Source organism: Streptomyces sp. STR69 (genome assembly GCF_024519455.1).
Classification (GTDB): domain Bacteria; phylum Actinomycetota; class Actinomycetes; order Streptomycetales; family Streptomycetaceae; genus Streptomyces.
Genome location: NZ_JALJRY010000009.1, coordinates 288,807 through 335,031 on the forward strand (window position 1 = coordinate 288,807; position 46,225 = coordinate 335,031).

Sequence of the window (46,225 nt, forward strand, 5' to 3'; positions counted from 1 at the left end):
GTTCCCGCCGCTCCACGGTCCCCCCTCGGTTCCCCCACCCCTAGGGTGTATCCAACCCCCCGCTTCTATTCACCCGTCCGGGCAGGCGCTCGGAGTGAACCGAGGGAGCGGAAGGGGGCGCGTTCACCACGCGATCTGTCCCGCTGATCACGACCCGCCTACCGTCGAACACAGGGCAGGGGTACAGCGGGGAGGTTCGACGATGGTGGGACGGGGCCCGCGGGCGGGCGGCGGCCGTCACACGCAGGAGGAGCGCGTCACCGCGGCCGACGCGCAGGTGCCGAGCGACGCGCCGGTGCCGGGTGACGAGGCTCTGGTGCGGATCCGCGATCTGGCCGGACGCCCGCGCGGCACCGGATTCGTCGCCGACCACCACGGCACGGTGATCACCAGCCACGAGGCCGTCGACGGACTGCCCCGGCTCGTCCTGCACGCCGCCGGCGACCGCAGCTGCCTGGTGACCGCCGACGCGGTGATCCCGCTGCCCGCCCTCGACCTGGCCCTCGTCCGCACCGAAGGACTCGGCGTCGACCCGCTCCCCGTCACCGTCCGGGACCGGGTCGGGACCGGCACCTATGTACGGATCGCCGCGGGCCGCTGGCGCGAGGCCCGCGTCCTGGGCGCGACCTCCGTCACGTACACGGCCACCGACCGCTTCCATCTCCTCGACGACGCCCTGGAGTTGGCGATCGGCACAGCAGGCCGGGACGCGCTGCGGCTGGGCGGCGGAGCGGCCGGCGGACCGGTCCTCGACACGGTGACCGGCGCGGTGGTCGCCGTCCTCGGCACAGCACTGCAGTCCGGCCAGCGGGACACGGGCTTCGCGGTACCCCTGCGCTCTACCGACGGCCCGCTGGCCGAACTCCTCGACCGCAACGCGGCGACCGTGCCCGCGTACGGCGCCGACCTCAATCTGGCGGGCGTGCTGGAACTGACGGCCACCTCGGTGGGCTCGGACGGACCACCGGGCACACTCGCGGGCTTCGTCGGCCCCGGCCGGGACCTCGACGGCTCATACACCCTGCAGCCGGTCGAACGCCCTTCGGTGGCAAGGGAGTTCGCCGCGTTCGCTTCGGGCCCGGCCGCCGTCCTCGGCCTCGTCGGCCCTCCGGGCAGCGGCCGTACGACGGAACTCGCGGCGTTCGCCGCGCGGCGCGGCGGAGGTGCGGAACCGGCGCCCACGCTGTGGTTGCGCGGCGCCGATCTGCGCGACTCCGACGCGTCCGTGGCGGACGCGGTACGGCGGACGGTGGAGCGGGCGGCCCGCATCCTGGCCGCGTCCGTCGCTCTGCCCGCCGGCCTCGGCGATGTCGGCCCCGAGCGGCTGGCGCGGGTCGCGGGTGACGCCGGGAGGCCGTTGTTGTTGCTGCTCGACGGGCCCGAGGAGATGCCGCCCGTGCTGGCCCACCGGCTGGACGCGTGGACCCGGGGGACGGAGGAGTGGCTGCGGGAGAGCGGGGCGCGGTTGGTGGTGGGGTGCAGGGCGGAGTACTGGGAAGGGGCGGGGTTTTCAAGGGAGTTGTTGTACCGCGGGGACGACTCGGAGAGTTGCGTGCGCCTCGGCGACCTGCGGGACGACGAAGCCCGTCGAGCCCGCGCAGCGTACGGCGTTCCGGAGGACGTCCTCGCCGATCCCGACGCCCGTCACCCCCTCACCCTCCGGCTGCTCTCCGAGGTGCTCGCCGCGCTGCCCGCAGCCCCCGCGGCCCGACTCCACCGCGACGACGTGTTCTCGGCCTACCTCGACCTCATGTGCCTCCGCATCGCCGTCCGGCTCGCCGCCGAGAACGGCCTGCGCGGCACCGCCGTACGACGGCTCGCCGCGAAGGTGTCCGGGCAGGTGCACGAAGCGGCGCGGCGCAGTCTCGGGCCGGGGCAGGGGGAGTTGGGCCGGGAGGCGTTCGAGGCGGTGTTCCCCTGGGGCCCCGCACCGGCGCGGCTCGGCGGCGGTACCGGGTGGGCGTCCGCCGTCCTCACCGAGGGGCTCCTCGTGCCGGCCGGCACCGGATACCGCTTCGCCCACGAGGAGTTGGCCGACTGGATCCAGGGCACGCACCTCGACCTCGACGAGGCCCTGCGTGCCCTGGTGCACCGCCCGCGTACCCGGACCGGGCATCCCCTCCCCGTTCCGCACCACCGCATCGGCCCGGTCGTACAGGCCCTGCTGCTCCTCGCCCGCGAGCACGGCACCGGTCAACTCGCCCTGAGAATGGAGGAGTTGGCGCAGGCTCTCGACGCCGACCCGCACTCCTGGTGGGCCGCGCGGCTGCTCGCCGAGGTGCTGGCACGGGTGCCCGACGTGACGCCGTACAGCGGTGTACTGCGGCTGCTCGCCGACCAGTTGGTGGCGCTACGGCAGCAACAGGACGACGTACCGGCGGAGTTCGCACCGGCCTTCTGGATCTCGCTGGCGCTGCCGCAGGCCGAGCGGTTCGAGTTGCTGCGGCGGCTGGTGCTCGCCGACGGTGCTCCGCTGGACGGCGGCGGGCCCCGATTCCTGGACGCCGCCGCCGAGTTGCTCGACGCCGACCCCACCGCCGTACAGCCGCTGCTGACGCGGTGGTTCGACGACGAGCGGCCGTTGCCCGCGACCCCGCACGCGACCGTGGCGACGGCCGCGCAGGCCCTGCTGCACACGCATCGGCGGCGGGCGCTGGACGATCTCACCGAGGTGCTGGTCGGCTGTGCGCACGGGCGGGCCGACGAACTCCTCGCCGTACTTGCCGAGGAGGAGCCCTCGGCCGTGTGCCGGGCCGTGGACCGGTGGGCGCACGACGAGCGGCCGGGCCGGCGGGTGGCGGCGGTGGCGTACGGACTGCGCGCCGCCCCGCACGTACGGACCGAGGCCGACCGTGAACTCCTGCGCTACGCCGCCCAGTTCCTCCTCGCCCGCCCCGCCGACCGCTCCCTGCACGGCGGCGCGCTCGCCCTCCTCGTCCGTGATCCGCACACCCGCGCCCGCCATCTCCCGCAGGCGCTGAGGCACTTCGCGTCCGGCGACCCGCAGTTCCCGCCGAGCGCGCTGGCCGCCGCCCTCACCACCCACTCCGACCCCGTCCTCGAAGCCTTCCGGGCCCGGCTGCACGGACCGGACGCGGGCGAGGCGGTCCGCACACTCGCCGACGTCACGACCCCCGCCCTCGCCCGCCGCGCCGCCGCCCTGGTGCGCGAGACCGTCGTACGGTGGCCGGAGACGGCCGCCCACCTCGGGGTCTACGTCGACCGGTGCCTCGACCACGGCCCCACCGCACGGACCGTCCTCCTCCCCCTGGTCACCGGCCTCCTCGACGGCGGCCCGGAACCGGTGCGGACGGTCCTCGCCACCGTGCTCGCCGCCCCCGGCACCCCCGCCTCCCGCCCGCTGCGCCGCGAACTCCTGGAGTTCCTGCTCGCGCACGAGCACGAACCCGCCGTCCTGGACGCGCTGCTGCACGCGGCGGCCGGGCGCGACGACGACGAACTCCGCGACCTCGTCCACCGGACCGGACGGCTGCTCGTCCGGACCCCCGCCGGCGCGACCCGTTTCGACCGCGGACTCGTCGACCTCGGCCGCCGTGTGCCGGGCTTCGCCGCCGTGATGGCCCGCTGGCTGGCGGACACCCCGGAGGACTGGGCCGCGGTGGTCGGACCGAGCACGCGACGCATGATCGAGAACCTGGCCGGGGTGGGGGTTCCCGCCTAGCCGCCCTCGTACGTGCGCCCGGTCACAGCCACCATGCCGATGCGGGCCGAAAGCCCCCGGCATGGCACCCTTAGACCTGCGTAAGAGGTCAACGACACAGGTCTACATCCGGACACGGGTTCGATGAGGAGCGGTCACAGTGCAGCGCTGGCGTGGCTTGGAGGACATCCCCGAGGACTGGGGGCGCAGCGTCGTCACCATCGGTTCTTATGACGGGGTCCACCGCGGGCACCAGCTGATCATCCGGCATGCCGTGGAACGCGCCCGTGAGCTGGGCGTTCCCTCCGTCGTCGTCACCTTCGACCCGCACCCCAGCGAGGTCGTGCGCCCCGGCAGCCACCCCCCGCTGCTCGCCCCGCACCACCGCCGTGCCGAACTGATGGCCGAGCTGGGTGTCGACGCGGCGCTGATCCTGCCGTTCACCAAAGAGTTCTCCAAGCTGTCCCCGGCCGACTTCGTGGTCAAGGTCCTGGTGGACAAGCTGCACGCGAAAGCGGTCGTCGAGGGCCCCAACTTCCGCTTCGGCCACAAGGCCGCGGGCAATGTGGCCTTTCTGATCGAGCAGGGCAGGACATACGACTTCGAGGTAGAGGTGGTGGATCTTTACGTGAGCGGTGCGGCGGGCGGTGGCGAGCCCTTCTCCTCCACACTGACCAGGCGGCTGGTCGCCGAGGGCGACGTCGAGGGCGCCCGCGAGATTCTCGGCCGCCCGCACCGGGTCGAGGGTGTCGTGGTGCGCGGCGCCCAGCGCGGTCGCGAAATGGGCTTCCCGACGGCCAACGTCGAGACCCTGCCCCACACGGCGATCCCGGCGGACGGCGTCTACGCCGGTTACCTCCACGTCGAGGGAGAGGCCATGCCGGCCGCGATCTCCGTCGGCACGAACCCGCAGTTCGACGGCACCGAGCGCACGGTGGAGGCGTACGCCATCGACCGCGTCGGCCTCGACCTCTACGGCCTCCATGTCGCCGTCGACTTCCTCGCGTTCGTGCGCGGGCAGGCGAAGTTCGAGTCGTTGGAGGGCCTGCTGGAGCAGATCGCGCAGGACGTGAAGCGCTGCCGGGAGCTGATCTCGGCGGACACGGACGACGACGGGGACGCCGGGTAGCGGTTCTCGGTTCTACGACGCCGAAGGGCGGCCGGTGCTTGTGGGCACCGGCCGCCCTTCGCGTTCGGCGGGTGGGTTATTGCTGCGGGGGTGCGGACGGCGGCGGAGGCGGAGCCTGACCGCCTTCCGGCTGGGCGTATCCGGGATGCTGCGGGTAGGGCTGGGCCTGCTGTCCCGGGTGCTGGGGGTAGGGCTGCTGGCCGTACAACTGCTGGCCCGGCTGCGGCGGCTGGTGCTGCGGTTGCTGGGGCTGTTGCGGGGGGTACGGGCCGGGAGCCGGCTGGCCCGGGTACGGCTGCTGCTGCGCCGGATAACCCTGCTGCGCGGGGTAACCCTGTGGTGCCGGGTAGCCCTGCTGGCCCGGCATCGGCGGGGCCAGTACCGGCGGGGGGTTGCCGTCGCTCGTCCACAGGCCGTGCATCTGCTGGTGGCGGACGAAGTCCTCGGCGACCAGGGACGCGAGGTGGAAGTACGACTCCCGGACCTTCGGCCGCATCATGTCGAGGTCGACCTCCGCACCGGCGGCGAGATGCTCGTCGAACGGCACCACCACGACTCCCCGGCAGCGCGTCTCGAAGTGGCTGACGATGTCCTCCACCTTGATCGTCTTGCCGGTCTCGCGCACCCCCGAGATGACGGTGAGCGAGCGCGAGACGAGGTCCGCGTACCCGTGCGCCGACAGCCAGTCCAGCGTCGTACTCGCACTGCTCGCACCGTCCACGGACGGCGTCGAGATGATGATGAGCTGGTCGGCGAGGTCCAGCACACCGCGCATGGCGCTGTAGAGCAGACCGGTACCGGAGTCGGTGAGGATGATCGGGTACTGCTTGCCCAGCACGTCGATCGCGCGCCGGTAGTCCTCGTCGTTGAACGTGGTCGAGACGGCCGGGTCGACGTCGTTGGCGATGATCTCCAGACCGGACGGCGCCTGGGACGTGAACCGGCGGATGTCCATGTACGAGTTGAGGTACGGGATCGCCTGGACCAGGTCGCGGATGGTGGCGCCGGTCTCGCGGCGCACACGGCGGCCGAGCGTGCCGGCGTCCGGGTTGGCGTCGATCGCGAGGATCTTGTCCTGGCGCTCGGTGGCGAGGGTGGAGCCGAGCGCGGTGGTGGTCGTGGTCTTGCCGACCCCGCCCTTGAGGCTGATGACCGCGATCCGGTAGCAGGACAGCACCGGCGTGCGGATCAGCTCCAACTTCCGCTGCCGCTCGGCCTCTTCCTTCTTGCCGCCCAGCTTGAACCGCGAGGAACCGGCACCCGGCCGGCCGCTCTTCGCCTTCTGCTTCTTGTTGCTGAGCAGCCGGTCCGACGACAGCTCCACGGCGGCGGTGTAACCCAGCGGCGCGGCACCGGGGTTGACCGGCTGCCGGTGGTCGTGCTGCATGGGCTGCGGCCAGGCGGCACCGGTGCGGGGGTCGATCGGGGGCGCGGAGGGAGCCTGGGGGTGGGACTGCGGCGGCAGCGGTTGCGCCTGCGGCTGCTGCTGTTGGGGTGCCTGCGGGGGCAGACCGGGGTGGCGCGGATCGCCGGCCGACTGTGGATTGTGTTGTGGGTTGTGGGGCGCGTGCGGGGGCTGCGCCGGGTCGGACCAGGACTCCGGGGCGAAGCCGGTGCGGGGTGCCTCCTGCGCGGGGGCTTGGGGGAAGCCGTAGCCACCCTGCTCACCGGGAGGCGGCGGGAAGCCGTAGCCGCCCTGCTGGTCCGGCGGGACGGGCCCGGGCCCGGCGTGCGGGGCGCCTTGCCGGTCCTGCGGTGCGGGCGGCGGGAAGCCGTAGCTGCCCTGTTGGTTCGGCGGGGTGCCCGGCTGGTTCTGCGGTGCCGGGGGCTGGGGGAATCCGTAGCCGCTCTGCGGCGGTCCCTGCGGAGCGGGGGCGTTCCACGCGGCCGGTGCGGGCTGGGGCGTCTGGGGTGCCTGCGGCTGCTGGAACGCGGGCTGCTGCTGGGGCGGCGCCGGCGGCTGAGGCGGCGCCGCGAAAGCCTGTTGCGGTACGGCCGGCTCGGGCGTCGCGGGATCCACGGCCGGGGGCTGCTGAGCGTGAGCCTGGGGCTGTGCCGGCCACTGGTCGGCCGGGGCCGGAGCGGCGGGCTGGTAGGACGGCGGCAGGGGCGGGACCTCGCTCTGCGGGGCCGGTGGGCGAGACCAGGCGGGCGGAAGATCCGGTACGTCGCTGGTGGCACCCTTGGCCGGATCGGCGGCCGGGGCGGCAGCGGGCTGCGGGGAGTCGGCCTCGGGAGTGGAGGCCGGGGCGTCGGTGTCGCTCGGCTCGGCGGCGGTGGCGGTGGCGGATGTGGAGGTGTCGTCGGCGCTTTCGTCCTCGGCGTCGGCCAAGTTCGCGCTCTCCGGGTCGGCGACCGCGTCGTCCGCCTCCTGAGTGCTCACTTCGGCGGCGTCGGGGCCCTCGGTGTCACCGTTCGCCGGTTCGCCGTCGGCCGGAAGCACCCCGCCGGGCACCTCACCCTCGGAAGCCTCGAACTCCTCGTCCCCGGCGCCTGATTCCGCGTCGCGGGCATTGCCCACAGAGCCCTCGGCCGGAGCAGGAGCAGGAGCCGCAGGTACCGGGGCCTCCGCGCCGGTCGGTCCCGGCGTAGGTCCCGGCGTGGGGTCGGTCACCCCACCCCGCTCCGTGACCTCACGCTTCAGCGAGGCGGCCGAGATCCGCATGGTCGCGCCGCTCACGAGGTCGCCGTGGTCCGCGTCCTCGTCGTCCTCGTCGGAGACCAGGGCCGCGGCTGTCCAGGCGGACGGGAAACCGGAGTTGCTCGGCAGCGCCGGTGTCGAGAACGGGAGGCCGACCGGCGACGGCGGGGGCGGCGTCGCCGTACCGTTCGCCGGAGTCGGAGCCGTGGGCGTCGAAGGTGGCGAGGACGGCGTGGGTGTCGGCGAGGACTGCGCGGGCGTGCCCGACGAGTTCTGCGTGTACCAGGCCGGCGGGGCGTAGTCGATCGTGAACTCGCCCGTCATCTCGATGGCGGACTCGTCATCGGGCTGGTCATCGCCGGGCGTGGCCCAGCCCCCGCGGATCCCGTCCCGATCGCTGCTCACAATTCCTCCTGGTGTGGTCGAGCACCCTCATGCCGTGCTGGGGAGACCGTTCTTGACATCCGAACGTCCGATGCGCCGGGTCGTCCCCCTGAGCCCCTGCCCTGGGCGACGCACCACCCGCTCGCGGATACTCGTGACGTGCCCTGTCCCAGCCTAATCACCAAAACCGTGGACTCGGCAGGCCCGCCCACCCCTTCGTGCACACCCACACGACCGAGACCGGCGATAGCAGACCAAATCCCCCTGGAATTCGACCAAACCCGACAGCTCGGGCACTTCAATCCACCGGATCCACTTCACCGGCGGTCCGTCCGTCCGCCGTCAGTCCATACGGCGGGCCGCGCCCAGCAGCCCCACCTCGGCGTCCGTCGGCTGGGTCATCACATACTGCCGGTCCCGCTCCGTGCACCACAGCGTGACGCCTTCGGGCAGCGTCGGCAGTGACTCCAGGTCGGCGCGCGGCAGACCGATCACGCGCCCGATCTCGGCCGCCTCGTCCGGCGACACCCGCTGCACGCCCACCAGCCGCGCCTGCCGCATCAACCGGGGCGCGACCGGGCTGAGATACGGCAGCAGGGTCAGCACGGACTGCCAGGGCGCCGAGGTCACCCGCCCGCGCGGCGGACGCATACCGCAGTCCCGCACCACCAGCACGGGCGTACCGGCGGAGGCGCCCTGCGGGGGGACGCGGCCGACGTCGTACACCGCGAGGCCGTTCTGTCCGCCGCCCATCGCGTGCACCATCTGCATCCAGGCCTGCGGCCGTCCCGTCTCGACGGCGACGCGCGCGCCCGTGGCCGCGGCGCGCAGCGCCAGCACCTGGGCCGTCCACAGGCCGCTGATGAGCAGGATGTCGTACGGCGTCGGGCGGTTGACCCCGAGTACGGCCGGCCGGCCCTCGGGGTCGATGCCCACCACCACGCCGTCGTCCCCGATGGGCAGCGACAGCGCCTCCACCTGGTCGACGGGCAGTGCGTGACGCGGATGGCGGGGGCCGAGCAGTCCGAACCCGGTGCGCAGCCGCGAGGCGATACCGGTGGTCCCGGGCTCTGTGGTCGTCATGGTCATCAGCGGGCACCTCCGAGGGGCAACGTGGCGAGGACGCCGGGGAGTTGTTCGCGGTCGAGGCGGGCCAGGCCGGTGCGTGCCTGCCGGGCCGCCTGCTCCAACTCGCGCCGGGCGTCGGTCAGTTCCTGGTTGCTGCGGCCGGTGATCCGCAGGTGTCCGGTGAGTGCCACGTCCTGCCGCTCGCCGCGGGCCAGGGTCAGGCTGAAGGTCGTCGCCAGCGCGGGCACCGCCGTCAGTCGGGCCACGAGCTGTGCCAACGACGTGCCGGACTCGCCCAGTTGGGGCCAGCGGCGCACCCAGTACGTGGTGTGCCGGCGGTTGTCGCAGCGCCAACTGCGGCTGGACTCCTCGGTCCGCCGCTGCGGTGCCTCGCTCCGCCCGGCCTGCGCGGTCACCATCGGGTTGGCGCACGCGGAGGTGGCGATCGCTGCCGTCAGCTCCTCCTCGGTGAGGACGTTGGCGCGCAGACCGGCACCGGACAGCCGGCTCGACAGATGCTCGGCCGACCGCACCAGGCACTTCTGCGCCCCGACCAGTCCGCCCCCGCGCGCGGCCACCGCCTCGGGGCACAGCTCGGGGTCGAGCTTCAACGCGATCCAGGTGATCCGGACGGCGGGGGAGCCCGTCTGGGCCTGCAGCGGCGCGTAGTTGCTCACCACGACCGACTGCTGCGGCAGATGCAGCGCGGGCGCGGGCTGGGTGTGCACCACGATCTGCGCCGATTCGAGGCGGATGCCGTCGACTTCGAGGGTGTCCCGGACCAGCCCCACGGGCAGCGGTCTGCGTCCGCGCTCGGCACGCAACGCGCCCGCGTCCGACTCCACTTGGAGCACCGCGGTGAGGAAGTCGCCGTCGCCGATCATCCCGACCGGCCGCTGGTCGCGGTCGTCACCGCGGTGGTAGCTGTACGTCCGCAGGCTCGGGTCGCACTCCACGGCGGGCGCGAGACCGGCGTCCGTCCCCGACGGCACCGGGGTGTTCGCGGCTCGCCGGGTCCGGGCTCGGAGCGCGAGCAGTGTGCCGAGCCACTCCGGCAGGGAGCGACCCCGGCGTCGTACGACAGCGAGGACGACGAGCAGCGCGGCGAGGGCGAGCGCGGGCACGAGCGCCATCGGACCGACGAGCCAGCCGACCACCACGAGCGCGGCGGCGAGCTCCAGCAGCACCAGCCGCTGGGTCGTGAACGAACCCCCGCGCCCCGAACGCGACTTCAGATGAGGCGTGAAGGAACCGCGGTACGGACCCGAAACGCTCACGTGATCCGAGCCGGATCCTGATTGCGATCGCGACCGGTTCCGCGCTGCGGAAGCCATCACTTCAAAACCCCCGAACTCTCCCGAAATTCCCTGCGCTCTGGTCCCGTCAGGGCCCGAGCACCCTACCCGTGACACAAGCACACCCACGCAACAGGCATAGTAGGGGGCGGGTCTGACACCAGAGGTATCAGAGGCAATCGGGGGCAGGGGCCGTATCTCCACAGGTCCTCCACGGCTCCGCACGGGGAGAGAGCGGACACAGATGGCATCACGGCGCGACGAACTCAACGCCTACACCTTCGCGAAGCGCCGCACGCTCGCGTCCTTCCTGCAGCCGTCCCCGACGGGCTCGGAAGAAGGCGCGCCGAAACCACTGGGCGCACTGGTGCCCGGCGTCGTCGTCGGAGTGGTGATCCTCGCGGTGTTCGGCGGTATCGGCATGTTCAAGCCGACGGCGCCGCAGGGCTGGGCCGACGTCGAGTCGCACGTCATCGTCGCGAGCAAGTCGACCACCCGGTACGTGGTGCTGACCACCGGCAAGAACAAGCAGAAGCAGCTGCACCCGGTCCTCAACATGGCCTCCGCGAAACTCCTCCTGGATCCGAACAAGTCCAGCGTCATCACCGTCGACGAGAACGTCCTCGACAACGGCAGGCTCCCGCACGGCGCCACCATCGGCATCCCCTACGCCCCCGACCGCCTTCCCTCCTCCGGCGAGGCCGAGGCGGCCAAGCGCTGGGCCGTGTGCGAGCGCCCCAGCGCCGGCGGACGCGCCATCCAGAAGGCGACGTTCGTCCTCGCGAAGAAGGAGTGGCCGAAGACGGAGGGCACCGGCAAGCTCTCCGGCGGCGACCTGATGTACGTCGTGGCTCCGGACGGCAGGACGCAGTACGTGGTCGACGCGCACGGCACCGCCTACGAGATCGCCGACCCCTCGGACACCGAACTCCTCAAGGCCCTCGACACCCGCAGCCGCGCCCCGCAACGCGTCTCCCAGGAATGGCTCGACACCCTCCACAAGGGTGACGAGATCTCCATCCCGAAGATCACCGGCGGCACCCCGGGCACGAAGGCAAACGCCTCCTCCCTCCTGGGGGACTACGACAAGGTCGGCGAGGTCATCAAGGCCTACGCCGGCCAGGTCATGCAGTACTACGTGGTGCTGCCCGGCAAGGTGGCCCGGATCTCCGAGTTCACCGCCACGCTCCTGCTCAACAGCGGAGACCTGGTCGACGTGGGGCAGGCGGGCGAGGCCCGGCAGGTCAGCCCCGGCGCGGTCGCCGACAGCACCGCCTTCGACGCGGACAAGAACTGGCCGACTTACAAACCGAAGACGGTCAACGACGGCACCAGCGCCACCAGCGGTCCCAACACCGTCTGCAACGTGCTGCGTTCGGTCGGCGCCGACAACAGGACGACGCTCTCCACCTGGGTCGGCACCGACTATCCGGCGCAGCTGCCCACCGGCTCCTCCAGCGCGTACGTCACCGCCGGTTCCGGCCAGCTCTTCCGCCAGGTCAAGGGCACCGAGGCGAAGGCGGGCCCGGTCTTCCTGGTCACCGACACGGGCCTGCGCTACGCCCTGCAGTCCAACAGCGACAGCGCCACCGACGACAGCGGCATCGGCACCACCGCCGCGCAGCGCAAGCAGGAACTGAGCGAGGCCGAGATCGCGCAGACCCGCCTCGGCTACGAGAAGGTCACCCCCACCCCCGTCCCCGCCGAGTGGTCGACGTTCCTGCCGATGGGCCCCCGCCTGTCGGAGGCGGCGGCACGGCAGCCGCAGGGTTCGTAGGCACGACGGGGGAAGGGTTCGGAAGGGTTCAACTCATGCTGATCGCGCGGATGTTGAAGGCAACGGTGGCGGCCTCGATGGTGGCCGTACCCCTGTCGATGTCGCCGTTGTCGGTGACTCCGGTGTGGGCGGACGACGGCCAGTGCACATTCCCGTCGAAGGACTACACGGGCCGCCCGTGGGCCCTGCAGCGCGTCAATCTCGACGAGTTGTGGGCGGAGTCCACCGGCAAGGGCGTCAAGGTGGCCGTGATCGACACGGGCGTCGACGTCAAGAACAAGCAGCTGAAGTCGGCCGTCGACGCGTCCAAGGGCGAGAACCTGCTGCCCCCCAAGAACTCCAAGGGCGAGGCGATCGACCGCGGCAACAGCCAGGGCACCACCGACACGGTCGGCCACGGCACCCGGGTGGCCGGCATCATCGCGGCCCGCCCCGCCAAGGGCACCGGCTTCGTGGGCCTGGCCCCCGACGCGACGATCATCCCGATCAAGCAGAACGACGCGGAGGGCGACGGCACGGCCGCCACCCTCGCGACGGCGATCCGCGACGCGGTGGCCAAGGGCGCCGGCGTCATCAACATCTCCCAGGACACGGCGAACGCCGTGGCCCCCGACGACCGGCTCCGCCAGGCCGTGGACGACGCCCTCGGCAAGGGCGTCGTGGTCGTCGCCTCGGCCGGCAACGACGGCCTCGGCGGCAACGTCAAGGTCACCTACCCGGCCTCCTACGACGGCGTCCTCGCCGTCGCGGCCTCCGACCGCAACAACGAACGCGCCTCCTTCTCCCAGTCCGGCGAGTTCGTCGGCGTGGCCGCGCCCGGCGTCGACATGATCTCCACGGTGCCGGGCGGCGGCCACTGCTCCGACAACGGTACGAGTTTCTCGGCGCCCTATGTCGCGGGCGTGGCAGCCCTGTTGAAGGCCAAGTACCCGCACTGGACGGCACGGCAGATCGTCGCCCAGATCGAACAGACCGCGGAACGCTCGATCTCCGGCCGAGACCGCCTGGTCGGCTGGGGCGTCGTCGACCCGGTCAAGGCCCTCACGGACGTGGACCCCGAACACCCCGTCGAATCCCCGGCCCCCGAGGGCGGAGTCTCCAAGGCCGAGGCTCCGTCGGTGACCCCGCTGCGCTTCGGCGAGACGGCGGACGAACGGAACACGCGGCTCGGGACGTACGTGGTCGTGGGGGGCCTGCTGGCGGTGGCGGGGCTTGGGGGGACTGCGGTGGCGGTGCGGGATGCTCGGAGGCGGCGGGGGCGGGTTGCTGGTGGTGGCGGGGCGGGGGGTTGATGGACACGCTCAACAAGATGAACGTCGCCGTCCTCGTCCTCGCGGCCGTCCTCGTGGCCATGGCCTGCGTGAAGGCCGACCGGATTCGCGCCTGGCGGGCGGGCATCAACCCCTCGGCCCCCGAAGTCCCCGACGGCAGCTTCGTCCTGGCCCGTGTCGTCCTCCTCACCATGGCGGGCTTCGGCGTCTACACGGCGATACAGGGCTTCGGTGTCTCCGACGACCTGTCGTGGAGCGGGGGCGAGTTGACCAGCGCGGTGCGGGGAGCGACGGACGACCTGAACGGTTTTCCGTACCAGGTCGACCAGTCGGACACCCCTCTCTACTTCGACGACTTCGCGTCCCTGATCGAGGACAAGGCCACCGAGAACGGCGGCAGCGACGCCCCGAAAACGGGAGTGACCGCAGACCCCTCCGACACTGACACACCCGCCGAAGCCCACCTCACGATCACGGCGACCGGCACGGACAAGACCTTCTGCGCTCACGTGCTCCGCACTCGCTCGAAGAAGGACGACTACATTCCGCCCGGCGCCGCGGGCGGCGACGGGACGTTGGTCTTCTCGGGTTACCGGTTGAAGGTGACTTCGCGGGAGGGGGCGTGCTGATGTCCCCTGCCGGTCCTCATTTCATGTCACATTCCGAGGCGAGGGCTTCAGCCCGGGCATGCGCCGGACTTGGCGACGGCTCCGGTCTTCGAACAGACCAACTGCCCGTTGTCAGCGCTCGCTTCGTTCGGATCGACTGCAAGCGCGGACGTGGCCACGTCCCTGGCGGAAACATCGGCCGCTCGTTTCTCCACGCTGATCTTCTGCCCGGGCGGCAGTACGGGTTCCAGCGCGGCGACTGCAAGGAATTCCTCAGGACGGTGGAGCCGGCGGACGAGACTCCCGCCTAGCATCGGATTGGTCAGGTGGTTGCCCATACCTGTGCGGGAATCCGGTCGAGCACATCGCACAGGTAGTCCAGTCGCTCTTCGACGTCCTGCGGGGACAGCGTGCCTGTGTACCACGTGAACAGTTCGTCATCGCGTAGCCGAAGTGGGGACTTCTGGGCGCGCGGGTCCGAGAGCAGGAAGGCCTGCAGGGGATCGCTCAGGATGCCATGAGGGAAATCCTCGCTGTCGGTGACGATCCGGAAATTCTCGTCGAATTCCGGTGCACCCAGCAGCATTCTGGGTCGACGGCCGAGCACCCCATCCAGTTTGCTCGGCCGACCGATCTACAGGAACGGTCCGGAACTGGGCGCCGAGACCAGGAAAATCGACTCGATCGTCAGCTTCTTGGACTCCCGACGCCGCTGCTGCCCGACAGGGGATTGGAGTAGCGGTACTCGAAGCACATGAACGAACGGCCGCGGAACTCTCCGGTGACGTAGTGCCAGGAGCTCAGATTGGAGCCGCTGCCGGGCATGGGCCCCACACCGCAGTACTCGGTGGCCCGCCCTCGCGCACGTTGTTCGTACGTCCACCCGCGCTCCGCGGCGACCCGCGAGAGGTCCGCCCACCCCTGCCTGATCCGCTTGTCCTCCTTGCCACTGCGCACGAACGCCCGGATGACGAGGGTGAACATCCCCACCACGAAAGCGAAGAGGAACACCTTCAGCAGAATCCCTACCGCCGTCTCCATGCCTCCAGATTATTGCGGACGCCGAGTGGGGTCGGGAGTTGCCCCCTGACACTCCATGGCCAACCTGGCGTACCGCTGGGCACATTGGCCGGCGAACCGGACTCGGACCACGCAGGCTGTCTGTCATGTGTGGTCGGTGCGCGACCGCGTAGACAATGCCCGCGGTCTCACCGGTGAGTTCCCGTTTCTTCGCTGTGTGTCGATGCCGGAACCTTGGATGGAAGTGCCGCCTGCGAAGCGCAGTCGAGTTGCTTCGCCATGGCTCCAGAGAGGGAGTTGAGTACGGTCATCAAGTCTCGGCCGGTTGCTTTTGCGGAGATCTGGCCCGGCGTGCTGGTGAGACTTGCCCTGATGTAAGGAGTGGCGTCGCTTGCCTTCGCGGGATCTTGGGTAGGACATTTGAAGTAGAGCAGCGCGCTGCTGGTGCCGCCGGTCTGGGCATAGACGCCGATGGAGTAGAAGGTATTCTCGGATTCCCCACTCGAGCCTGAAGTATTCGTTTTCGAGGCATACTTGGAAGCCGAGAAATCAATGTCGATCAGTGGGTGGCCGCTCTTGTCCCCAGCCTTGAAGACGACGCATTGATTGCGCTGTGTTTGGTCTTTGTGGACGGTGCTCGCGGAGTATTTCAGGGAGAACTTGTTGGGCTTCCCAGAGTCGTCGCTACCCGGCATTTCTGCGAACTTCGTCGTGTCGCCTATGCGTTGTAGAGCTTTGGCCGCCGATGTATCGAAAGCGGAAGCACAGACCTGGGAGGCGGTCAGTTCGACCTCATCGGTACCTTTGTCCCCTCCGTCACATGCGGAGATCCCGAGGGCCACCACAATGGCGCCCAGCACCGAACGCGATACGGTGCGTGCGCGCGTCCTGTCTTGCATCGGTTCGCGTGTCTGTCGTCGCACAGGTCAGTCCTTGTATGGAGCTCGGCCACGGTAGTCGTTCTCGGCTGATCCGGTCCCGTAGTACGCGCTGTTGATGTCTTGGTCCCAGTTCTGGTTGTCGGTTATGTCTTTTGCTTTGGGGTTGTCGTCAATGTATGAGCCGTACGCGCTTCCCAGCTCGTTGATGCCCTTTCCGTAAAATGCGCTGCTCGTCAGCTGGGACCGTTCCGCAGGATCCTGTTCGGCATCGTCCACCCCTTTGTCGATCTGCTGGCCGATGAAGGTGTTGATCGCTTCACCGACGGTGTCGGCGGCAATGGGCGCGATGACCACGGCTGCAGCGGTTGTCCCGGGGAGCGGGATGGCGCCGATGCCGACCCCGACGGTTGTCCCGACCCCGAGTTTGATCCAGTCGGAAGATCGCCCCAGAGACTTGTTGGCCTCGTCAGAGGCCTCTCCATAGTCCGTTGAGGCCTGCTCCACACGGGAGTTGTCGAGGATGCCCCGGGCCTGAGCCCCTGCCATCAGCGCATCATGCGCGTGACCGATATTGGCGTCAGTGGTCGGCGGATACTTGTCGAGAGCGCTGAGTGTGTAGAGGTGCTGTGCTGCGGTGACGGCGCGGTGCGAGTTCTCGTCCTGGCCGAGCACACTCAGGAAATTGATTGCGCCTTCGTTGGTGAAGTTCGCGCGGCCTTGGTAGGCGGCGGGGAAGGAACCCTCGTCCAACTGGTGCCCCCCGACGCCGGACAGGTTGTAGTCGATGTCGTCGATGTAGGCGCCGGCCATCTTGCCCAGGCTGTCCGCCAACTCTGGCTGGCCATGCAGCAGTTTGGGACCACCCTCGCCGCCGTAGAGGTACGCGACCTCCTCCATTACGGCTGCGGTGGCGGGAGTGCGGTGATCACCGCCGGCCTTGATGTCCGCGGCGCTCGCGTCGAAGGAGTACCCGGTCGTGGCGGCTTCCAGGGCGTGGCCGAGGGAGTCGCGTCCGGCAACGTATCCGTCTTTGCCTTCCAGCGTTACATCGGAAGCCCAGACCCGTTCTTGGGTGAGGTACTTGAGGTGCTCGTTGACTTCCGAACCTTCGTTGACCACGTCCCTGTTGATGGCGTCGTCCGTGACATCAGGCCGGGCGAAGAACTGCTCCGACGCTCCCGGATTGTGTCCCAGAGCCTCCAGGAAACCGGTCACCGGATCGCGTCCGCGGTCGTTCTTGTAGCCCCAGTAGTTGAGGTCTCCCTGGTTGGCGTTGTTGACCCAGAGGCTGATGCCTTCGCCGTTGACCTGTTTGTCATAGGCGAGGAGCTTGTCGCCGTAGTCGTTGAGGAACTGGTCGTCGTAGTCGCCGAAGCGCATGAGATTGCTCATGACGGCATAGCCGGTCGGATTGCTCGCGTCGTCGATGCCGAGCTGGTCCGGGCCGAGCTTGGTCATCTGGCTCTCCCAGCTCTGCATCTTGTCGCTGTCGGAGAGGGTGGCGCGGCCGATGGTGATGCCCAGGTTCTTCTGGAGCTGCTTGGCCTGCTCGCCGCGTGCGGGGTCGTACCCGCCCTGGTAGGGGTCGGCGACGCCGGCATAGAAGGTGAGGAGCTTCTTGGGGCCCACCTGCTCGGCGAACTCCTCGGCGAAGAGAGGGTCGTTCTTGTACTTGACCAGGGTGGCGTTGAGGCTCGCGAGTTCCGTGTTCGTCACGTCGTGGGGGTTCTTGGCGAGGATCTTGGCCATCGCGTCGGCGTCGGCGATGGCCTTGGCCGCGGCGTCCCGGTTCTCGTAACTGGCGTCGGAGAAGCCGTACTTGGCTTGATCGACGATGAGGCGCAGCGCCTTGGCCGCGGTGGAGTCGCTCTCGGCGGCCTTGGTGAGGATGCGTTGGATCTCGTCGCGCAGGGCGTCGACTTCGTGCTGGTCGACGGCGTCGGACCGGCCGCTGGGATCGGAAGCCCAGTCGGGGCGGGTGGTCCGGGTGACGACGAAAGTGCCTTGGCCGGTGTCCAGTACCGTCAGGCTCTTCTTCTGACCGCCCGCGACGGCTTCGTTCAACTGGTCGCGGTAGCCGACGAGTTCGCCCCGGGTGTCACTGAGGATGTTGGCGACGGTGTCCGCCTGGGTGTGGGCGTCCGCGAACTCCCCTGCCGTCTTGTCGATGAACTCACGGGTGACAGTGGCGTTGACGCCGGCCCAATCCGCCTTGTCGGCCTTGCCCTTGAGGTTCCTGTCGGCGTCGGTGGCGAGCGTCTTGAGCTTCTTCGTCATGTTCTGCCAGTCGGTGATCGCCTCGTCGAGCTGGTGGAAGTTGCCGTAGCGGAGCGCGTCGAGATCCATCGGGTTCAGCTGCCCTTTCGCTCGTCGAAGCCCTGGTCGAGCGTGGCGATGCTGCTGAGCGTGCCCGCGATGTACGCCTCGTCGCCCGCGTGAGCGCCCTTGGTGTAGTCGAGGTGGTTGGAGATGTGGGCCGTCGCGTCGAGGAGTGACTGGACCTGGTCCACCCAGTGCTCGGCGACGTGATCCAGCGCCGAACCGATCTCGTATCCCTCGCTCTTGAGGCCGTCGCCGGCCTTGATGGAACTCATACGAGCGAGGTCGCTGTCGTGCTGGAAGGCTTGGTGCAACTCGTATGCCGCGTCGCCGACCGCGGCGAGGTCGCTCTGGCTGACCCGCAGGTCACCCTGCGGATTGCCGCCGCCGGGATCGGCGGGGATCGAGTTGAGTTGCATGTGCGTGGAGCTCTGTTGGCGCGCAAGGGCGTCGCCTTTGAGCTGCTCCCATTCGTCCCAGCCCATGGGCCGCCTCCCCCGTCTTCCCAGCCTTCGGTGCGTCCGTCGCGCGGACGACGCTGTCTCGCCGTGGCACGCCCGGTCAAATTAGCAACCCGTGCCGAGGAAAATTCGGGTCACGTCCGAAGTGCGTGGATTGTCGATCGTGAATCTTCGAACACGATGTGAGCCTGCGGCCGGTCGGCGGGTGGGGCGGTTTCAGCCGTGCTCGCCCGCCGGGAGGTCGAGGTGGCCGAAAACTCGGTGGTGCCGGCGTGTGGCGCTGCCGAGCGCCCCTGGTCGACACCAATGCGCCCGAAGTGGCGCGCTGGAGTTGTCCCGATGCGGCGTGACCGGTCGCGTGTGGGAATTCCATGAAGATCGCAACGAGGGCCCGGCCGACGGTATCCGGCATGGTCGTGCGGGCTTGGGCCGTCGGCGGAGTGACGGTGTCGCAGATGCTTGATCCATGAGCAGTAAGGTGACAAAACCGGCAGCCCGCGGCGTCTGATCCGGTCCCGTAACTGAGTTAACACACAGGCCGGTTGGCCTCGATGTACAGGTTGACTAGAGTGGTAAACGCGTTGTCAGGAGTGGCTCGCTTTGCGATCGTAGGGTGAGCGGTTGATCGTCCTCGGTCCGGCTGTGACCGATGGGCGTACGGGGAAACGGGGAGGAGCGTCGTGCTTCCGGCAGACATGGTGGGGGACGTGTCGGCTACCAGGGCGAAGGACCTGGAGGCGAGTAGCGAAGCGCTGACCGACTTCGTGAGCCGCGTGGACAAGGTCCTGCGTGATCTTGAGAGTTCGGCAGGGAATCCGAAACGGGTGGGTGCGCAGACGGTCAGCGCGGGGTCGCTCCACAGGGGTGGGCGAGGCGCTTTCCACGAGGCGGACGGCCTTTACGACGAGTACCACGCGGTCCACGACAAGCTCACCGCCCTGTCCAAGACACTGCACTTGCAGATCGAGGCGATTGGTATCGCCGTGCAGGGTGCCAGGGGCACTTTCGACGGGGTGGAAGAAGATCAGCGTCGGCGGTTCTGGGAGATCCAGACGGAGATCACGAGGATCAACGGTGCCTCGGGTCCCGAGCGCACCAACACCGCCAACTCCGGCATGAGCGGGTGACGATGACTGACGACCAGCACAAGGCAGACCTGAACCGGGTCTCCAGCCAGAATCAGTTCACCGACCTGGCTCGGGGTGTCGAGGAGCGACCGAGAGAGAGCGGCCTCCTGGCCGGCATCTTCTACAACCCTCTGCGCGCGGTGGTCGAGAGCACGTCGGAGGGTGAGGCCATCCATGACTCCGTGCACGGACCGTCCGGCGACCGTCGTACGAACTTCGAGAGCCGCCCGCTCAACGAGATGATCGACCTCGTGGAGCGGACGAACCCGGAGGACCTGGAGTCCTCCGGCAAGGCTTTGTGGGACGCGCGTGACGCGATCAAGACGGCGGCCGACGAGCTCAGCGGTCACATCGACAGGGTCCAGTGGGCCGGGAAGTCGGGCGAGGCGTTTCGTAAGTGGGGGAGTGAGCTCGTCACCCAGACGCACAGCCTGAGCAGTTTCGCCGGGGGCGCGGGGGATCAGATCACCGCTGCCGCGATGGGGCTGGCGTCCGTGCGCAGTGCCATGCCCCCTCGCGATACACAGGTGGAGCGGAAACACCCCACGAAGTTCACGGCGGCCGAGAAGGTCGCGAACAAGGACGAGTACACGGCGGCCGTACGCGTGGAGAAGGATCGCCAAGAGGCGATCAACCAGATGAACCGGCTGTCGTCGTACTACGTGGTGTCCAAGGACGAGCTGGCGGCGCTGAACAGTACGGCGCCTCAGTTCACGGCCATGCCGGATGTGGGTGTGCCGCGGGCTCAGAAGAACGAGCGGGGGGATTATCAGCGGATCACATCCCCGAATACGGAAGTGACCGGTGCGTCGCGTGTTGCGGATCACCACGCTACGGTCGCGTCATCCACGGGCAGTACCGGCAAACATGATGTCCCAAGTGACGTCACGCCGCCCGCGCAGCACACCACCGATCATGTGACTCCTCCTGGTGTGCCGACACACACGAACATCGACAGTGTTGGCACACTTCCGTCCGCCACCACGGTGCCCACCACGGTTCACAATCCGCCGGTCACGGGTACCCCTGCCCCGGGGGGAGGCCAGGCCAACGGGTTCGAGAGCGGCTTCGGGACTCCCCTCACCAATGGTCCCGTGAGTAGAGGCGCCGGCGGCTTCCGGACCACCTTCTCCGCGCAAGGGCGAAGTGGTACGTCTGGTCTGGGCAATTCGGGCGCAGAGCGGTCTGCGGGCCGCGGGCCCACGAGTCAGATGGGCCGCGCGACGGAGACCGGCCGGTCCCTCGCCAAGGGCACCGCTTCAGGAGCGAAGCCGTCGCCGATGGGGCGAGGTGTCACCGGTGGTGTCCCGCGATCAGGCGCTACGGCGACCCCCCGGGGCAGCGCCGGCCCGGCCACCGGCGCCGGACGTTCGAACGGGGTCGTGGGCGGGCGGCCCACGTCCTCCACGGGCAACCAGGGGAAGGGCGGGGCGAGGATTCCGCGTGGCAATGTCATCGGTGGCGAGGAGGCGGCCGGTTCCCGGTCCACGGGCGGTCGGCCCGGGCAGCGCGGGGTCTTCGGAGCGCCCGAGGCCGCGGCAAGGCCGGGTCCGAGCTCACCGGGGGCGCGTGGTGGTACGGGCACTCCGGAGAGTGTCACGGCCACGCCCGCCCAACGTAAATCCCTTGCCCAGGCCGAACGCAACGGCATGACGCGCGGCGGCTCCGGCCTCGTACGCGGACCTGCTAACCACCAAGGGAAGCGCGGCGACAGGGACCGCACGGACGGAACTCGGCCCGCTGACCACCTCGTTGAGAACGAAGAAGAAACCCACCTCCCCACCCCGCCGCGGCGTGATGTGCCGCCGGCCGTCAACTGAGCGCGAGCGAGGACAGTCAACGCCATGAAGTCAGGGACCAGCCGACGAGCCCAGAGGGCTGCGCTCCTCAGGACGCGCCGTGCCAGACGAGTGCGTGCCGTGAGCGCGGTGGTTGGCGCCCTGGCCGTAGTCGGCATGGGGTTCGCCCCCAATGCCGCTGCCGACGATGTCCAGTCGAAGCAGTGGTACCTGGACCAGATGAAGGCCGAGGAGATGTGGAAGGTCAGCACGGGTAAGGGCGTCAAGGTCGCTGTCATCGACACCGGGGTGAACCCCAACACGCCGTCCTTGAAGGGGCAGGTGCTGGTGGACGATGTGCCCAAGGCGGTCTCGTACCACTCCACCGTCGACTTCGACGGCCATGGCACGTCCATGGCTGAGCTGATCGCGGGTACCGGGGCGGAAGGTAGCCTAAAGGGGCTGGCGCCGGGTGCGAAGATCGTCCCGTATCGCGTTGACCTCAAAGGCCTGAAGGTCGGTTCGGCGGAGCAGAAGAAGACGCCCGAGCCCTGGCAGGCGATCAGGGCCGCAGCGGACACCGATGCAAAGATCATCAGCATGTCGATCGGGGGGTACGTCAGCCCCGACGAGGAGGAAGCGGTCAAGTACGCCGCTTCAAAGGGCAAGCTGATGATCGCCGCCGTAGGCAACTCGGGTACCGGGAAGGGCGATGGCAATGTGGACTATCCCGCCGCCTATCCCTATGTGGTGGGCATCGCGGCGGTCGACTCGTCGTTCACCGTCACGAAGTTCTCCTCGTACGGAAACTACGTCGACCTCGTAGCACCCGGCACAGGTATTCCTGGATGGTGCGACACCAAGTTCCACGCGTATTGCGATACGGGTGGCACGAGCCAGGCCACCGCCATCGCCTCCGCCTCCGCCGCCCTCATCTGGTCCGCCCACCCCGACTGGACGGTCAACCAGGTCACCCGCTCCCTGATCGACACGGCGAGTCGGACGTGGCCGGAGAATGACCCGAGCAAGTACGCCGGTTACGGGTTCGTCCGTCCTCGCGTGGTGTTGGAGAACGCCAAGTACGACGCCGGCGCCCCCGACGTCGACCCGCTCGCGAAGGAGAACGGCGGCAACCTGCTGGCCAGGTCGGCGGGTTCCTCCTCGACCGCATCGACTCCCTCCGCGTCGGCCACGTCAAAGACTCCGGACAAGGGTTCTGCCGGCGGTACCTCGGCGGCAGGATCAAGCGCTGAGTCGTCCAACGACAGCAACACGCTCTGGATCGCGCTCGGCGGTGCTGCCGCCGTGCTCGTCATCGGCGGCGCGGGCGTGGCCGTAGCGCGTGCGCGGCGTGCCAGGTGACCGGGATTTCCAGCCAGACCGCGCATCAGTCAACAAAAGAAGGGTGAGCTGACCATGTCCAACAAGCAGAAGCTCGAAGATGCCGCAGTAGTCGATATTCAGAAGCAGATGCTCGACAAGTACGACGGCATCGCCAAGCGCGTGCATGGGCTTCAGGGTGTGATCGACGGGCTTGAGGGCCAGTGGCACGGTATTGGGCGTGCCGCGTTCGACAAGAAGCAGTACGAGATCAATGAGTCGCTGCAGAAGATCGGCACCATCCTCGGTGACGTCATCGAGGCGATGACCGCGACGCGCAACATCAAGGACAGCAAGGAAGACGAGGTCCGCGCGGCGGTCAACAAGATCGATCTCCAGGACGGCGCACCGACCGTGCCCACGTCCTCGCTGAGCTCCTACTGAGCCACCCGGCAGCACCCTGCAGCACCGGGCACGACGCAGCACGACGTACGACCACGCCCACCAGCCCCACCCGAACGAGACGAGGTAGACACGCATGAGCCGTAACTCCGACGGCCTTTCCGTCACTTATGACGGGCTGGACTTCGCGGCCACCAAGATCGGCAACGAGGCGAAGCAGCTGGAGCAGGATCTTCAGGAGCTTCGTGCGCTGGTCGTGAAGAGCCTGCAGTACTGGGAAGGTGACGCGCAGAACACCTTCAACGAGAAGCTGCACAGGTGGGACAAGGAAGCCAACGACATCCACACCGCGCTGACCGGCATCGGCCACGTCGTGTACACGTCGGGCGGTACCTACATGGAGGGCGACAAGAAGGCCGCCAGCTACTTCCAGTAGGACGGCTCGCAGAGGTACGTAGAGTACGGAGAAGCAACTCAGGGTGGGCGCGCGCGGGAGGCGCCCACCCTGTTGCCGTACCCGGCCTCCGCGCGAGAGGGTGAGCTCGCCGATGCTGGAGGGGCCGGAGGGATCGGAGGGGCCGGAGGGAGGGGAGCGCACCGGACATGTCTATGGCTACGACGCGGCGGATCGGTCCCTACACGGTCGTCACCCGGCTCGACGGCAACGTCCCCGCCCACACCTCCACGGCCGCCCAACTCCCCATCCCCGAGCGCCGTTTCATCGCCCGCAGCCCCGACGGTGACCGCACCGTCCTGCTGAGTGCGCCCCTGCCGAAGGCCGACCCGGGGCGATTCATGGCGGAGGCCGACACCTCGCGGTATCTGCTCGGGCCCTGGGTGCTGCCGGCCGCCGAACTCGCCGCCCCGGGCGGTGAAGCGTGGCACGCCCGGCCCTATGTGCCCGCGCTGCCGCTCCCGACCGCCCTCGCGGTGAACGGCGGTCCGCTGCCCGAGCGGACCGTGCTCGGGCTCGCCGTAGCGCTGGCCGAGGCGCTCGCCGTGCTGCACGGGCAGGAGTTGGCGCATGCGGGGGTGTGTCCGGCGGCTGTGCTGCTCGCCGCCGACGGGCCTCGGCTCGGTTGTTTCGGGGCGGTGCGGGCCGCCGTGCCGGACGGTGTGCCGCGGTGGGGAGCGCCGGGGCTGGACGCAGGGAGTCTTCCGCCGGAGCAGGCGGCCGGTGGGCAGCCGCGTCCGTTGGGTGACGTATACGCGCTGGGTGCGACGCTCGCGTATGCCGCCACGGGTCATACGGCGCCGGAGCGGGGGGAGTTGCCCGCCGTGCTGCGCTCGCTGGTGACGCGGTGTCTGGCGCGTGATCCGGCCCATCGGCCTCAACTCTCTGACATTATCGGGGAGCTGGCGCCCGACTCCCGAACTGCCGTTCCCGCAGGGGGTGGTTGGCTCGGCGTCGGCTGGTTGCCCGCCCGGATCGTCGCGGCCGTCGCTCATCAGTCGGCCTCCGTGCTGGCCGCCGAGGTGCAGTTGTCCCAGTAGGCGCGGCCGGGAGTGAGTGTCGTATCGGCCGCGGTCCCCACCACAGCTCCTGACGACAAGGGCCCGAAGCCCCATGCCCACTCCGCTCGCCCACGACGACCCCGTAACTGTCGGTCCGTACCGGCTCGTTGCCCGGCTCGGCAGTGGTGGCATGGGCACCGTGTACATGGCGCGTGGCGTCGGTGGTCGTACGGTCGCGCTCAAGACGATGCACGCCAGGATCGCGACCGATCCGGGCATCCGCACCCGGTTCCGGCTCGAAGTGGACGCGGCCCGGGTCATCGGAGACCGGTTCGGGGCCCGGGTGGTGGACGCCGATCCGCTCGCCGAAACGCCTTGGCTGGCAACGGAGTTCGTGCTCGGGCCCGCCCTCGACGAGGCCGTCCTGAGCGCAGGACCGCTGCCGGAGAGGTCGGTGCGGGCGCTGGGCGCCGCGCTGTGTGCCGCGCTGGACCAGCTCCACCGGTCCGACGTCGTGCACCGCGACCTGAAGCCGTCGAACATCCTCCTCACCGCCTACGGCCCGAAGGTCATCGACTTCGGGATCGCGCGGGCCATCGGCGACGACCGGCTGACCCGTACCGGTGCCTCGGTCGGCACCCCCGCGTTCATGTCCCCGGAGCAGGCGGCCGGGCAGGAACACGACGCGGCCGGTGACGTCTTCGCGCTGGCCGGTGTGCTCGTGTTCGCGGCCACCGGGCGGGCCCCGTTCGGCGGCGGGCAGCCCGCGGATCTGATGTACCGGGTGCGGTACGCGGAGGCGGACCTGCGCAACGTACCGGCCGCGCTCGTGCCGTTGTTCGCCCGGTGTCTGGCCAAGGAGGCTGAGAAACGGCCTTACTTGGCCGAGCTCGCGGCCCAACTGCACGACGGGAGCGGCGAGTTCGCCGAGCAGTTGCCCGATGCCGTGCTCGCGGAGATCGGGCGGCGGGCCGCCGACGTATGGCGGACCGTGCCGCAGCGGCTGCCCGCCCCGGCCGTCGAGGAGGGTGCCACCGAGGTCACCTCGGTGTCCGGGGCCGGTCCGTCGCGTCGCCGGCTCCTCGCCGTGAGCGGGGCGCTCGCGGCGACCGCCGCCGCGGGTGGTGTCTGGTGGTACCGGGGGCGTGGGCGTGCCGCCGCTCCCGCCGCGAAGGCGAGCCCGCAGACGCGCAACCTCGATCCGCTGTGGCAGTACGGCGGCAAGGACCTCGACGTGCTGGGCTGGGGCCTGGTCGTGCCGTATCAGGCCGACGGGTCGATCTGGCTGCCGCTGAACGCGACCGCCGAACGCCTCGCGCCGACCACAGGGCGGTCGCAGGGCGAGGTGCGCGTCACGGCCAACTGGTGGCAAACGGCCGTACAGGAAGGGCAGTTGTACCTGCTCGGTCACGACCCCGGCCAGGCGGGGGAGTCGGTGTCGGTCGACACCTGGAACGGTGGCACGGACGCCGTGCGGCCGACCTCGGCCGCCCTCACGGACGCCACGCCCACCCTCGTACCGAACCAACTCCTGTGCGTCGTCGGCGACTTCGCGTACGTGGCGGTGGGCCAGGGGCAGGTCCCGGCGGACAAGGGCTTCCTGCCCGCGCAGACCTGGACGCTGCGCGCCGCCGACCTCGGGACCGGCCGGACGCGCTGGACGCAGCCCTTGCCGCAGCGGTCGGGCGGGAGCCGGCGGCTGCACTTCGTCGCGGCGAAGGTCGTCGGCGAGCGCCTGGTGACCGTCCAGGCGACGGCGGAGGCGCAGACGCACATCGTCGTACGGGACATCCGCAGCGGTGCGGTCCTGTGGGACCTGCCGTACAACGTGAGCGATACCGACGCGATCCGCAGCGAGTTGGCCGTCGACGAGAGGTATCTCTACCTCGGCGGCTCCCCGCTCCGGGCACTGCGGCTGAGCGACGGCGCACTGGCGTGGGCCACCGAGGCCGGAAGGATCTATGGCCCGCCGACGCTGACGAACGGGGTGGTGTACACCGTCGGTTCGGGCATCGGGCTCACGGCCATCGACGCCGCGACGGGCAAGGTCCTGTGGACCGAGGCGACGACGGAGGCTGCGGAGGCCTACACCGTCTGGCAGCCGGTCGTCGGCACCCGCTACGCGTACTACCGCAACGGGCTGCAACTGAGGGCGGTGAACCTCGCGGACCACAGAACCGTACTTACGTACCGTACGGCCGGAAAACACTTCCACGCGTACCCGGGAGCCCGGTTGGTCCTCGCCGTGGACGACGACCGGCTGTCCGCCTATCCGCTCAGGTGACCGCCGCGCTCCACCCGCAGAAGGACACCCACGATGCACCCTCTCGGCACCGGTGACCCGATCCGCCTCGGTCCCTACCGTCTGCTCGGCGTCATCGGCGAAGGCGGCATGGGCAAGGTCTACCTCGGCCAGGACGGCCCCGGCACCCTCGCCGCCGTGAAGGTGCTACGCCCCGAACTCGCCTACGACACCGAGCTCGCCCAGCGTTTCGTGCGGGAGGCGCAGGCCGCACATGCCGTACGCGGCAAGGGAGTTGCCGCCGTACTGGAGGCGCGGACCGAGGGGACGCGGCCGTGGATCGCCAGCGAGTTCCTCGCCGGACTCACCCTGGCCGAGGCGGTCGAGGCGCACGGCCCGCTCACCGAGCCCGCGCTGCGCGCCCTGGGCGCCTCCCTGGCGGACACCCTCGCCGACATCCACGCGGCGGGCTTCATCCACCGTGATCTCAAGCCGCCGAACATCGTGCTCACCTCGGACGGGCCACGCGTCATCGACTTCGGCATCGCCCGCCCCGAACACGGACTGACCCTCACCACCACCGGCCAGGCCCCCGTCACCCCGGGCTACGGCGCCCCCGAGCAGGTCCTCGGCAGGCGCGTGACCCCCGCCGCGGACGTGTTCTCACTGGGCGCGGTGCTCGCCTACGCGCTCACCGGAGAGCGTGCCTTCGAGGGCTCCCATGTGGCCGTCGTGCAGTACGCAGTTGTCCACGGGGAGCCCCGACTCGACGGCGTGGAGCCGGAGTTGAGGGCGCTCGTCGAACCCTGCCTCGCCAAGGACCCGGCGGCGCGTCCCGAACCCGCCGAGATCGTACGGGCGATGGACGTGCCCAAGCGCGCCGACCGGGCCTGGAAGCGGGGACGGCTCGCCGACTCCATCAAGGAGCGGGAGACCGGTGCCCGTCGCATGACCACCGACGTGACCGCTCAACTGCCGCGCGAGAGACGGTTGTTGACACGGCGGCGGCTGATCACCGGACTGTCCACCACGGGTGTGGTGCTCGCCGCCGGGGGCGGTACGACGGCCTGGCTGCTTGGTTCCTCGGACGGGGATACGAGCGTTCGCCTGGCGAACAGCCCCTTCACCGTTCCGCCGGCAGTGCCCACCCCCACGGAGAGGATGGCCGTCGTCGCCGACCAGGCCTCCGGCTCGCTGGGTCGGCCCACCGGCCTCTGGACGCTGGAGAACGCCGCGGACGTCTACTCGCCGTATCTGCTGCCGGTGCGTGACGTCCTCGTGTTCGGTGCCGCGAGCGGTGGGATCGTGGCCTACGGCGTCAAGGACGGCAAACGCCGCTGGAGCGCACCCCGCGTCGTGGCGAAGAGCGGCTATCTGTCGCTCTCCGACCGGCTGGTCGTCGGCACGGACAGCCAGGGCGCACTGCGTACGTACGTCCCGTCCACCGGCGAAGCCAAGTGGACCTGCCCGGCGGCCGAGGCGGCTCAACTCCTCGGCGCCGACGCGGAGTCGGTGTACGTCATCACCAAGGACGGCCGGCTGCGCAGCGTGCGCCGCGCGGATGCGAAGGTCGGATGGACGGCGACGGTCCCGGCCGACTTCCGCAAGAAGATGTTCGCTCCCGCCGCCGTGGGCCCGGGCAGGCTGGTCATGGGGACGACCGACGGCAACTTCCTGGCGGTCGACACGAGCAACGGCCGGATGGCGTGGAATCGCCTCGACCATGTCCCCATCGGGCTCCGGCCGACCGTCCGGGGCGACACCGTGTACCTCGGCGGCTACACCCTGGACGCGGTGCGGATCGCTGACGGGGAACGGATCTGGAGCGTCAAGCCCCACGGGGACACCAACCGGGAGCGATGGGGACCCGTGATGGTCTCCGGGAGCAGGCTCTACGCCACGGAGGGCATCTATCCCAGACGCCTGGACCCGCGCGACGGCAGCCAGTTGTGGTCCGGCTACTCCGAATCCGCGGGCACGGCTCTCTACGCGGGCCGCGCGCTGCCACAGGGCCACGCGGTCTGGTCGATCGACAAGAGCGTGGTGCAGACCGAGCCCATGGAGCTCGACGCCGCCAAGGCCGTCGACGGGGGGAGGCTGTGGCGGTACGAGTTCCCCCGTACCGACTACACCCGCCTCGCCGCCGACGGAAACCGCGTCTTCCTCATGCACGACAGCAAGATCGTCGCCCTCACCACGTTCTGAGGAACCCGTCGGCTCTCATCACGGGGGCCTTACTCGTCCCCGTCCGCCACCCGGCCGATCTGGACCAGCGGCTTCCCCCGTTTCCGGGACACGAACACGCCCCGCCCGGCGGGCATCGGCCGCGGCCGGACCCCGCCCAGCAGGTCGCCCTCGGCCGGGTCGCCCGCCAACACCACGCCCTGGGCGCCGAGTTCCTTCATGCGCTGCATGAACGACTCGTAACCGGCGCGCCCCGCACCCGCCGTGGAGCGGGCGATGATGAAGCGCACGCCCACATCCCGGGCGAACGGCAGGAGTTCGGTCAGCCCCGACAGCGGGTTGCCGCTCGACGTGGACACCAGGTCGTAGTCGTCGATGATCACGAAGACCTGCGGGCCCCGCCACCAACTCCGGTCCCGGAGCTGCTGCGGAGTGACGTCCGACGTCGGCGTCCGGCGCTGCATCAGGTCGGCCAGCGCGTCCATGTGGTGCTGCATCTGGTTCGACATCGGGATGTACTCGGCCAGGTGGGATGGCGGGGTCACGCCCAGCAGGGAACGCCGGTTGTCGACCACGAACAGCTTGCACGCGTTGCCGTCGTAGCGCTCGCCGAGGCGCTTGATCAGCAGCTTGAGCAGGTTCGACTTGCCGGACTCGCTCTCGCCGAAGACCAGGAAGAACGGGTCCTGGTCGAAGTCGACGAACACCGGCTCCAGGTTGTCCTCGTCGAGGGCGAAGGAGACGCCCCGGTTCGGGAACCGGTCGCCGGACGGCAGCTGGGTCGCCGCGAACTCCCGTGGCAGCAGCCGGACTTGGGGCGCGCCGGGCTCCTGCCAGTGCCGGGCGACCTCGGCCGTGAGGGCTGTCGTCGCCTCCGCGAGGTCCGTGTCCGAGGACAGGCCGTCGATCCGCGGGACCGCCGCCATGAAGTGCTGCTTCTGCGGGGTCTGGCCGCGCCCGGGTACGCCCGTGGGCACGTTGGCGGCGACCTTCCGGTCGAACTCCGAGTCCATCGGGTCGCCGAGTCGCAGCTCCAGCCGGTTCATCAGGTGGTCCTTCATGTTCGCGCGGACCTCCATGGAGCGCGAAGCCGTGAGGATCACATGGATGCCGTAACCGAGGCCACGGGCCGCGATGTCCAGCACCAGCGGCTCCAACGCCTCATAGTCCGTACGGAAGTTGCCCCAGCCGTCGATGACGAGGAAGACATCACCCCAGGGCTGGTCCGTCACGGAGATGTCACCCCGCGCGCGGCGGGCGCGGAACTCGGCGATCGAGGAGATCCCGGCCGTACGGAAGTACTCCTCGCGGCGGGTCATCACGCCGTACACCTCGGCCGCCGTGCGACGGACCTTCTCCGGGTCGAGACGGGAGGCCACCCCGCCCACATGCGGCAGACCCGCCACCGCCGAGAGGCCGCCACCGCCGAAGTCCAGTGCGTAGAACTGCACTTCGCGTGGAGTGTGGGTGAGCGCGAACGACGCGATGAGGGAGCGCAGCAGCGTCGACTTGCCGGACTGCGGGCCGCCGAGGATCTGCATATGGCCGGCCGCGCCGCCGAAGTCCGTCCACAGCGGGTCGCGCCGCTGCTCGTACGGCTTGTCGACCAGGCCGACCGGGACGACGAGCCGGCCCGCCCCCTCGTAGCCGGGCTGCGTCATGCCCCGGCCGGGTACGGCCGCGAGTCCGGGCAGCAGGGAGTCGAGCGACGGAGGGCTGTCCAGCGGGGGCAGCCACACCTGGTGGGCGGCCGGACCCTGCGCCTCAAGCCGACGCACGATCACGTCGAGCACGGTGTCGGCGAGCGCGTCGTCCTTCTCGTCCGCGGTCTCCGCCTGGCGCTGACGCGGCACGGGCGCGTACTGCACCGGCACCTGCGCCGCCGTGAACAGCACCGGCCTGCGGTCCACCGGGAGCGGCCCGCCGAGCGCGGCGGCCTGCTGCGAACCGGTGCGGTACACCCCGGAGACGTACGCCGCCTTGAAGCGGACCATCTCGTCGGTGCCGTACTTCAGGAACCCGGAACCCGGCACGTTCGGCAGCTCGTACGCGTCCGGCACCCCGAGCGCGGCCCGCGACTCGGCCGCCGAGAACGTACGCAGACCGATCCGGTACGAGAGGTAGGTCTCCAGGCCGCGCAGCCGGCCCTCCTCCAGGCGCTGCGAGGCCAGCAGCAGATGCACGCCCAGCGAACGGCCGATGCGGCCGATCTGCACGAACATCTCGATGAAGTCCGGCTTGGCGGTGAGGAGTTCGCTGAACTCGTCGATCACCAGGACGAGTGACGGGACGGGCTGCAAGGGGGCACCCGCGGCGCGCGCCTTCTCGTAGTCGTGGATGTTCGCGTAGTTGCCCGCGTCGCGCAGCATCTCCTGGCGGCGGTTCAACTCACCGCGGATCGAGTCACCCATACGGTCGACGAGCGTCAGGTCGTCCGCCAGGTTGGTGATCACGGCCGCCACGTGCGGCATCTGTGCCATACCGGCGAAGGTCGCACCGCCCTTGAAGTCCGCGAGGACGAAGTTCAGCGTCTCCGAGGAGTGGGTCACCGCGAGGCCGAGGACCAGCGTGCGCAGCAGCTCCGACTTGCCGGAACCGGTGGCGCCCACACACAGGCCGTGCGGACCCATGCCCTCCTGGGCCGCCTCCTTGAGGTCGAGCATCACGGGCCGGCCGTCCTCACCGAGCCCGATCGGCACCCGCAGCCGCTCCGCCGTCGAGCGCGGTCGCCAGGTCCGCTTCGGGTCGACGGAGGCCGCGTCGCCCAGGTTCAGCAGATCCGTGAACTCCAGATTGGCGAGCAGCGGTTCGTCGTCGTCACCGCCCGACACCATGCGCAGCGGCGCCAGTTGCCGGGCCAGCGCCTCGGCGGCCTCGTACGACAGGACGTCCGGCGTGCCTTCGTAGACCATGCCGTGGCCCGACTCCAGGCGGAGTTCCCTCGGGTGTACGACGACCGAGAGGTCACCGCGTCCGCTGCTGAGGTCGCCGGGCACGACCTCGACGATCGTCACGCCCTGGAGGCCCTCGGGGCTCGCCAGGAAGGAGGTGGGCGGCAGGGAGACGCCGTCCAACACGACCACCAGGTGCGGCTGTTCGGGCACCGGCGCGCCGGCCGGGTGGAAACGCGGCCGGCCCTGGAGCCGCTCCGCGAGCATCTCCTCCAGCTCCATCGGGTCGGTGGTGATCAGGCGCATGCTGCCAGCGCCGTCCGCGAGACCCGGCGCCTGCGCGTGGGGGAGCCACTTGGCCCACTCCCACTCGGGCACCGACTCGCGCCCGGTGGCGACCGCGATGACGAGGTCCTCGGGGGAGTGCATCGAGGCGAGGGAGGCGGCGAGAGCGCGCGCGGTGCCGCGCACGGTGGCCGGTTCGCCGCTGATCGTCACGTGGTAGAAGGCGCGCAGCGAGACCGCCATCGGCAGGTCCTCAAGGGTGCTGTGCGTGGCCAGGAAACGCTGCATGGCGCCCGCCGTCAGCGGCTCCAGCTCGTCGACCGGAGCGGTGTCCGGCGGGATCAGGGGAGTGGCGAGACCCTGCGGGCCGAGGCCGACCCGCACCTGCCCGAAGTCCTCGTCGTTCGTGCGGCGTTCCCACACGCGGCTGCCCTCGGCGACCAGCGCCCACAGTTGCTCCGGCGAAGGGTGCAGGTAGTACTGGGCGTCGCGCTGGGCGCGCGCGGTCTCCAGGGCCGTACGCCGGGTCTGCGACAGATAGCGCAGATAGTCACGGCGCATGTCGGCCATCTGCCCCTGGTTGCCCCGCCGGTAGCGGACCAGCATCGAGATGCCCATCGCGACCGTGGACGCGATCATCACCATGCCCATGATCTTCATGAACGGCTGGGCACTGGGGTTGAAGAAGAACACCACCGACCCGCCCATGCCGAGCATGGGAAGGAGCTGCATCAGGGCGCCCTCCTGCTGGCCGCGCGGCAGCTCCGGCGGAGCCTGCAGCATGACCTCGTCCGTGGGCACTTCCTTCGGCAGCGACCTCGGCGGGCGCTTGACGACGATCTGGCTCACTAAGCACCAATTCCCTTGCCGGACCGAGTTGTTTCGTCCGCCGCCCCGTGTCGGGCGGACGCCGATCCGCACTGCGCGATCCTACTGACAACCACTGACAACGACGGGCGGTAGGGTGCCCGTGAGACGTGTGAGCAGTTGCGAATCGTTCCGGGAAAACCGGGCAAAACCGCAGTGTTCGCGGCGGGTGAATCCCGTCGGATCCCGTCGGGTGCCGGGCGCGACGGCGCGGCCGACCGACGGGACGGGTGGTACGGCGCGACCTGCACAGGATCTTTACGGCGGAACTTCACGCGGACGCGCGCGGCACCTTCGCGGACCGTTCGTCACTGACAAGGGGGAACAGCAGGTGAGCATCACGGCCTCCGCGCCGGCCGGCGCGACCGGCGGAACGGGCACCGGAGCCCCGTCCGGGGCGGGCATGGGCTTCGGCTTCTGCCGGGTCACCATCGTGGCGCCCGACAGCCGGATCGACGTGGCCCTGCCCGACGACGTACCCGTCGCCGACCTGTACCCCGAGATCCTGCGGCTGTCCCAACAGAGCCTCACCGAGGGCGCGCCCGTCGGCTACCACCTCGTACGCCGCGACGGCGCCGTCCTCGACGGCGCCCGCTCCTTCGCCGCACAGCGCATCCTCGACGGCGAACTGCTCACCCTGCGCCCCTTCGCCGACTCGCTGCCGCCCGCCGTCTACGACGACGTCTCCGAGGCGGTCGCCGCCGCCGTCACCCGTGACCGTGCCCTGTGGAACGGCGAGTTGACGCGCGCCGCCGGTCTTGTCGCGGGTGGCATCCTGCCCGCACTGCTCGCGTTCGTGGCCTGGAGCTCGCAGATCCACCACGACATGAACGGCCTCCAGGGCATCGTCGCCGGCCTGGCCGGCATCCTCCTCGTCACCATCGCCTGCGTACGCGCGCGTGTGTACGACGACCGGGGCTCGGCGGTCGCCCTGGGCCTGGGCGCGCTCCCGAACATCGCCGTGGCGGGCTCCGGACTGCTCCCCTTCTCCGAAGGAGAAGGCATTGGGCGGCTCCAGTTCCTGCTGGCCTGCGCCGCCGTCCTCGTCGCCGCCGTCGTCCTCACCCTGGTGTCACCCGGCGGAGACGGCCCCTTCGTGGCCTTCGTCTTCGCCTCCGCCATCGGCCTGTTGACGACGTTCGTCGCGATGCTCGCCCACCTGAAGCCCATCGAGACGGCCGCCGTCTGCGCCCCGCTCTCCGTGTGCGCGCTCGCCTTCCTGCCGGGCCTGTCCATGCGCTTCGCCCGCCTGCCCATCGGCTTCGAACCGCCCAACCCCAACCGCGGCTACGGCGACGGCGAACCCGTGGCCCAGGAGCCCGTCGACGCCGAACGCATCGCCGCCCGCGCCCGGCGCGGCCACGAACTCCTCGTCGGCCTGGTCGGCGGCTGCGCCCTCGTCTCCGTGGGCGCCTCGATCGTCCTCGGCTTCTCCAGCAACGTGTGGGCCCAGCTCCTCGCCCTCGCCACCGGCGTCGCGATGCTGATGCGCGCCCACCTGTTCCGCTACACCGCCCAGGTCGGCGCCACCCTCGCCGCGGGCCTGGCCGCCCTCGTCTTCCTGGGCCTCGGCCTCGCCCTGAACCCTCCGCACGCGTACGTGCGGGACGCGTTCCTCGGTGACCCGAACTCCCTCGACATCCGCAGCGTCTGGCTCGCGGCGGCCGTAGCCGCATCGACCGCGCTGGTCACGGCCGTCGGCCTCATCACCCCGAAGCGCGGAGTCACCCCCTTCTGGGGCCGCTTCCTGGAGATCGCCGAGAGCTTCGTCCTGCTCACCCTGATCCCGCTCTCCCTGGCCGTCTTCGACGTGTACGCGCAGGCACGGGCGATGACCAGCTAGAGGCCGTAGGCGCAGAGAAGAGGGGCGGCACACGCGTGTGCCGCCCCTCTTCCCATTGCGTGACCTAGGACTGCTCCTCCGGAGCCGGCTCCAGATCGAACTCGCCGTCCCGGGCGCCCAGCACGAAGGCCGTCCACTCCGCCTCCGTGTAGCGCAGCACGGTGTCCGGGTCGAGCGACGAGCGCATGGCCACCGCCCCGTCGGGCAGGTCGGCGATCTCGACGCGCTCCTCGTGCTCCTCCGTGCCCGGCGCGCTGCGCCACTCCACACCCGAGATGTCGAGGGCGTACAGCTCGTCCCGCTCGCGCTCCTTGCGTGCCTTGATCTCCTGCTCCGTCTCCGCCATGGCGAAGCGACCCCTTCCCGACGAACCGACGTGATCTACGGTCCACGCGTAGATGCAGATCACCCTAGTGGCCGTATCCGCCCCGGTCAGGGCCCTTCACGGAGCTGGACCGAGGTGTCCCCCCAGGCTGGTACGCTGTGTAGCGGCCGTTTGTGTACGCACCCCTGGAGCTCACCGCTCCGGAGGCCGCGCCCAGCGGATCCCGCCTCCCGAGTTACGGAAGCTCCCCTGAGAAGTGGACCAGGGGCACTCGGTGGCACATCTCAGACTACGAGGAGTACGCGTGTCGCTCGACGCCGCTACGAAGAAGCAGCTCATCACCGAGTTCGGCCAGAAGGAGGGCGACACCGGCTCCCCCGAGGTCCAGGTCGCCATGCTCTCGCGCCGTATCTCGGACCTGACCGAGCACCTCAAGACCCACAAGCACGACCACCACTCCCGTCGTGGTCTGCTGATCCTGGTCGGTCAGCGCCGCCGGCTGCTGCAGTACCTGGCCAAGAAGGACATCCAGCGCTTCCGTGCGCTGGTCGACCGCCTGGGCATCCGCCGCGGTGCGGCGGGCGCCAAGTAAGACGCCGTGAAGGGGAGCGGTTCCCGAAACGATCGGGAGTCGCTCCCTTTGCCGTATGTGCGGATTGCCCGTACGTGCGGAAACGTGCGGAGTGTCACTGCCGCTTTGTAGTGTGGTAGCACAACGCAATACGCACGACACAGCACGACAACGCAGGACAGTACGACAACGTACGAAACGAACGAGGAGAAGCGCGCCTCGCAGCCGCCGGTCCTCGGTAGTGGCCCCCGGGCAGGAAACCCCGGGTGCTTCGATCGAAGACCGGCCCGCACCAGACAGCGCTTCTCCGCCACCGTCCCCCCGCCACACGGGCGGGGAGGGACGAAAGACGACAAGTAACGGAGAAAACGCTAGTGGAGAACGAGACCCACTACGCCGAGGCCGTCATTGACAACGGCTCCTTCGGCACCCGCACCATCCGCTTCGAGACGGGCCGCCTGGCCAAGCAGGCCGCCGGCTCCGCCGTGGCGTACCTGGACGACGACACCATGGTGCTGTCGGCCACCACCGCCTCCAAGAACCCCAAGGACCAGCTCGACTTCTTCCCCCTCACGGTGGACGTCGAGGAGCGGATGTACGCCGCCGGCAAGATCCCCGGCAGCTTCTTCCGCCGTGAGGGCCGTCCCTCCGAGGACGCCATCCTCACCTGCCGCCTGATCGACCGCCCGCTGCGCCCGTCCTTCAAGAAGGGCCTGCGCAACGAGATCCAGGTCGTCGCCACGATCATGGCGCTCAACCCCGACCACCTGTACGACGTCGTGGCGATCAACGCCGCCTCCGCGTCCACGCAGCTGGCCGGTCTGCCCTTCTCCGGCCCGGTCGGCGGCGTCCGCGTCGCGCTGATCAACGGCCAGTGGGTCGCGTTCCCGACGCACACCGAGCTCGAGGACGCCGTCTTCGACATGGTCGTCGCCGGTCGCGTCCTGGAGGACGGCGACGTCGCGATCATGATGGTCGAGGCCGAGGCCACCGAGAAGACCATCCAGCTCGTGCAGGGCGGCGCCGAGGCGCCCACCGAGGAGGTCGTCGCCTCCGGTCTGGACGCCGCGAAGCCCTTCATCAAGGTGCTCTGCCGTGCGCAGGCCGACCTCGCCGCGAAGGCCGCCAAGCCCACCGGCGAGTTCCCGATCTTCCTCGACTACCAGGACGACGTCCTGGAGGCCCTCACCGCCGCCGTCCGCCCGGAGCTCGCCTCCGCGCTGACCATCGCCGGCAAGCAGGACCGCGAGGCCGAGCTCGACCGCGTCAAGGGTCTCGCCGCCGAGAAGCTCCTCCCGGAGTTCGAGGGCCGCGAGAAGGAGATCTCCGCCGCGTACCGCTCGCTGACCAAGTCCCTGGTCCGTGAGCGCGTCATCAAGGAGAAGAAGCGCATCGACGGCCGCGGTGTCACCGACATCCGCACCCTGGCCGCCGAGGTCGAGGCCATCCCGCGCGTGCACGGCTCGGCGCTGTTCGAGCGTGGCGAGACCCAGATCCTGGGCGTCACCACCCTCAACATGCTCCGCATGGAGCAGCAGCTGGACACCCTCTCCCCGGTGACCCGCAAGCGCTACATGCACAACTACAACTTCCCGCCGTACTCCGTCGGCGAGACCGGCCGCGTCGGCTCCCCGAAGCGCCGCGAGATCGGCCACGGAGCGCTCGCCGAGCGCGCCCTGGTCCCGGTCCTCCCGACGCGCGAGGAGTTCCCCTACGCGATCCGTCAGGTGTCCGAGGCCCTCGGCTCGAACGGCTCGACGTCCATGGGTTCGGTCTGCGCCTCCACCATGTCGCTGCTGAACGCCGGTGTGCCCCTCAAGGCCCCCGTCGCCGGTATCGCCATGGGCCTGATCTCCCAGGAGATCAACGGCGAGACGCACTACGTCGCCCTCACCGACATCCTCGGTGCGGAGGACGCCTTCGGCGACATGGACTTCAAGGTCGCCGGCACCAAGGAGTTCGTCACCGCCCTCCAGCTCGACACCAAGCTGGACGGCATCCCCGCCTCCGTCCTGGCCGCCGCCCTCAAGCAGGCCCGTGACGCCCGCCTCCACATCCTCGACGTGATGATGGAAGCGATCGACACGCCGGACGAGATGTCCCCGAACGCCCCGCGGATCATCACCGTCAAGATCCCCGTGGACAAGATCGGCGAGGTCATCGGCCCGAAGGGCAAGATGATCAACCAGATCCAGGAGGACACCGGCGCCGAGATCACGATCGAGGACGACGGCACCATCTACATCGGTGCCCAGGTCGGCTCGCAGGCCGAGGCCGCCCGCGCCACGATCAACGGCATCGCCAACCCGACCATGCCGGAGGTCGGCGAGCGCTACCTGGGTACGGTCGTCAAGACCACCACCTTCGGTGCGTTCGTGTCGCTGCTCCCGGGCAAGGACGGTCTGCTGCACATCTCGCAGATCCGCAAGCTCGCCGGCGGCAAGCGCGTGGAGAACGTCGAGGACGTCGTCGGCGTGGGCCAGAAGGTCCAGGTCGAGATCGCCGAGATCGACTCCCGCGGCAAGCTCTCCCTGATCCCCGTAATCGAGGGTGAAGAGAACGCCGAGGACGACAAGAAGGACGACGGCGACAAGTGACGTCGACCAGCACCACGACGACGGCCCGCACCTCCTCGGAGGCGCGGGCCGTCGCCCGTACGCAAACCCTCATCCAGGGCACCAACGGCATCGGCACGGTCCGTAAGACCACCCTCCCGGGCGGCCTGCGCATCGTCACCGAGACGCTGCCCTCGGTCCGCTCCGCGACCTTCGGCATCTGGGCACACGTGGGCTCCCGCGACGAGACGCCGTCCCTGAACGGTGCCACGCACTACCTGGAGCACCTCCTCTTCAAGGGCACGCACAAGCGCAGCGCGCTGGACATCTCCTCCGCGATCGACGCGGTCGGCGGCGAGATGAACGCGTTCACCGCGAAGGAGTACACGTGCTACTACGCGCGCGTGCTCGACACCGACCTGCCGCTCGCCATCGACGTCGTCTGCGACATGCTGACCGGCTCCCTGATCCGCGAGGAGGACGTCAACGTAGAGCGCGGCGCCATCCTCGAAGAGATCGCCATGACGGAGGACGACCCCGGCGACTGTGTGCACGACCTGTTCGCGCGCACGATGTTCGGCGACAACCCCCTCGGCCGCCCGGTCCTGGGCACGGTCGACACCGTCAACGCCCTCACCGCGGACCGCATCCGCCGCTTCTACAAGAAGCACTACGACCCGACCCACCTCGTGGTCGCGGCGGCGGGCAACATCGACCACGACAAGGTCGTACGACAGGTTCGTGCCGCCTTCGAGAAGGCGGGCGCCTTCAAGAACGCCCAGGCCGCGCCCATCGCCCCGCGCGACGGCCGCCGCGCCCTGCGCACCACGGGCCGCGTCGAGCTGATCGGCCGCAAGACCGAGCAGGCGCACGTCGTCCTCGGCATGCCCGGCCTGGCCCGCACCGACGAGCGCCGCTGGGCCCTCGGGGTCCTCAACACGGCCCTCGGCGGCGGCATGTCGTCCCGCCTCTTCCAGGAGGTCCGGGAGAAGCGCGGCCTGGCCTACAGCGTGTACTCGTACACGTCCGGCTTCGCCGACTGCGGCCTCTTCGGGGTCTACGCCGGCTGCCGGCCCTCGCAGGTCCACGACGTGCTGAAGATCTGCCGCGACGAACTCGACCAGGTCGCCGAACACGGCCTCTCCGACGACGAGATCGGCCGCGCCGTGGGCCAGCTCCAGGGCTCCACCGTCCTGGGCCTGGAGGACACGGGCGCGCTGATGAACCGCATCGGCAAGAGCGAGCTCTGCTGGGGCGAGCAGATGTCCGTCGACGACCTGCTCGTCCGGATCGCTTCGGTCACCCCGGACGAGGTCCGCGAGGTCGCCCGCGAGATCCTGGGACAGCGGCCCTCGCTGGCGGTCATCGGCCCGCTCAAGGACAAGCAGGCGGCCCGACTGAACGACGCCGTCGCCTAACACCCGTCGTAAGGAAGCAAGAACGATGAGCAAGCTGCGCGTGGCGGTCCTCGGTGCCAAGGGCCGGATCGGCGCCGAGGCGGTACGAGCCGTCGAGGCCGCCGAGGACATGGAACTGGTGGCAGCCCTGGGCCGGGGCGACACATTGGAGGCGCTCACGGCCGCGGGCGCCCAGGTGGCGGTCGAACTGACCACCCCCGCCTCGGTGATGGACAACCTCGACTTCTGCGTCCGGAACGGCATCCACGCGGTCGTCGGCACCACCGGCTGGACCGAGGAACGCCTCGCGCAACTGAACGGCTGGCTGGACGCCTCCCCGGGGACGGGCGTCCTCATCGCGCCCAACTTCTCCATCGGAGCCGTACTGACCATGAAGTTCGCGCAGATCGCCGCGCCGTACTTCGAGTCGGTCGAGGTCATCGAACTGCACCACCCGAAGAAGGTCGACGCCCCGAGCGGTACGGCCACGCGCACGGCCCAGCTCATCGCCGAGGCGCGCGCGAAGGCGGGCACGGCTCCGGCGCCGGACGCCACGGAGACGGCCCTGGACGGCGCGCGGGGTGCGGACGTCGACGGGATCCCCGTCCACTCCGTCCGGCTGCGCGGTCTGCTGGCCCATCAGGAGGTCCTCCTCGGCGGCGAGGGCGAGACCCTGACCGTCCGGCACGACTCCCTGCACCACAGCAGCTTCATGCCGGGCATCCTGCTCGGCGCCCGCCGCGTGGTGACCACCCCGGGCCTCACCTTCGGCCTGGAACACTTCCTGGACCTGGGCTGAGACTCACGACATGCGCGCCAAACTCACCTACGCCGTCACGGCCGCCGTCCTGGTCTTCTACTTCGTCCTGGTCGGCAGCCGCGGCGTCATGCTCATACAGTCGGGCACGGTCATCACCGTCACCTTCGGGATCGCGGTCCTGATCCTGCCGGTGATCGGCGTGTGGTTCCTCTGGAAGAACACCCAGTTCGTCCGCAACGCCAACCGCCTCGCCGCCCTCCTCGACGCCGAAGGGGGCCTCCCCGTCGACGAGTTGAGGCGCACCCCCGGCGGCCGTATCGACCGCGACTCCGCCGACGAGGTCTTCGCCAGGCGCAAGGCCGAGACGGAGGCGGCCCCCGACGACTGGCGCAGTTGGTTCCGCCTCGCCGTCGCCTACCACGACGCCCGCGACACTCCCCGCGCCCGCAAAGCCATGCAACGAGCGATCGCCCTGCACGCCGGCCGCCCCGTCCAGGCCTGACGCGTAGGACGAAACGCAGCCGTACGCCGAAGGGGCCGACCCGCACTCGCTGCGGACCGGCCCCTTCGCGTCGCTCTTGGCCGGTCAGCTCCGCCGGTACTCGTCGGACCACACCTCGACCGAGTCGGCGGCCCGGTCGAAGGCGGAGGCACGCGCCAGGAAGTCGATGTCATGCGTGGTCAGCAGCGCGGGCACGTCCTCCGGAGCACGGTCCTTCCGTACGAGGACCAGCGCCTGTCCCTGCACCGTGCGCGGCAGCCCGAGCCAGCGCACCGGCTGCTGCACGGTCCGCACAGCTACGATCCGGTCCCACGGGACCGTACGGGTGAAGAGGAACCGCACCCGGCGCAGCCCGCGCGCGCTCACCCACACACCCATGCGCAGCAACCGCAGGGCGCAGAGGATGACGACCACCGCGATACCGAGGATCACCCAGGCCTCGGACCGCGAGCCGGTCAACGCGATGATGACGGCGGCGAAGAGCACGTACGACGCGAGCAGCAGCACGAGCGCCGCCGCCGCAACGCGCCACGGTCCGGGCCGGTAGGGGCGCCGCCAGCGGTCGCGGTCGTCGAACGGCAGCGCGAGCTCGTCCGCGGCCTCGAATGCGCGGTCGGCCGTAAGGAAGGGCAGGGGCACGGCTGGTGTCCTCACTGAATCCATGCGTGGGCTGTGCCCGGTGAGGCTATCCGGCGGTGTTCCCGCTCACCACCATTGGGGGTCCGGATGAGTCAATGTCAGCTGCGTTGCAGGTCAGCGGTTGTCGGCGGCCTGCGACTGTTGGTTCTGTGTCGAGAGGTTGTGCTGGGACAGCGCCGGCATACCGAGGACCAGGGAGCCCACGATTCCGGCGATGAGGGTGAGCCCCAGAAGCCAACGCCCGGCTATCTGACCGGCGGACGCGCGCTCGCGGGGCGGCGGGGTGACGTTGCTGCGGAATCGGTCGGTCTCGGCGATGAAGGCGAACGGGACGGGTTCGCGTCCACGGAACATCGGTGGTGCATCTCCCTTGGGGGATCGAATCAGGATCGAACGGGTGGCTCTCACCAAGACAGACGAGCGAACGCCCCAATTGGTGCCCTGTTTCACCGAATTCGCAGAAGTTCGCCAACGAATGTCGCGGCACGGCACCGAACGCCCCGATGTCAGTGCCGGGCCGTAGAGTGGGCGCCGCCCGAGAGACGTGATGGAAGGACCCTCCGAGCCGTGACCGACACCCCCGCCGACGACCTCAAGCCCAGTTTCCGCAGCGATGTCACCGTCGAGCTGGTCAAGCACACCGCGTCCGACGCGGACGTGCTCTTCGCCGCCCGTGTCTCGACGATCGGCGAACAGTCCCTGGAAGAGATGGGCAAGGACCCCGAGCGCTCCAAGGGCCTGATCAACTACCTGATGCGGGACCGGCACGGCAGCCCCTTCGAACACAACTCGATGACCTTCTTCATCAGCGCCCCGATCTTCGTCTTCCGCGAGTTCATGCGGCACCGGGTGGGCTGGTCGTACAACGAGGAATCGGGAAGGTACAGGGAGCTCCAGCCCGTCTTCTACGTCCCCGGCGAGTCCCGCAAGCTGGTCCAGGAGGGCCGCCCGGGGAAGTACGTCTTCGTGGAGGGCACCCAGGCCCAGCAGGAGCTGGTCGGCCGCACCATGGAGGACTCGTACCGCCAGGCGTACGAGGCGTACCAGGAGATGCTCGCCGCCGGCGTGGCCCGCGAAGTGGCCCGTGCCGTGCTCCCCGTCGGCCTCTTCTCCTCGATGTACGCCACGTGCAACGCCCGCTCGCTGATGCACTTCCTGGGCCTGCGCACCCAGCACGAGCTGGCGAAGGTGCCGTCCTTCCCGCAGCGGGAGATCGAGATGGTCGGCGAGAAGATGGAGAAGCAGTGGGCCAAGCTCATGCCGCTCACCCACTCCGCCTTCAATGCCAACGGTCGTGTCGCCCCGTAGCGCACCTCTGTTTGCCGAGCGGGCACACATGTACGGGTCAGTCGTGCGAAGTGTCCGTATTGCGGCATTTGGAGAAGTTCATCTAGCCTGATCAAACGGACCCGGCACTGCTTGAACCCCCGAGCAGGCAGTGCCGGGCTCCATATTTGTCACGACTTGTCGCCTGCCCCGAGGGCAGACCCCGCATTGAGCAGCGAGTAGCGTGTTACCCATGGCTCCGACCTCCACTCCGCAGACCCCCTTCGGGCGGGTCCTCACCGCCATGGTCACGCCCTTCACGGCGGACGGCGCGCTCGACCTCGACGGCGCGCAGCGGCTCGCTACCCACCTGGTGGACGCAGGCAACGACGGCCTGGTCATCAACGGCACCACCGGTGAGTCCCCGACCACCAGCGACGCGGAGAAAGCGGATCTCGTACGAGCCGTACTGGAAGCGGTCGGCGACCGCGCCCACGTCATCGCCGGCGTCGGCACCAACGACACCCACCACAGCGTCGAACTCGCCCGCACGGCCGAACGCACCGGCGCACACGGCCTGCTCATCGTCACGCCGTACTACAACAAGCCCCCGCAGGAGGGCCTGTACCGACACTTCACGACCATCGCCGACGCCACCGAACTGCCGGTCATGCTCTACGACATCCCCGGCCGCAGCGGCGTCCCGATCGGCACCGAGACGCTGGTCAGACTCGCGGAACACCCGCGGATCGTCGCCAACAAGGACGCCAAGGGCGACCTCGGCCGCGCCAGCTGGGCCATCGCCCGGACCGGCCTGGCCTGGTACTCCGGCGACGACATGCTGAACCTGCCGCTGCTCTCCGTGGGCGCGGTGGGCTTCGTCTCGGTCGTCGGCCATGTGGTCACCCCCGAGCTGCGCACCCTGGTGGAGGCGTACGTCTCCGGTGATGTCCAGAAGGCCACCGAGATCCACCAGAAGCTGCTCCCCGTCTACACCGGCATGTTCCGCACCCAGGGCGTCATGACCACCAAGGCCGCGCTCGCCCTCCAGGGACTGCCCGCCGGACCACTGCGCTCACCGATGGTCGAGTGCTCCTCCGAGGAGATCGCCCAGCTCAAGATCGATCTTGCCGCCGGCGGGGTACAGCTCTGACAACAGACTTCACAACTGAATACGCAGGGCTTCGGCGCCTGCACCCCACATCCAATAACTGCATTTGCACGAACGTCATGCGCGCCACGTGCCCACCGGTACGTGGCGCGCATGGGTAGGAGAGTCTTTTGAGCCATCCGCATCCTGAACTCGCCCCTCCGTCGAAGCTTCCCGAAGGCGGCCTGAGGGTCACCCCACTCGGCGGCCTCGGGGAAATCGGCCGAAACATGACGGTCTTCGAATACGGCGGCCGTCTGCTGATCGTCGACTGCGGCGTGCTCTTCCCCGAGGAGGAGCAGCCCGGAATCGACCTGATCCTGCCGGACTTCACGTCCATCAGGGACCGCCTCGACGACATCGACGGCATCGTCCTCACGCACGGCCACGAGGACCACATCGGCGGGGTCCCGTACCTCCTTCGCGAGAAGGCGGACATTCCGCTGATCGGCTCCAAGCTGACCCTCGCCCTCATCGAGGCGAAGCTCCAGGAGCACCGCATCCGTCCGTACACGCTTGAGGTCGCCGAAGGGCACCGCGAGCGCATCGGCCCGTTCGACTGCGAGTTCGTCGCGGTCAACCACTCGATCCCGGACGCCCTCGCGGTCGCCATCCGCACCCCCGCGGGCATGGTCGTCCACACCGGCGACTTCAAGATGGACCAGCTTCCGCTGGACGGTCGTCTGACAGATCTACACGCGTTCGCACGGCTCAGCGAGGAAGGCATCGACCTTCTCCTCGCCGACTCGACGAACGCCGAGGTCCCGGGATTCGTCCCGCCCGAGCGCGACATCTCCAACGTCCTGCGACAGGTCTTCGCGGGCGCCCGCAAGCGCATCATCGTGGCGAGCTTCGCCAGCCACGTGCACCGCATCCAGCAGATCCTGGACACGGCACACGAGTACGGCCGCCGGGTCGCCTTCGTCGGCCGCTCGATGGTCCGGAACATGGGCATCGCACGTGACCTCGGCTATCTCAGGGTCCCGCCGGGCCTGGTCGTGGACGTCAAGACGCTCGACGACCTTCCGGACAGCGAGGTCGTCCTCGTCTGCACGGGCTCGCAGGGCGAACCGATGGCCGCACTGTCCCGCATGGCCAACCGCGACCACCAGATCCGCATCGTCGCGGGCGACACGGTGATCCTGGCGTCGTCGCTCATCCCGGGCAACGAGAACGCCGTCTACCGGGTGATCAACGGCCTCACCCGCTGGGGCGCGAACGTCATCCACAAGGGCAACGCCAAGGTCCACGTCTCCGGGCATGCCTCGGCCGGCGAGCTGCTGTACTTCTACAACATCTGCAAGCCGAAGAACCTGATGCCGGTGCACGGCGAATGGCGCCACCTACGGGCCAACGCCGAGCTGGGCGCCCTCACCGGCGTCCCGCACGACCGGATCGTCATCGCCGAGGACGGCGTGGTCGTCGACCTCATCGAGGGCAAGGCCAAGATCTCGGGCAAGGTCCAGGCTGGTTATGTCTACGTCGACGGCCTCTCGGTCGGCGATGTCGGCGAGCCCGCGCTGAAGGACCGCAGGATCCTGGGAGACGAGGGCATCATCTCGGTCTTCGTGGTCGTGGACTCGTCCACCGGCAAGATCACGGGCGGCCCGCACATCCAGGCCCGCGGCTCCGGCATCGACGACTCCGCCTTCGTGGACGTGGTCCCGAGAATCACGGAGGTCCTGGAGCGCTCGGCTCAGGACGGCGTGGTGGAACCCCACCAGCTGCAGCAACTCATCCGCCGCACGCTCGGCAAGTGGGTCTCCGACAACTATCGGCGCAGGCCGATGATCCTCCCGGTCGTCGTGGAGGTCTGACCGTCGTACGACCCCCTCGTACGCGTGAACCTGGAGCGGGCCGCCTCGATTTGCATCGAGGCGGCCCGCTCCAGTACGTTTACGGCTCCGCCTGAGGGGGAACCCGGACACTTCGCGTGTACGGGAGCCACTCCCGGAGGGCCGGAAATTCCGACTCAGAACCTCTGATAAAGTCGGAGTCGCCGGAAAGGGAAACGCGGAAGCGGGAACCTGGAAAGCACCGAGGAAATCGGGACCGGAAACGGTCTGATAGAGTCGGAAACGCAAGACCGAAGGGAAAAGCCCGGAGGAAAGCCCGAGAGGGTGAGTACAAAGGAAGCGTTCGTTCCTTGAG

Annotated in this window: 35 protein-coding genes; 22 read left to right on the forward strand and 13 right to left on the reverse strand. The window is 69.6% G+C overall.

The features are described from left to right. The first annotated feature begins 202 nt into the window (after positions 1-202). Positions 203-3,682, forward strand: a complete 3,480-nt coding sequence (locus OC490_RS19420) for a trypsin-like peptidase domain-containing protein (RefSeq protein WP_262059209.1) — start codon at positions 203-205, stop codon at positions 3,680-3,682. A gap of 139 nt (positions 3,683-3,821) precedes the next feature. Beyond that, positions 3,822-4,790: a bifunctional riboflavin kinase/FAD synthetase gene (locus OC490_RS19425; protein WP_262059210.1), complete on the forward strand. Its 969-nt coding sequence runs from the start codon at positions 3,822-3,824 to the stop codon at positions 4,788-4,790. A 76-nt stretch (positions 4,791-4,866) separates the two neighbouring features. Here OC490_RS19425 and OC490_RS19430 read toward each other — a convergent pair whose 3' ends face one another. The 3 genes from OC490_RS19430 to eccE form a co-directional block, all read right to left on the reverse strand. After that, positions 4,867-7,836 carry an SCO5717 family growth-regulating ATPase gene (locus tag OC490_RS19430; protein WP_262059211.1) on the reverse strand — a complete coding sequence of 990 codons (2,970 nt, stop codon included), beginning with the start codon at positions 7,834-7,836 and terminating at the stop codon, positions 4,867-4,869. Between the two features lie 321 nt (positions 7,837-8,157). After that, a complete protein-coding gene (locus OC490_RS19435) occupies positions 8,158-8,904 on the reverse strand; it encodes a hypothetical protein (protein ID WP_262059212.1) in 747 nt (248 codons plus the stop codon). After that, entirely contained in the window at positions 8,904-10,217 is a 1,314-nt protein-coding gene (eccE, locus tag OC490_RS19440; protein WP_262059213.1) for a type VII secretion protein EccE, read from the reverse strand. Before eccE ends, OC490_RS19435 begins: the two co-directional genes overlap by 1 nt. Before the next feature lie 205 nt (positions 10,218-10,422). Here eccE and eccB point away from each other — a divergent pair, with 205 nt between their 5' ends. The 3 genes from eccB to OC490_RS19455 are packed head-to-tail and all read left to right on the forward strand — an operon-like array spanning position 10,423 to position 13,855. Continuing rightward, entirely contained in the window at positions 10,423-11,955 is a 1,533-nt protein-coding gene (gene eccB / locus OC490_RS19445; protein ID WP_262059214.1) for a type VII secretion protein EccB, read from the forward strand. Positions 11,956-11,990: 35 nt separating this feature from the next. Next, positions 11,991-13,247 (forward strand): type VII secretion-associated serine protease mycosin, encoded by a 1,257-nt coding sequence (gene mycP, locus OC490_RS19450; RefSeq protein WP_262059215.1) that lies wholly within the window; start codon positions 11,991-11,993, stop codon positions 13,245-13,247. Further along, a complete protein-coding gene (locus OC490_RS19455) occupies positions 13,247-13,855 on the forward strand; it encodes a hypothetical protein (protein WP_262059216.1) in 609 nt (202 codons plus the stop codon). Before mycP ends, OC490_RS19455 begins: the two co-directional genes overlap by 1 nt. Before the next feature lie 47 nt (positions 13,856-13,902). Here OC490_RS19455 and OC490_RS19460 read toward each other — a convergent pair whose 3' ends face one another. The 6 genes from OC490_RS19460 to OC490_RS19485 all read right to left on the reverse strand — a co-directional run bounded on the left by OC490_RS19460 (position 13,903) and on the right by OC490_RS19485 (position 18,539). Further along, positions 13,903-14,172: a hypothetical protein gene (locus OC490_RS19460; protein ID WP_262059217.1), complete on the reverse strand. Its 270-nt coding sequence runs from the start codon at positions 14,170-14,172 to the stop codon at positions 13,903-13,905. Continuing rightward, positions 14,157-14,441 carry a hypothetical protein gene (locus tag OC490_RS19465; RefSeq protein ID WP_262059218.1) on the reverse strand — a complete coding sequence of 95 codons (285 nt, stop codon included), beginning with the start codon at positions 14,439-14,441 and terminating at the stop codon, positions 14,157-14,159. The genes OC490_RS19460 and OC490_RS19465 overlap by 16 nt, the downstream gene beginning before the upstream one ends. Before the next feature lie 80 nt (positions 14,442-14,521). Beyond that, the gene (locus OC490_RS19470) at positions 14,522-14,875 is read right to left on the reverse strand and encodes a hypothetical protein (RefSeq protein ID WP_262059219.1); all 354 of its coding nucleotides are present in this window, start codon (positions 14,873-14,875) and stop codon (positions 14,522-14,524) included. Between the two features lie 167 nt (positions 14,876-15,042). Further along, on the reverse strand, positions 15,043-15,777 hold the full coding sequence (locus OC490_RS19475) for a hypothetical protein (protein WP_262059220.1): 735 nt from the start codon (positions 15,775-15,777) through the stop codon (positions 15,043-15,045). A gap of 3 nt (positions 15,778-15,780) precedes the next feature. Further along, positions 15,781-18,081, reverse strand: a complete 2,301-nt coding sequence (locus OC490_RS19480) for a DUF6571 family protein (RefSeq protein ID WP_262059221.1) — start codon at positions 18,079-18,081, stop codon at positions 15,781-15,783. A gap of 5 nt (positions 18,082-18,086) precedes the next feature. Beyond that, a complete protein-coding gene (locus OC490_RS19485; protein ID WP_262059222.1) occupies positions 18,087-18,539 on the reverse strand; it encodes a hypothetical protein in 453 nt (150 codons plus the stop codon). 656 nt (positions 18,540-19,195) lie between these two features. Between OC490_RS19485 and OC490_RS19490 the strand changes: the two genes are divergently transcribed. The 8 genes from OC490_RS19490 (at position 19,196) to OC490_RS19525 (ending at position 29,044) form a co-directional block, all read left to right on the forward strand. Beyond that, on the forward strand, positions 19,196-19,642 hold the full coding sequence (locus OC490_RS19490) for a hypothetical protein (RefSeq protein WP_262059223.1): 447 nt from the start codon (positions 19,196-19,198) through the stop codon (positions 19,640-19,642). Positions 19,643-19,644: 2 nt separating this feature from the next. Next, a complete protein-coding gene (locus tag OC490_RS19495; protein ID WP_262059224.1) occupies positions 19,645-21,462 on the forward strand; it encodes a hypothetical protein in 1,818 nt (605 codons plus the stop codon). A 90-nt stretch (positions 21,463-21,552) separates the two neighbouring features. Continuing rightward, positions 21,553-22,782, forward strand: a complete 1,230-nt coding sequence (locus OC490_RS19500) for a S8 family serine peptidase (protein WP_315986685.1) — start codon at positions 21,553-21,555, stop codon at positions 22,780-22,782. A gap of 54 nt (positions 22,783-22,836) precedes the next feature. Beyond that, entirely contained in the window at positions 22,837-23,184 is a 348-nt protein-coding gene (locus tag OC490_RS19505) for a WXG100 family type VII secretion target (RefSeq protein ID WP_200683897.1), read from the forward strand. A gap of 94 nt (positions 23,185-23,278) precedes the next feature. Next, complete coding sequence (locus tag OC490_RS19510; RefSeq protein WP_043683472.1) at positions 23,279-23,578, forward strand: WXG100 family type VII secretion target; 300 nt, start codon at positions 23,279-23,281, stop codon at positions 23,576-23,578. Positions 23,579-23,751: 173 nt separating this feature from the next. Next, positions 23,752-24,636 (forward strand): serine/threonine protein kinase, encoded by an 885-nt coding sequence (locus OC490_RS19515; protein ID WP_262059255.1) that lies wholly within the window; start codon positions 23,752-23,754, stop codon positions 24,634-24,636. A 73-nt stretch (positions 24,637-24,709) separates the two neighbouring features. Further along, positions 24,710-26,881 (forward strand): protein kinase domain-containing protein, encoded by a 2,172-nt coding sequence (locus tag OC490_RS19520; protein ID WP_262059225.1) that lies wholly within the window; start codon positions 24,710-24,712, stop codon positions 26,879-26,881. 33 nt (positions 26,882-26,914) lie between these two features. Further along, positions 26,915-29,044 (forward strand): protein kinase domain-containing protein, encoded by a 2,130-nt coding sequence (locus OC490_RS19525; RefSeq protein ID WP_262059226.1) that lies wholly within the window; start codon positions 26,915-26,917, stop codon positions 29,042-29,044. 29 nt (positions 29,045-29,073) lie between these two features. On the opposite strand, the gene eccCa is transcribed toward OC490_RS19525, so the two are convergent. Next, entirely contained in the window at positions 29,074-33,048 is a 3,975-nt protein-coding gene (gene eccCa, locus OC490_RS19530; protein WP_262059227.1) for a type VII secretion protein EccCa, read from the reverse strand. A 349-nt stretch (positions 33,049-33,397) separates the two neighbouring features. Here eccCa and eccD point away from each other — a divergent pair, with 349 nt between their 5' ends. Then, positions 33,398-34,909, forward strand: a complete 1,512-nt coding sequence (gene eccD, locus OC490_RS19535) for a type VII secretion integral membrane protein EccD (RefSeq protein ID WP_262059228.1) — start codon at positions 33,398-33,400, stop codon at positions 34,907-34,909. Positions 34,910-34,973: 64 nt separating this feature from the next. Here the strand turns inward: eccD and OC490_RS19540 are convergent, their stop codons facing one another. Then, positions 34,974-35,255: a DUF397 domain-containing protein gene (locus OC490_RS19540; RefSeq protein WP_262059229.1), complete on the reverse strand. Its 282-nt coding sequence runs from the start codon at positions 35,253-35,255 to the stop codon at positions 34,974-34,976. A gap of 283 nt (positions 35,256-35,538) precedes the next feature. On the opposite strand from OC490_RS19540, the gene rpsO reads away from it, so the two are divergent. The 5 genes from rpsO to OC490_RS19565 all read left to right on the forward strand — a co-directional run bounded on the left by rpsO (position 35,539) and on the right by OC490_RS19565 (position 41,019). After that, on the forward strand, positions 35,539-35,826 hold the full coding sequence (gene rpsO, locus OC490_RS19545; RefSeq protein ID WP_019075416.1) for a 30S ribosomal protein S15: 288 nt from the start codon (positions 35,539-35,541) through the stop codon (positions 35,824-35,826). A gap of 353 nt (positions 35,827-36,179) precedes the next feature. Further along, positions 36,180-38,402: a polyribonucleotide nucleotidyltransferase gene (locus OC490_RS19550; RefSeq protein ID WP_262059230.1), complete on the forward strand. Its 2,223-nt coding sequence runs from the start codon at positions 36,180-36,182 to the stop codon at positions 38,400-38,402. Beyond that, on the forward strand, positions 38,399-39,778 hold the full coding sequence (locus OC490_RS19555) for a M16 family metallopeptidase (RefSeq protein WP_262059231.1): 1,380 nt from the start codon (positions 38,399-38,401) through the stop codon (positions 39,776-39,778). The genes OC490_RS19550 and OC490_RS19555 overlap by 4 nt, the downstream gene beginning before the upstream one ends. A 25-nt stretch (positions 39,779-39,803) precedes the next feature. Beyond that, the gene (dapB, locus tag OC490_RS19560; RefSeq protein ID WP_262059232.1) at positions 39,804-40,556 is read left to right on the forward strand and encodes a 4-hydroxy-tetrahydrodipicolinate reductase; all 753 of its coding nucleotides are present in this window, start codon (positions 39,804-39,806) and stop codon (positions 40,554-40,556) included. Between the two features lie 10 nt (positions 40,557-40,566). Beyond that, entirely contained in the window at positions 40,567-41,019 is a 453-nt protein-coding gene (locus OC490_RS19565) for a hypothetical protein (protein ID WP_262059233.1), read from the forward strand. 84 nt (positions 41,020-41,103) lie between these two features. On the opposite strand, the gene OC490_RS19570 is transcribed toward OC490_RS19565, so the two are convergent. Continuing rightward, the gene (locus OC490_RS19570; protein WP_262059234.1) at positions 41,104-41,658 is read right to left on the reverse strand and encodes a hypothetical protein; all 555 of its coding nucleotides are present in this window, start codon (positions 41,656-41,658) and stop codon (positions 41,104-41,106) included. A gap of 114 nt (positions 41,659-41,772) precedes the next feature. Next, the gene (locus tag OC490_RS19575; protein ID WP_262059235.1) at positions 41,773-42,012 is read right to left on the reverse strand and encodes a hypothetical protein; all 240 of its coding nucleotides are present in this window, start codon (positions 42,010-42,012) and stop codon (positions 41,773-41,775) included. A gap of 213 nt (positions 42,013-42,225) precedes the next feature. Between OC490_RS19575 and thyX the strand changes: the two genes are divergently transcribed. The 3 genes from thyX to OC490_RS19590 all read left to right on the forward strand — a co-directional run bounded on the left by thyX (position 42,226) and on the right by OC490_RS19590 (position 45,891). Next, entirely contained in the window at positions 42,226-42,966 is a 741-nt protein-coding gene (thyX, locus tag OC490_RS19580; RefSeq protein ID WP_262059236.1) for an FAD-dependent thymidylate synthase, read from the forward strand. Positions 42,967-43,177: 211 nt separating this feature from the next. Then, complete coding sequence (gene dapA, locus OC490_RS19585) at positions 43,178-44,077, forward strand: 4-hydroxy-tetrahydrodipicolinate synthase (RefSeq protein WP_262059237.1); 900 nt, start codon at positions 43,178-43,180, stop codon at positions 44,075-44,077. Positions 44,078-44,205: 128 nt separating this feature from the next. Next, complete coding sequence (locus OC490_RS19590; protein WP_262059238.1) at positions 44,206-45,891, forward strand: ribonuclease J; 1,686 nt, start codon at positions 44,206-44,208, stop codon at positions 45,889-45,891. Positions 45,892-46,225 lie beyond the last annotated feature (334 nt).

Coding starts and splice junctions, on each gene's coding strand:
- eccB (WP_262059214.1), top strand. CDS start 10,423: ATGGCATCACGGCGCGACGAACTCAACGCCTACACCTTCGCGAAGCGC.
- dapA (WP_262059237.1), top strand. CDS start 43,178: ATGGCTCCGACCTCCACTCCGCAGACCCCCTTCGGGCGGGTCCTCACC.
- OC490_RS19575 (WP_262059235.1), bottom strand. CDS start 42,012: ATGTTCCGTGGACGCGAACCCGTCCCGTTCGCCTTCATCGCCGAGACC.
- OC490_RS19565 (WP_262059233.1), top strand. CDS start 40,567: ATGCGCGCCAAACTCACCTACGCCGTCACGGCCGCCGTCCTGGTCTTC.
- OC490_RS19460 (WP_262059217.1), bottom strand. CDS start 14,172: ATGGGCAACCACCTGACCAATCCGATGCTAGGCGGGAGTCTCGTCCGC.
- OC490_RS19455 (WP_262059216.1), top strand. CDS start 13,247: ATGGACACGCTCAACAAGATGAACGTCGCCGTCCTCGTCCTCGCGGCC.
- OC490_RS19480 (WP_262059221.1), bottom strand. CDS start 18,081: ATGGATCTCGACGCGCTCCGCTACGGCAACTTCCACCAGCTCGACGAG.
- OC490_RS19520 (WP_262059225.1), top strand. CDS start 24,710: ATGCCCACTCCGCTCGCCCACGACGACCCCGTAACTGTCGGTCCGTAC.
- mycP (WP_262059215.1), top strand. CDS start 11,991: ATGCTGATCGCGCGGATGTTGAAGGCAACGGTGGCGGCCTCGATGGTG.
- OC490_RS19495 (WP_262059224.1), top strand. CDS start 19,645: ATGACTGACGACCAGCACAAGGCAGACCTGAACCGGGTCTCCAGCCAG.
- OC490_RS19505 (WP_200683897.1), top strand. CDS start 22,837: ATGTCCAACAAGCAGAAGCTCGAAGATGCCGCAGTAGTCGATATTCAG.
- OC490_RS19435 (WP_262059212.1), bottom strand. CDS start 8,904: ATGACCATGACGACCACAGAGCCCGGGACCACCGGTATCGCCTCGCGG.
- OC490_RS19485 (WP_262059222.1), bottom strand. CDS start 18,539: ATGGGCTGGGACGAATGGGAGCAGCTCAAAGGCGACGCCCTTGCGCGC.
- OC490_RS19420 (WP_262059209.1), top strand. CDS start 203: ATGGTGGGACGGGGCCCGCGGGCGGGCGGCGGCCGTCACACGCAGGAG.
- OC490_RS19510 (WP_043683472.1), top strand. CDS start 23,279: ATGAGCCGTAACTCCGACGGCCTTTCCGTCACTTATGACGGGCTGGAC.
- OC490_RS19540 (WP_262059229.1), bottom strand. CDS start 35,255: ATGGCGGAGACGGAGCAGGAGATCAAGGCACGCAAGGAGCGCGAGCGG.
- OC490_RS19515 (WP_262059255.1), top strand. CDS start 23,752: ATGGCTACGACGCGGCGGATCGGTCCCTACACGGTCGTCACCCGGCTC.
- dapB (WP_262059232.1), top strand. CDS start 39,804: ATGAGCAAGCTGCGCGTGGCGGTCCTCGGTGCCAAGGGCCGGATCGGC.
- eccE (WP_262059213.1), bottom strand. CDS start 10,217: ATGGCTTCCGCAGCGCGGAACCGGTCGCGATCGCAATCAGGATCCGGC.
- OC490_RS19470 (WP_262059219.1), bottom strand. CDS start 14,875: ATGGAGACGGCGGTAGGGATTCTGCTGAAGGTGTTCCTCTTCGCTTTC.
- OC490_RS19525 (WP_262059226.1), top strand. CDS start 26,915: ATGCACCCTCTCGGCACCGGTGACCCGATCCGCCTCGGTCCCTACCGT.